This window comes from Shewanella sp. YLB-07 (assembly GCF_009377275.1).
Map to the genome: position 1 here is coordinate 173,014 of NZ_VOQB01000001.1, position 57,671 is coordinate 230,684.

A 57,671-nucleotide genomic window follows, 5' to 3' on the forward strand; every position below is an offset into this window, starting at 1 on the left:
AATGGACCGGACCGATAACGCCTATTGGCGGCTTCTGTTTACTCTTGGGCTGGTTATTCATCGCATTGGCAGTGTGGCGTAACAGAGTGGTCGAACTCAACGATTAGACCATGATTAGAGCAAGCCTAACTTTGGTGTGCTGCTCTGGCGTCAGAGTTGGCCGAATAACTTAGACAGTGTAGAATGGCGGCCATTATGAATATGGTCGCCGTTTTTGTTTAAACATGCCGATTTAATATTCGTGTCGACTTAATATTCGCAAAAATCAATATTGAAAAGTCAGTATTGGTTAGCTTCAGGAATGTAGATGATTAACCTATTTTTGTTTTGTCGTGCAGGCTATGAGAAAGATTGTGCTGCAGAGATACAACACCGCGCCGCAGCGCTCGACATTGGTGGTTTCGTAAAAACCAATAAGAATGATGCCTACGTGATTTTTCAGTGCTTTAATGCTGGTGATGCTGATATTTTGGTGCAGAAGATCAAATTAGACTCTTTGATCTTTGCCAGGCAGATGTTTGCGGCAGCTGAGTTGTTGAAGAACCTACCGGAACAAGACAGAATCTCACCCATCCTCGAAGCCTTGTCAAAAATCAGCTATGCGGGTGAGTTAAGGGTTGAGACGCCTGATACCAACGAAGCGAAAGAGCTGTCGACTTTCTGTCGTAAGTTTACCGTACCCTTAAGGCAAAAATTAAAAAAAGCGGGCATCTTGCTCGAAAAAGAAAACCCTAAACGTCCTATTATTCACGTCTGTTTCGTGGCTCCGGGAACGGCTTATGTTGGATTTTCGTTGAGTAATAATAGCTCGCCCTATGCTTGCGGCATCCCCAGACTCAAGATGGCAGCGGACGCGCCTAGCCGTTCAACGCTGAAATTGGACGAAGCCTTTATTCACTTTATCCCTAAAGATGAGCATGAGACACGCTTAACCAGTGGCCTGTATACGGTTGACTTGGGGGCTTGCCCTGGTGGTTGGACCTATCAACTGGTGCGTCGTGGCATGTTTGTGGCGGCCGTTGATAACGGGGCAATGGATCAAGGGTTAATGGATACTGGTCAAGTTAAACATTATCAAGCCGATGGCTTTCGTTTCGAGCCACCGAGAAAGAACATTTATTGGCTGGTGTGTGACATGATTGAGAAGCCGTCACGGGTAGCCGAGCTTATCGAAGCTTGGGCGATCAATGGTTGGTTTAAAGAAGCTATCTTCAACCTTAAACTGCCGATGAAGAGCAGATATAAAGATGTTTCGACTATTCTTAAGACCATGACTGAGATCTTAAAGGAAAATGACGTCAAGGAGTTTGAGCTTTCTTGTAAGCATCTCTATCACGATCGTGATGAGGTGACTGTACACCTGAGGTTAAATCCTACTAAAGGTTTCTAGGTCAGAGAAGGCACTAGGGAAATAAGTTCCTAGGTTCTAGAACCTAGGAACTCGAGTCTTTTTACAGACGGTCTATCACAGCTTGAGTGAAATCAGTCGTACCATGAGTACCACCTAAATCACGTGTGGTGCGGTCGCCTTCGGCGATAACCGCAGATACTGCTGCACGAATATTTTCAGCTTTGTCTGCCATGCCCAAATATTCAAGCATCTGGATAGAAGCCAAGATAACCGAGGTTGGGTTAGCTAAGTTCTTACCAGCAATATCCGGTGCGCTACCATGTACAGCCTCAAAAATAGCCGCATCTTTACCTATATTAGCACCCGGAGCCATGCCCAAGCCGCCAACCAGACCTGCACAAAGATCTGACAGAATGTCACCGAATAAGTTAGTGGTAACGATAACGTCGAAGATTTCCGGGTTCATGACCAGCTTCATACAGGTTGCATCGACGATCATCTCTTCTGTGGTGATGTCGGGGTAACGTAGGCTCACTTCACGAGCGACTTTCAGGAATAGACCCGAAGTTGACTTCATGATGTTAGCTTTATGAACTATGGTCACTTTCTTGCGATTTTCTTTACGCGCTAGCTCGTAAGCAAATGTTGTGATCTGTTCCGCACCCTTACGCGTGATGATACTGGTCGCTTCAGCAGTTGAACCATCTTCAGAAAGTGTCTGGCCTAGACCCGAATACATGCCTTCGGTATTTTCACGTACTGTGATGATGTCAATGTTTTCATAACGCGCTTGCGTACCTTTAAAAGACACGACTGGTCGTATGTTGGCGTAAAGACAAAACTTCTTACGCAAGGTCACATTGATTGAGGTAAAACCTTCACCAACTGGGGTCGTTAATGGACCTTTAAGGGTGATCTTGTTTTTCTCAATCATATCGAGAGTGCGCTGAGGTAGTAGTTCCCCATGCTTTTCTAGTGCAGTTAAACCCGCATCGGTAAATTCGTATTCGAAATCACAACCTGCTTTATCGAGGATCTTAATTGCTGCGTCGATAATACTAGGTCCAATCCCATCACCAGGGATCACGGTTATCATTCTTTTTGACATGGAGAATCCTTCCACGGTTGGTCGTTACTGCTACTGTCTAACCCCACTTTAAACAGGGAGGCTACGACTAGGAATTATTTCTTATTGTTCACATCTTTATTTTAAACACTTTTATACATTTTTCACAGAAAATAGTGAGCAATCTCACGTTTTTTTATGTAGTGTAACTTGCATTAAATATAGCTTGTGACGATGATTGATCGTTAAAGGTTAAAAAAGACGACTTTAGTCTAGGGCCTGTTTATCTTTCTAGCTTGAATTTTGCTCAATTTCAATGGGTTTAGTGCAAGGCATCGTGCGATGATGCCTAATGTGTTAAGCGAAAAGCACGTAACGCGGCAATAAGGCCATTGAGATGAGCCCGCAGGGCAGCGTTTGTTGACTATTTCTACTGCGTTATCGCTTGTTTATGTAGAGCAACTACACGGCACAAGCTCCGCCTTGTATTAATAATCAACAACTCGCTGCAAAAACAACCATGAAAGGTCAACAGGCCCTAGTATCTTCAGTAAAAAATATAATAAAAAACCAATCAAAACCTAAAAAAAGTTAACACAATAAGAAAAATGAGGAAGACCTTGAAGTCACTACCAATTGCATCCTTGCTATTCCTATCGACGAGCTTACTGACCGCTGGTGGTTATGCCATGGCGGCGCATCCGGCGATAACACCCAATGACATCATGCACTTTGAATCACTGAAGAAGCCCGTGCTTTCTGATTCGGGGACCACACTGGCCGTTGAGATCTGTCCCGATCGTGGCGACAGTCATGGTTTGGTGAAGAGTTTAACGTCGACAAAAACATTCAGTGTCGATGGTGGCTCTAAGCCCAAGGTTAGCGCTGATGGCCGTTTTGTTGCTTTTAGTGTGAAGACACCTCTGCTTGAACTTGAGAAAGCATCGAAGCAAGAAAAGAAAAAGCTAAAACCCGCCATGGTGTTACTCGATACTCAAACGGGTAAAGAGACGCGTTTTGAGCGAGTGAAAAAGTTTGAATTTAACGAATCTGCTAGTCATTTGGCTATCTGGTTCGAGGCAAAAGAAGATAAATCAGACAAGAAAGATAAAGAAGAATCGGCAGACGACGATAAGAGTGAAGAAGTCGATAAGTTCGACAAGGGCTCACCATTTGAGCTTGTGGTACTGAAAAATGGCACTAGCCATAAAGTGGCTCATGTCACCGACTACTATTTCGATAAGAGTGGCAAGCACCTGATAGTAGCCAGCAATAATACTAAGGCTAAGGTTCATCAGTTAGTCCTGTTTAAGCTTAGTAACAATACCAGAGTGATAGTGCGCCAATATAATAATCAACAAATTGGCCATGTATCACTCAGTGACGATGGGGAATATATTGGCTTTACTCATGGCGTAGCGGATGTTGAGCCATATGGGCGTTCATATAACTTATCACTGTTTAATATAGAAACCTCTGAGGTTAAAGCCGCGCCGACATCGAAACAGTGGAAGCTTAACCGTTATACTAAGTTGAGATTTTCCGAAGATAGTCAACGTCTGTTCTTTGGACGTGTGCCTCACGTGAGTCAGCAGTTAGCGCTCGCGACAATTGAGAAGCAAGAAGACTTGTTCGATGAGTCAATCGTCACGGGTCAGCGAAAGCTACGAATATGGCACGGTGACGATGCGCGCATTAAGCCTAATGAGGTTAAACAATACGAGAAGGAGCAGAAGCGCACTTATCTGGCGGTACTGCACCTTAATAGCAACAACTTAGTCCAGCTGGCCGATGAAACTGTGCCGGATGTTGAGTTAGAGGAACAGACTCGTTTCGTGTTAGCAAGCTCCGACATTCCCTATCGTAAGATGATCACTTGGGCCGGTTTTTACCGGGATTATTATCTTATCGATCTTAATACCGGACGTAAGAGTTTAGTGTTAACTCAACAGCCGAGCAGCGAAGACCCCATTCTTTCGCCAAACGAGCGTTATGTGACTTACTTTCAGCAAGGTCATGTTTACCTGTATCAAATCTCGGAAGATAGACGCACTAATCTGACTAAAGACTTGAAGGTGTCATTCGCCGATGAAGATCATGACTATCCATCGAATGCACCGGGATATGGTTTCGGCCCTTGGTTGAAAGATGATGCAGGTTTCCTGGTATACGATAAGTACGACATCTGGCAGGTGAATACTCAGTCACATGAGGCATTTAAGCTGACAGCAGGTAAAGGGCGTAAGCAAGGTATTCAATATCGGGTTACTGGTTTAGTCGACGATAAGAATCATCCCGATGTGCTAGCCATAGATCAGCAAGTCTTACTTCATGGTTATAGCGAGAGAACCAAAGGTGACGGGTATTATCTTTCGACCATAGGGGTTGCAGGTGTTAAAACCCTGATGGAGGGGGATTACAAACTAAAGACGCTGACACGCAGTAAAAATACAGAAACTATAGTCTTCTCCAAAGAGCGCTATGACCTGTTTCCAGATCTTTATACAGCCGAGTATTTAACGCCGCAAAAAGCCAACAAGCAGACTGACTTTGATGCGCAGAAACGTCAGTTTAATTGGGGAAAGTCTGAGTTAGTCCATTGGACTAATGGCGATGGTCAGCCTCTGGACGGTGTGCTAATTAAGCCAACTAACTATGTCGAAGGTCAGCGCTACCCAGTGTTGGTGTATTTCTATCGTTTCATGAGTGACAGGTTGCACGCTTTCCCACAGATGAAGATCAATCATAGGCCTAACTTTGCCTGGTATGCCGATAATGGCTACGCCATCTTTCTGCCTGATATCAGATTCGAAGTTGGCTATCCTGGAGCAACATCTGTTCAGGCATTAACGTCGGGTGTGCAGAAGATCATCGAGATGGGCGTTGCTGATCCCGATGCCATAGGTATTCAAGGCCATTCATGGGGCGGTTATCAAACGGCATTTGCGGTGACTCAGACTCACATCTTCAAGGCCGCCGTCTCCGGAGCTCCCGTTTCAAATATGACCAGCGCCTATAGCGGTATACGTTTGGGCAGTGGTTTAGCGCGTCAGTTCCAGTATGAAACGGGCCAGAGCCGTATCGGCGAGAGCCTATTTCGCGCGCCGCAGAAGTACATCGAGAACTCACCAGTTTTCTACGCCGAGCGCATCGAGACACCTATGATGATCATGTTTGGTGATAAAGATGATGCAGTGCCTTGGGAGCAAGGTATCGAGCTCTATTTAGCGATGCGTCGCGCCGGTAAAGATGTGGTCTTCCTACAATACCAAGATGAGCCACATCATCTGAAGAAGTATCCTAATAAGCTGGATTACAGCATCCGCATGATGGAGTATTTCGATCATTATCTTAAGGGAACACCTGCTCCGACTTGGTTGACCCAAGGTGAAGCTTATATCGAGTATAAGAAAGCGGACTAGTCATAATCTTAAGTTCAGTCAATAACAGAAAGCCGAGTATAGACTCGGCTTTCTGTTATAAGGGCCTGAGCTATCAGCCTGCATATTTCTTCCCAATGTTCAGATTTTAATCTAGTTTCTGATATTAGGGATAGGATGCTCCTAAGTTTTTAGTGTTTGTGATTATTTCCCGCTGATGTTATCTATATGGGCTGACGAAATATAATCCACCCCAAGAATATACTCATTTATCTCTGCTTTAAGGAAAGAACAATATGGATGGACTTTGGTTGCACATGGGGACTGTGTTTATGGGTTTTTTCGCCATCATGAATCCTATTGCGAATGTGCCAATATTTTTAGGATTAACCTCGGAAGAAGATGAGCAAACCACGAAAGCCATCGCATTTAGGGCCCTGCTATTGGCTTTTATCATCATTACCTTATTCTCACTCGCTGGTCAGTATATTTTTACCCTGTTTGGAATATCGCTATCTGCATTTAGGATAACGGGGGGCTTACTGGTTTTCTTGATTGGTTTTCATATGCTGCAGGGAAATAATTCCAGCGTGCATCACCCGGATAATCAACAATTACGTGAGAGTAAACAAAATGCTAGTGATAAGGCTAAGGCACGTGAGGCTGCTCTGAGCATAGCGGTATCCCCACTGGCTCTGCCGATCTTAGCTGGACCAGGAACTATAGCCACAGCCATGAGCTTTTCGGCGGGAGGGGGCATAGAGGAAATGTTGATCACCATAGGGGCCTTTGGTGTTCTTTGCCTTGTCACCTACGGTTTCTTTATCTCAGGTGGAAAGCTGGTTAGCTATTTAGGCAATGCAGCACTCGGTGCTATCACCCGAATGATGGGCCTTATTCTCGCCGTCATAGGAACACAGATGGCGATAGAGGGCATTAAAGGCGCCTTTGGTATCTAACAGTCTTGGCAATATGAGCTTAACTTCAGTCGTCAATGAGAGTTAGGTTCATCCGGTAAATTGATAAGTTGAGCCAAAATAAGGATATTAGTGATGGATGATGCTAAAGGTGCAGGGGTACGCATACCGCCTCCTGTGGTGTTTATCTTCTTTATGTTTTGTGGGCTAGGGTTAGGCTTTAGTTATCCCATAGCTATCCATTTTCCTGTGGCATTAGCATACACAGGTGTGGCATTAAGCATATTTGGACTCATGGTTTTATTGCATTTAGCGACGCTTTTTAAGCGGGTCAAAACCAATATCGAGCCCTGGAAGCCCACTTCTAGGATTATCTCCACGGGTATCTACGCTTACTCCCGTAATCCTATTTACCTGGCATTTTGTACTATTCCTTTGGGGGGAGGCCTGTTTTTCAGCCATATCTGGTTAATGCTGAGTGTGATCCCGGCATGTATATCTGTCTATTACCTGGCTATTCGACCGGAAGAAGCTTATCTGACTGAAAAATTTGGTGATGAATACCTAGCATATCGAAGTCGCGTCAGGCGTTGGCTATAGTTGAACTTGGCCTCAAGTCTTTTAATTAAATCAGTCAGTGAGTTAGTGTACAAGGGGATTAAACATGATACTGGAAGTTGCAATAATTTCTATGAGCCTTTTCCTGAGGTTGAGCATTATCAGAAGGTCTTTTAAGTATCAATTTAATCATTAGTTTAACTTGCTAGCTTTAGCTTCTATCACTTCACTAATCTAAGTTAACCCGGGAGGACAGCAATGAAAAAAGTAGCACTGATCACAGGCGGTGGGCGCGGAATCGGCGCAGAGACAGCAAGATATCTGGCGAATCATGGATATGCTATCGGGGTTAACTACAAACAAAATAAACTGGCTGCTGAACACTTGGTAGCTGAATTACAGGCTAAAGGTTGCGAAGCTTTGGCACTGCAGGCGGATGTATCCATTGAGCGTGAGGTTGTTGAGCTGTTCAACACACTGGATCGAGAGCTGGGTAAGATCACAGCCCTAGTCAATAATGCCGGCATTTTGATGCCGCAGATGAAAGTAGTTGATATGACGGCAGAACGGATTAACAAAATACTGACTAATAATGTCACCAGTTATTTCCTCTGTTGCCGCGAAGCGGTGAGACGCATGTCTATTTCTGCTGGAGGATATGGTGGTGCGATCGTGAATGTCTCCTCGGCGGCATCTAGAATCGGTGCTCCGGGCGAGTATGTCGATTATGCGGCGTCTAAAGGCGCCGTCGATACATTGACTAGAGGTCTGTCGGTTGAGGTGGCAAATGATAGCATTCGGGTTAATTGTGTCAGGCCAGGCTTTATCAATACCGGTATGCACGCCGATGGGGGCGAGCCCGATAGAGTGAAACGCCTCGCGCCTATGATCCCAATGGGCAGAGGTGGGGAGCCAGAGGAGGTGGCGGCTGCCATTGCCTGGTTACTATCAGATGAAGCTTCCTATGTGACCGGCACCTTTATGGATCTTGCCGGTGGTAGATGAGCTAATTTACCATTTTGACTTCTAAGCTTAATCCCGCAGATCTCTAACCCTTGTTAACTGCTTTTTTGATATGATTTTTGCATCGCTACGACGTGAAGCAGAAATTAGGAGAGAAGCGTTGCGGCAAGAGGTGTTATTGAAAGATTAAGCTAGGGTAAATTCAATCAGGCTAGCTAGTGAGCAAAGTTAATGGCTAGCCTGTTGATTATCATTTTTATTACTAGCGTTTAGCCGCCTATGGTTGCTGCAAGGTATTGATCGTAAGTATCAGATCCCCAAGCGATCAGTTTCTGATCCTTAAATAATAGCGGAGTGCACTCGTCTCTGGTGGTTACCCCATCGGATTGAGCATGATGAGTTCGATAAAAGAGCACCTGCAATGCAACATCGTCTGTCACTTTAGCTTCCGAAAAATCAGCCTTACCCATTAATAGTTTAATGTCTGATAAGCTCTGGCCTATAGTGATATCGGCTAATTTTGCATTGTTGTAAACCTGTCTGTCTTCCCAGTGCATCTCATCTGGGGTCGGTTCATACACGAGTACCACGACAGCGACAAAGGCGGTGTAGGCAGCAAAAATAGAGCCGATAATGACTGGAACTTTAGATTTCATCTGCGAGCTGGGTCCTTGATACATAATAACGGGATGACATAGGTACATTATACCTATGAAGCTCTATAAGATACTCACTTCACGCTACTAGGTAAACAACAAGAAGGTAACTTAATGTTTACAACTTTGTGTATTCTTTTCTAATCTAACCGATGTGGACCTAGCTGCTTACAGCTTCTTGTGGCAATCTAAATTGGCTTAGATTGGCCTTTAATGGCATATCAGTCTGCAGTTGGACCAGTTTATAGCTAAGTCTGGCCATCTGTTTACCCTCTTCGAGCTTCTTTGCCTGTTTAGCCCCCACTTCATCGATAGACAAATAGATATTGGCAAGAGAGCGAAATATTTTTAATAGCTCAATGGCTGATTTCGGGCCGATACCCGGAACGCCTGGTATCTTATTACCGCTGTCCCCGGCTAAGGCGAGATAATCGATAAACTGCGAGTGTTGAACCCCCAGTTTCTGCTCGCGTTCTTCTACTGTCAGATAGGCCTTGTTAAAGTGGTCCCATCTTTTTATCTTAGGGTGATTGAGCTGAGTGAAGCCTTTATCCGTCGATACTATGATGGCCTCACCACCACTGGCGGCGAGTTTGCTTGCTAGGGTGGCAATGACATCGTCAGCCTCGGAGTTAGCATCCAGGGAGTTAACATGTATTTTAGCAAGATGCAGCTTTAAACTTGGCAAGTACTCAGACAATGCCTTGGGCATTGGTTTTCGCCCTTTTTTATAGTCTTCGAACAGGTGTTTTCGCCATGAGATCTCGTTTCCGTCCCAGACTATCGCCGCATGGCTTGGTTGGTGGAATTTGAGTAACTTCTTGCAGGCTGAGGCCACCCGGTTATCGAGTCCGTTAGTATCGTTCTCATTGGGCTGCGCTGCATGGATGCGACGGACTAAGTTTAAGCCATCAATAATTAAAAAAGTGTTCATCTATTGTTTTTATCGTTTGGTTGTTAGGTAAAGCAAGCCAAGCAAGCCGTATTACTACCGGCTTGCTTGGCTATAACTCAGACTTTTACACGTTTGGTTATGCTTAATTATCTATCTTGTAGCAGGGAACATATTCACTACCAGGTAACTTCATTCTCTGTTGTTTTACGAAAGCGCTTAGGAGAGTATCCATCATAGCCATAAGCTTAGGGTCGCCCTTTATTTCGAAGGGTCCATGTTGTTTAACACTCTTGATGGTTTCCATCTTCACATTGCCAGCGACTATGCCTGAAAACGCTCTGCGTAAATTCGCGGCAAGTTCCGCCTTGTTATCCTGAAAATACAGGTTGAGATTGCTCATCATCTCATGAGTGGGGTTGAAAGGCAGCTGAAATTCGGGCTCAATTTTCAGTGACCAGTTATATTGATAGGAGTCGCCTGTATTTTTTCTATGATCTTTGACGACATCCATACCATGGCTCATAATTCTGGCGACTTGCACTGGGTCATCGATGACTATTTCGTATTTACTCTGGGCTTCTTCTCCTAAGGTTGCCCCGATAAACTCATCGATCTTGATAAAGTAATCGGCACTTTCTTTAGGGCCAGTTAGTACCAAGGGGAAGGGCATGCCTTCGTTTTCTTTATTGAGTAAAATACCGAGTAGATAGAGCAATTCTTCGGCGGTGCCTGCTCCGCCAGGAAAAATAACGATGCCGTGACCTAAGCGGACGAAGGCTTCTAAACGCTTCTCTATATCGGGAAGGATCACCAACTCGTTGACAATCTGATTAGGAGGTTCGGCGGCGATGATGCTGGGCTCTGTGAGTCCCACATATCTTGCTTGTGATATGCGCTGCTTTGCGTGACCTATCGTTGCTCCTTTCATGGGGCCTTCCATGGCGCCTGGACCACAGCCGGTACATATGTTCATCTCTCTTAAGCCAAGCTCATAGCCCACTTCGCGAGTGTACTGGAACTCGATGGCATTAATGCTGTGCCCACCCCAGCACACGACAACGTTGGGGTCTTCCAGTGGAATAACCTGGCCATTACGTAAAATATCGAAAACGACGTTGGTGATATGGCTAGAGTTGGTCAGGTTGATATGCTTGAGATTATCGTATTTATTGCTGACGTAGACGATATCTCTGAGCACGGCAAATAGATGCTCCTGAAGGCCTCTGATTATTTTTCCGTCGACAAAGGCGGCTTCCGGAGGGTTGGTCAATTCAATCTTAATTCCGCGCTCTCGACGTAGAACATTAATGTTGAAATCATTGAATTGTTCGAACAGGTTTTCGGCATTATCGCTCTGTAGGCCTGATGCGAGAACGGCCAATGAACAGTTACGATAAAGTTGATATAGTTCGCTTTTTGCGCTTTGTTTTAGACGATCGACTTCCAATTGTGAAAGCTGATCCATGCTTCCTTTAGGGCTGACCTTTACAATCATAGTAACTCCTTCGCTGTGACTGGAGTTCAATGATGTGCATTTATGGCATCGTTACATACGATGCCAGCCTATCAAGATATCTAAGAGTCTTACGGGTATAGGCTACACGTCAATGATCACTCTGTCTCTACTTTCATGTTTTGCTCGATACAGTGCTGCGTCGGCTCTATCAAAGGTTTCATTGATGAGCTCATTATTAATAATCTGTGCAGCACCTATAGACACTGTAACTGTAATCCTCTGATTTTTAAACTTAAAAGGAATACTTTTTACTTTCTCCCTCACTCTGTTCAAAAGTTGTTCAATATCTGTGGAGTTTACATCAGGAATAATCAGCACAAATTCTTCACCACCATAGCGGGCGACAAACTCAGTATCACGCAGTGAATTTTTCAATGCCATGGCGATGACCTGGAGGGTTTTATCACCCGTACTGTGGCCAAAACTATCGTTAATTATTTTAAAGTGATCAATATCGGCCACTGCGACCCAGAGTGGTTGTTTATGACGTTGATAATTACGATATTCCTGTTCCATTCTCTCTTCGAGGGCGGCCCTGTTAGGCAGCTGGGTCAAGGTATCGAGTAAGTTGAGTTTCTGCTGTTCAAATAGCCGTTCTTTAAAGGTATTGGCTTCCTTACCTAGCTGGTTAAGCTCTTTACGCATGGCTTCCATAGATTTACGAAGTAAGGCTTGTTCGCGCTCCTCGAGGGCCTCTTTGCGTCCAAGAGCCGATCGAATCGAGGCTAGCTGTTCTGTGACTTGAGACTTTAATCTATGAATGTCATCGATATCTATGATGGCTTCACCTACGTTATCGACGCGGGTATTAATTTCACGATTGAGCTGCTTTTTTAGTTGAGAGCTGCGTTGATTATTGTTGTAAGAGTCACTTACCACTTCTCTCACTGCAGACAGGGCGTCGTTTAAGGCATAGAGAAATTCCTGAGAAGCAGATTTCTCTCTTGCGATATTATCCAGTAGCAGAGAAAGCACTGTCTGATAGGCATCGATGAGGCTGTCTATTTCAATATCGTTAGAAAGCACCTCTTTGAGCACGAGTATTCGATCCCGCTGATCTTTGCGAAATTCGATCTCGGAGATCATTTGAGCGAGTTCATGAGCCAGTTGACGATGCTTGGGGAGCACGACGAGTTTATCACCCTGTGCCAGCTGCTCTTCCAATATGCTTTCATAAAAGCCAACCAGTTTTTCGACTTTAGGGATATAGTCCCAGAAAGTATGGAAAGGCTTGGCGAGATCTTTCTTGAAGTAACTGATCTCTTTCTTGACCTTTTCGGGAACAGATTGGACTCGCTGTATCTGCCTGATGACCCGGGATAAGCTGGCTCTACTGTCTTCGAGTTGAACCATGACATGGTTATATTGTTGCTTAAGAAGCTGCTCAACCTCAACTAATTCAGGTAGCGATTCTTCGACTGTCTCGAAATCAGTAAAATGATGTCTTAATTTAGCCAGTTTATTATCGAGCTCAAGACTTTGTCCCTTGCAGGCAAGACTCAGATGACCAATAAACTGTACTAGTGTCCTCAATTTATCATTTCTGTCTTCGTTCATGCTATCGAGTGCGGCTCTAGCCGAATGAAGTTTTTGCTTTAATAAACTGAGCTGAGATGTGTTTGCCATCGAATCCTTCATTAACCGTGTCCTACTTCTTCAAGGCAAAAAAATGAAAAAATTATTTCAAATGTAAATTTGTACTTCTAATGTTATAGCAATCCCTTTGGAGTGCAAACCTCATTTTAGTCTAGCGCGATTATTAATCATCTTGATTAGGCTAATTCTGTTATATCCAGATGTTCATGGCTTTTCCACCTGGGCCATAGAATTTTTTTCTTGTCACCATTGGTATCGACCTTCAGTAACCCACGCATTATGCCCTTTTCCAAGTGTAAATATAGCGGTGTTGCAAAGATAGCCGCTGGAGCAAAGTTCAATGCTTTAATGGAAACATAGTAATCAGTGTCCTGCCCCAGACTCAGTGCGGCCGCTAGCGTCATCTGTACTGCACCAAAATGAACCTCGGCAGACAATTTAATGTCGGGATCCATCAGCAGAGGAAGAGGCAGCATGCCTATATGGATAGAGGTGTCACCATAATCTTTATCAATGGCGTTACGGGACTTTTGCAATAACTCATTGGCTGTGACAGGCTCTCTCAGAGACAGAATAAATAATCCAGGCCGAATAAGGTATACCTTCCCTGCTAAACTGTGAGCCAGAGCTTGGAGCTGAATTTTATTCATGTTGTTATTGCACTGAAAACCTTGATTGATATCTGCGTTTAATTGACCCGTCAGTGAAACTAAGGCTATGGCATGAGGAGTGTCTTTATTTTGTGACTCAAGCTCTTCGATGAAGCCTTTATAGCCAGGTAAACCACTCACTGGCTCGATAACGCTTTTGCCTCTAGCCTCTAATAAGCTAACTGCTAATACGCTTTTTCTTCGCCATTGATTCACTCCAATGAGTGATACTAAGCACACCAAAATCACCGCGGTGATCAAGAGTAGTCTCGAACGTGTTAACTGGGTGCTGAGTACACTTCTTTCGCCTTGAAGCTTATGTACTTCAAGCTTTAATTTTTGCTCGGCAAGTACCGATGAAGTGTAGTCGGTGGGAGTATCTAGTGTCTCTGGCGTGGATAAGTTAAGGGCGATGAGCTTATCCAGTGTCGCAAGGGCCTTGTCACTCTGTTTAAGGTTTCTATATGCCTGAGACTGATATTGTAATGCTTCTATCTGTTCATCTTTGAGCTTAAGATTCTCTGCATTGTGTAAGGCTAAGGTGCTATGTTTTTTCGCCAGTAGCCAATCTTTATTGGCAACGGCAACTTGGGCAATCAAGAGGTCATTAAAAACAAGATAATGGTTACTCTTTCTGGCAAGAAAAATGGCATTGGACTTAAACAGAAATTCAAAAGACGTTTTGGTGTTGCCGTTATTGAAATAGGCCTCGCCTAAATTATGATAATTTAATGCTTGAGCAATCACATTTTGATCTTTGTAATCGAGCTGTTGGGCATTGAGATAGTAATCGATAGCCTGATTCCAGTTGTTTTGATTGGCATGAACCATAGCCATCACTGTCATGCAATGAGAACGTAACCGATTCATATTAAGTGCCTTAAAGCCTTCATCTGCATCATGGGCGTATTGGGTGGCTTCATCCCAAGACTCTAGGTCCCGATATACCCTTGCCAGCTGTAGTTGTAAATTAGCCTTGAGAAAAGGTTTATCCTGACGGTTCGAGAGTCTAAGTGCTTCGCTGTAATGTTGTAATGCTAAAGATAACTGATCCCGTTTATTATAGAAGTCGCCTAAAGCGGACTCTGCGTGGGCAATCAGGTAATCGGTCCTAAGCTGATAGGTCGTGTCTCTATACAGTTTTAGGTGAATTAGCGCCAGTTTATCCTGATGCAAGATACGATGTAAGCTGCCAAGATGATAATGGATGAGCTGTTTTAATAGCTGGGCTTGCAGATCTTGCTCACTCTCTATCAGGCTGAGTGCTTGGTCATAATGGGGCAGTGCTTGTTGGTAATCATGTTGACTCCTGGCTATGTATCTACCTTTTAACATTTGTAGGTAGCTTTCATCGTAGGCTGTGGTTCCTATGATCTCCAGCAGCGACAATAATGCCTCGGTTTTACGATATTTATCTTTCTCTTTCACATAGGTGCTGAGATAGAGTCGTGTGAGCAGCTGCAGTTTATATTTTAGCTCATCGACTCGGTAACCTTGGTCGCTGGCTACTCGTTCAAAAACAGAGAGACTAGTGGCAGATATGGGTAAGGTGATTGAGGCTTGTAATTCTTGTAACAGCTCGACAGGCGATTCTTTTAACTTAATTTCAAGGGCGACATGATCTTGAGCGTAAGTCGAAGGTGCGGCTAAAAGTAGCAAAAAAATCACAGATACAAAAAAAATACGCATAAGAAGCAGATACCTTGCCCTCTTAAAGGGACGTTCGGTCAGTCATTGTATTGTCTCAAAATCGACTCGTAGAGGCATAGGTTTTAGTGATGCCGAGTCTGCGAAATAGAGATATACTCTCGATCTTATTATAAAAATAAATAACAATCATAACAGAAGGAATCAAGAGTGAAACCAGCAGTCCCATTGATTTTAACTTTAAGTGCATTTTTTTCCTCATCAATTTTCGCTGAGGTCAGCTATCGCATAGATCTCACTGACTCTCAGCATCATCTGGCTAAGGTTGAGGTGGGATTTCCAGAGTCTGCAACCACAGAGCTGAAAATCAATCTTCCAGTGTGGCGAACAGGCAAGTATCAGGTCTTACCCTTAGCCGATGGTATTCGCTATTTTAGTGCGCAAGATGAGTCGGGAAAGGTCTTGCCCTATACGCGAAGTGCCAGTGGTGAGTGGACGGTTGAGCTTGAACAGCCAACGTCGGTCACTGTGACTTATCAGCTATATGCTAATCAATTAGGTCAAAGGATTGGGCATATAGATGCAACTCATGCTTTCTTGGATGCCAGTGGTACCTTGGTATATAGCCCTGATTTTAAGGACCAGAAGATCAAGGTCGAATTAGTCGTGCCAGATGAATGGAATAGTTATTCAGGTATGGAGCCTGGAGGAAAGCCTCATTCGTTTGAGGCGAGCAATTATGATGTGTTGGTGGACTCTCCGATAGAGACGGGAATTAGTCATCACAGAGGGTTCTCCGCCGATGGCCGGGATTATGAATTGGTCGTGTGGGGAGAGGGCAACTATGACATTGAACAGATGGTTACCGATCTGACCAAGCTTAGTGGTCAGGCAAGGGCTATCTGGGATGGCTACCCTTTTGAGCGTTATGTCTACATGGTGCATGCCACCAGTGGTGCCCGAGGTGCAACTGAGCATCTGAACTCGACTGTGATTCAGCGTCCTCGTTTCAGTTATCGAGAGCGTGAAGACTATTTAGGCTTCATTAAAACCGCTTCCCATGAGTTTATTCATACCTGGAATGTGAAGGCTTACAGGCCTCAAGGTTTGGTGCCCTACGACTACCAGAAAGAAAATATATCTGAACTGTTATGGATTGCCGAAGGTTCGACAAGCTATTTTCAAAGCCAGTTGTTACTCAGAGCTGGGGTGATCACGGCTAAAGAATTTTTTGAAGACTTAGCCAAGCGAATTGCCCAGAGTGAGAGGACGCCGGGGCGTGAAGTTCAGTCGGTGCAAGAAGCGAGCGTCGGCAAATGGGCGAGCACGGGTGGAGATTATGCGGTTAACCACAGTGCTAACATCTACTCTGAAGGCTACCTCGCTTCTTTGGCCCTGGATTTTTCACTGCTCAATGACACAGATCTTGCTCATTCATATCGTGACGTTCATAAAGCGCTCTACAATCAGCATAAGATCCCAGCGGGTTATTCAGTTTCTGATGTTAAACAGATCTTAAAAGATCTGTCGGGTAAAGATTATCAAACATGGTGGCAGACCCATGTTAATTCACCTATGAGCTTGGATTTTCCCTCCTTGCTAGAAAATGCCGGCTTAAAGCCTGGTTATGGGGATGACTCGAAAGCCACGGCCTATGTCGGAATTAAGTTGAGCGGTGACTCACTTAAACTTGCGGAAGTCTTGCGTAATGGACCCGCCTGGAATGCGGGCATCGTGCTTGGGGATGAAATTGTAGCCATCAATGGACTGAAGGTTACCAGCAAAGGTTTTGATTCCAGAATCAAAGACTTTAAGCCGGGAGCTGAGATTGTAGTGAGCCTGTTTAGCGATGACCGTCTCAAACAGGTGACGCTGAAACTGGGTGAGCAGCAGAGTGATAAGCTGAAGCTGTTGAGTGTGGATAAGCCAAGTCGAGGTCAGAAAGCCTTCTTTAAAGCCTGGTTAGGTATCGATTGGCCGTTCGATAATAATGGCGAATTAAAATCGGATAGTTAAACTGATTTCCATTAAAAAACCGCTAAAAACAGAAGTTGTTAGCGGTTTTTTGTAACGGGTTAAGGTATTAGATACTCTCTTCCAGTCCACCTAAGACGTCTACCAGTGAGTTCATTAAGGCGATAAGCTCGCTACCCATCAAGGCGAAATCGGCGTCGAGTCTGGCCATAGGATCTTCGGTACCCACTTCATCATTGCCGGCTCTGAACTCTTCAGAGAACTTGAGGCGCTTGATGCCAGCATCTGATTGCAATAAGAAAGCAATCGATTCGCCGAAATGCAGCGCCAGTTTATGAACTTGCTTACCCACTTCGATATGGGCTAGCACTTCGGCTTCGGTCAAGTCTTGTTGTTTGAAACGGACAATGCCACCTTCATCTGAGTCTGACTTAAATTCAGCTTCATCTTGCATCTCGAAAGGTGCAGGCGTCGAGTTAGTCTTAACCCAATCGGTTAATTGACTCTCGATAGGCGCCTTAAAACTCAGAGGGATGATCGGCAAAGAGCCCATAGCTTTACGTAACAAAGCCAAAAACTCTTCGGACTTAGCTGCGCTCGAACTGTCGACCAAGATCATCTCAATCTCAGGGATGATCAGGGCGCGAATTTGACTACGTCTTGAGAAGGCGCGCGGCAATAAGGTGATGATTATTTCGTCTTTTAATGCGTCTTTCTCTTTCTTAGCGAGTTTGCGATCTTCTTCGGCTTCGATTTGAGCGACTTTATCTTCTAAGGCTTCTTTAACCACTTGTGAAGGAAGGATTTTTTCTTCTTTAGTTGCACAGATTAGGTGTCTGTTACTGGCACTGTGAACCAGAGTTTGCCCCTGTTTCCCCAGAGCATTAGAGAAACCGAATTTGCTGATGTCTTGACTTGAGCATGGAGAGAAAGTGAAGTCTTCCAATGACTTTTCAAGAGCCTCAGTGTCAACAGAGAAAGGTTTATTAAAACGATAAACAGTCAGGTTCTTAAACCACATAATAGGCGCTCAATCAAAAAATGAAGCCGCAGTGTAAGACATTGTCACTCTCTGGTAAACCCGAAAGTACTTATGAATATGGCAAGGTTCAGGATAATTCATAAAACTGTCACATTCGGTTTTGTTGCTCTGTATCCCTTGATGTATATGGGGTTTGTTTTTATTTTTTCTCTTGGTTACTGGTTTTTTATGAAAATTGATCTAGATTGAAATAAAACTGCAACAGAAACATTGCAAACTTCTGGCCGTCCAAACCAATAACCCAGACGAACAGATACGTCGAAAGGATTAAATGATGAACGTTTTTTGTAAAACTTTACTAGCTTCTGCGCTTGCTACCGCCACTCTAGCTTCTGCACATGCGGCAGATCCTCTCACTGTCTACGGTAAGTTGAACATCACGGCTCAGTCTAATGATGTTAACGGTGATTCAGAGACTACGATTCAAAGTAACGCGTCACGTTTTGGTGTGAAGGGGGCGTTCGAGCTTAGCAGTTCATTAGAGGCGTTTTATACTATCGAGTATGAAGTTGATACCGGTGATGATGACAAAGAGAATTTCAAGGCCCGTAACCAATTTGTGGGTCTCAGAGGCGGTTTTGGTTCAATAGCTGTGGGTCGTAACGATACCCAGCTTAAGCAGTCCCAAGGTAAAGTCGACCTGTTTAACGATATGTCTGGCGATATCAAGAACCTATTTAAGGGTGAAAACCGCCTGGCCCAGACCGCCACGTATATTACGCCTTCTTTCAGTGGTTTTAAGTTTGGTGTGACTTATGCGGCAAGTGGTGACAGTGACCAGTTAGAGCAAGATGGATACAGTTTGGCTGCCATGTATGGTGACAAGGGTCTTAAGAAGTCACCTATCTATGCTTCTATCGCCTATGATTCAGACGTTAAGGGCTACCAAGTTGCTCGTGCAACGGTTCAAGGCAAGATTGCTGGATTTAAGCTTGGCGCCATGTATCAACAGGAAGAGAAGGTTTATGAATACGATGATAATGATGTCGTTAATCCTTTCGATGGAGACAGCTACACAGGTTACCTTTTAAGCGCGTCTTACACTATCGATGCTGTGGTACTTAAAACTCAGTATCAGGACATGGAAAACAAGGGTGATTCATGGACAGTGGGCGCCGATTACAAGCTAGGTAAGCCGACTAAGCTTATTGCTTTCTATACTAATCGTTCATACGAAAACGTTGAAAACGATGACAAGTTCCTAGGTCTTGGTATCGAACATAAGTTCTAACTGTTCTGATTAAAGAACAAAGCGAGAATAAGGAGGCTTAGGCCTCCTTTTTTTATGCTGTACTTTTACCCTTTGATATAAGTTTTATGACAATAATCTGCACTTTATGACAATATATGCCTAGCCGATCATAATTTTGTAATAAAACTGACCAATAATAGAAGCGCGAACATTCACTGACAGAAGATTGCATATGACTGCTAAGATATTAATTGTTGAAGATGAGTTGGCTATCCGAGAGATGCTGACATTTGTTCTAGAGCAACATGGTTTTACCACAACATCGGCGGAAGATTTCGATTCCGCACTAGACATGATATCGGAGCCGTATCCCGATCTTATTTTATTAGACTGGATGTTTCCAGGCGGTAGCGGGATCCAACTTGCAAAGCGTCTGCGCCAGGATGAGTTTACTCGTCAGATCCCTATTATCATGCTCACGGCGCGTGGTGAAGAGGAAGATAAGGTGCGCGGCCTGGAAGTGGGCGCCGACGACTACATCACTAAGCCATTCTCTCCGAAAGAGTTAGTGGCTAGAATCAAGGCAGTGATGCGCCGCAGCTCTCCTACCAGTTCAGAAGAGCCTATCGATGTTCAGGGGCTTATGTTAGACCCTGTCAGTCACAGAGTGACCGTAGGGGATCTGGTATTGGATATGGGGCCGACAGAATTCAGGTTACTGCATTTCTTTATGACTCATCCTGAGCGGGTTTACAGTCGTGAGCAGTTACTCGATAATGTTTGGGGCACCAATGTCTATGTTGAAGACAGAACGGTCGATGTGCATATCAGGCGCTTACGAAAGGCGATTGAGCCATCTGAACACGATCGTCTGATTCAAACGGTTCGTGGTGCCGGTTACCGATTCTCAACGAGACTGTAACTTAGCTTGAAAGCGTTAGGCACGAGATCTAATTTAGGTTATCTTGTGCCCGTCTCTTACCTATGGTTTCGATGCAATTTCTATGTTTGATTCATATTCGGGTTATCGACTACTATCTCGATTAGTAACCTATCTGGTGTTATGTTTTATTCTTGGTCTGCTCCTGGGCGAAGTTGTCTGGGTTCTCCTGATCGGTACTCTGGCATTGCTGTTCTGGCATTATCGCCAGCTCTCCAGGCTCAACTTCTGGTTATGGCGTGACAGAAGGCTAACCCCGCCAAATGGTCGCGGTAGTTGGGAAGGTGTCTTCAATGGTATTTATCGCCTTCAGGGGAAAAACCGTAAACGTGTCTCCCAATTAGCGTTCCTGCTTGGTCGCTTCAGGCAAGGCGCAGAGGCACTTCCCGATGCTGCTGTGGTGTTAGATTCTGAGCACAACATCATCTGGTGTAACAAGCTTGCCCAGCTGTTATTGGGTTTCGTTTGGCCACTGGATAGCGGCCAGAGAATCGATAACTTAATTCGTCATCCTGATTTTTCTCATTACCTCAAGAAAGCTGCCTATCAAGAGCCATTCGAGTTGGCATCGCCACTCTCTGAGGGACGCATTCTGGAGATCCGTATCATGGGCTATGGCACGGGTCAGTTCCTGCTTATCGCCAGAGATATTACTCGGGTGAGGCAACTCGAGGGGATGCGCAAAGATTTTGTCGCTAACGTATCTCACGAGCTGAAAACCCCACTCACAGTGCTGCAAGGTTATCTGGAGATGATGCAGTCCATGGCAGAACCTGGCTCGCCAAATGTTAAGGCGATGGACCAGATGCAGCAACAAACCAATCGCATGCGCTCTATGGTCGAACAACTCTTAGTCCTGTCCAGAATAGAAGATTCAGCTGAATTAAATTTAAGCAATATTATCAATATGGACCATATGATCGAGGTGTTAAAAGAGGAAGCCAATGCCTTGTCTCAGGGGGGATACAATTTGAGTTTTGATTGTGAGGCTGACTATCATCTCTATGGCAATGAAATTGAGCTTAGGAGTGCTTGCTCTAACCTCATATCTAATGCGATTCGATATACAGAGCCCGGTGGTCAGATAAGGGTATGTTGGAAACGAGTCGCGACAGGTGGCTTGTTTAGCGTCACCGACAGTGGTGATGGTATTGCGTCCCAGCATATCGGCAGGTTAACCGAGCGCTTCTATCGAGTGGACAGTGCCAGAACCCGTCAAAGAGGCGGTACAGGCTTAGGCCTGGCCATCACTAAACATGCCCTGAGTAATCATCAGAGTGAGTTAATGATTGAGAGTGAACTTGGCAAGGGCAGTACATTCAGCTTCGTTATCCCGACGAATCTCATCGAAGGGACTCACCACACCGATTAAAAAAGTGATTGGGCTAGCGAGTTCACAAAAAAGCAGACCTTGAGTCTGCTTTTTGCTCAGGGTAATCGGAGGCCACTAACGTGTATAGCTTAACCAGACATTAAAAATTCACTTAAAACGCACATTGTCATCTAAGTGTCACACCAGAGTAATAGACTTGTCATCATAGAAACAGATACTGGCTGCAACTTAAATGTTAATTCAATTAATGAGCAAGTACGCTTAACACTGGAGCAAAGAATGAAACTGAAACAGCTTGTCGGCGCGGTTAGTTTAACAGCCGCTAGTTTATTCTCTGCAGCATCAATTGCTGCAATCGATCCGTCACTACCTGTTTATGAAAAAACAAGCGGCGTATCGGGTAACCTATCTTCTGTAGGCTCAGATACTCTGGCTAACATGATGACGCTTTGGGCCGAAGAGTTTAAAGAGATGTATCCTAACGTGAACATCCAAATTCAAGCGGCTGGCTCTTCTACTGCGCCTCCAGCGCTCACGGAAGGGACTTCTCAGTTCGGTCCTATGAGCCGTAAGATGAAGCCTAACGAAATTGAAGCGTTCGAGAAGCATTATGGCTACCAGCCAACGGCGATTCGTGTCGCTATCGATGCCTTAGCGGTATTTGTCCATAAAGATAACCCAATTAAAGGCCTCAGCATCGAACAGATTGACGACATCTTCTCTGCGACGCATAAATGTGGTGGCAGCGATGTTAAGCGTTGGGGCGACTTAGGTCTGGAAGGTAGTTGGTCTGCTCGTGATGTACAGCTTTATGGTCGTAACTCAGTATCGGGTACTTATGGTTACTTCAAGAAGAAAGCACTGTGTAAAGGTGACTTCAAGGCAAACGTGAATGAGCAGCCAGGTTCTGCATCTGTGGTTCAGTCTGTGTCTCAGTCACTCAATGCCATAGGTTACTCGGGTATCGGCTACAAGACTGCAGGCGTGAGGGCGGTGGCCATTGCGAAGAAGGGGACTAAGTATATCGAAGCTAATGCGGCTAATGCGGCAAGCGGTACTTACCCATTATCACGTTATCTATATGTTTATGTGAACAAGCATCCGAACAAAGACCTATCACCAATGGACCGTGAATTCTTGAAGTTTGCACTGTCTAAGCAAGGTCAGCAAATCGTAGAGAAAGATGGTTATGTGCCACTACCACTTAGTGTGACAGCTAAAGATTTAGCCAAAGCGGGCATTCGCCTTTAAGTCTACAATCTTCATATCGCTAGACTGATAATGTTCAAAAGGCCTCATCTGAGGCTTGCTGTAAGCTTGTAAGTTATTGATTTATAATGGAACCATAGTTTAGGCGTCCACACATTGACCACACGTAACCGTTAGGAAAATAAAAAACCGCCTTAATCGGCGGTTTTTTTGCTTTATGACAGCATCATTTAAAACTGTTAGCAGCTCTTTCAAAATGGGCTCTGTTGCAAAGATCGTCGAATCAGCTAAGCTCCTCTTTTGTTTTAGGCCTGCTATCTCATGACACTCATTAAGTATCGACAATTTTCCCACGACATTATCATTTGGGCTGTACGTTGGTATTGTAAATACGGGATCAGCTATCGAGAACTCGAAGAGATGCTCAGTGAGCGTGGTATCAATGTTGACCACAGTACGATTTATCGCTGGGTTCAGCGTTATGCGCCAGAAATAGAAAAACGATTAAGGTGGTATTGGAAGCCCAAAGCAGGATTAAGCAGGAAGGTCGATGAAACCTACATCAAAGTGAAAGGCAAATGGGTGTATCTGTATCGGGCTGTCGATAAACAAGGTCATACCATCGACTTTTATTTATCGTCCAGACGTAATGCTAAGGCGGCTAAACGGTTTTTGGGTAAAGCTTTGAAAGGGCTCAAATGCTGGGAATGTCCCTCCGCCATCAATACCGACAAGGCCGCTTCCTACGGTGTAGCCATTACGGAATTAAAGCAAGAAGGCAAATGTCCTGAAGCGCTTGAACACCGGCAAATTAAATACCTGAACAATGCGGTAGAAGCTGATCATGGAAAACTGAAAAGGCTCATCAATCCTGTGAGAGGATTCAAATCGATGAAGACGGCTTATGCCACTATCAAAGGATTTGAAGTGATGCACATGTTTAAAAAAGGGCAGTTCAATACCTGGTTATCCGGTCAAGGAATAGCAGGAGAGATCCGTCTAATCACCAATGCACTGGTAAACTATTAATAATCATCCAGATAACCGGAGTACTTTCGGGCTAGGCTCAATCTTTGCAACAGAGCCGTAAAAAGTGCCCAGGTATTCGATGTTGGGTCGCTCAATTTTTTGAGATTTCTGCTAACCCCTCTTCAGCCGACACTGCAGGAAACATCAAGCACACAAGTATGAGAAATCGTGTGTTTTTCATCTTAACTCCTTTTAAATTTTACTATATATCAGGCAATTACCTAAAGTCTGTGCTTTGTGCGATATTACTACCGCAAACAAACTTATCCCGCAGGCTTATACCAGATGGGCGATGTCCAGGCGCGTTCCTGAATGCTGGCTTGCACGTCGTCTAGCAGAGGCTGCTTACTTCTCACTGCATCATAGGTGGTCCAACGAGGCGTTGGTATTTCTATGACTCGAGTGTAATAAAAAGCGTGCTGTTCTGGGTTAAACTCAGAGTCGGTCCAACTGCCGATAAGGGCCGTTGCCCCTATGGTATTGGTGTACTTGGCTGTTGTCAGGTCGACGGTATTCCCCACTGGTGTAAGCTTGCCATCTTCACCCTTTTTACGTTTATCGGACCAGACCACATCGAAAATCTTTTCATATGTCTTTCCCTTAACATCGACCCAACCCTTGATTATCTGTATTCGGTCAAGATTCGCGCCGTCAGGGTCTTTCATTGCGTGGACGGTAAAGGTCGGAGCAGAGCCAATTGAAGGCAAGTCGCTGCCCATAGGCACGCCTAAATCGTAACCTTGCTGGACCAGCTCTTGACCGTTCTTAGGTTTTGCTGGAAGTTCGACGCCACCGAAGAAACGCACCTTGATGCGCGGCCCCGTGGTGGAATATGTCTCACGGCTCTTCATCGCATCCCATAAACCACTGCGGGTGTTCTGGGTTGCCCAGACGCCGGCTAGGGTGTCGATACTGAGGTCCTTGCCATCAATCCACCCAACGACTTTGCCTGTTCGGCGGGCTTTTACGCTGCCATCGTCACCACCATGGGCTCCGATAAAGCTGTCTTCAGCAACAGCGGAGGGCAGACCATTGTGGTTATCTGTGCCGCCTATGGTGCCGTATTTAAACGGGTTGACGCCGAGGGATTGCTCGTAAGCGAGTCCCATTTTTAAGCCTTCACGAACGAAGTCTTTTTTGTGAAAGGTTCGGCCACTGTTTTTTTGAATCGAATCGGCATTTTCAAAGTCGGAAAATTCATCCTCTGGCCAGAACTGTCTATGGACTTCTGAGTTACCTTTAACTTGCATCATCTCCATCAAAGGCTCGAAATGTTGACGGGTCTGGGCGTATTCAAGGTCGATAGGCTTGCCCTCTGCATCGACACTGGGGAACATCATGCCCTTACTGGCGTTGGAGTTATGGGGAATCGCCAGCAGCTTCATACCTTTGGCTTCTTGCTGGGCCATCCACTGCCATAATCCATCTTCGCGGTTGGTATCAATATAGCTGATGGGGGCATCGGGTACCTGAGCGTCGCGGAAAATCACGTTCCTATGCAGATTACCGCCTCCGGGAGCACCGCTCCACTCAAAGGCTTTAAGGGCGGTAAATTTGCCGGGCTGGTTATATCTGTCCGCCGTTTCCTGCATGATTTTCCAGGCACTCTTGACTGACTCGGGACCGGTGAAGAAGGGAGGGTGAGCTGGATGGGTTCCGCGATTACTGGAGATAACGTACTTCATAAACCAAGCTTCACGGTCCTTGATATCTGTCATGCCCCGTAGCTCTTTGAGCAACTTTTGGTTGTGCCCTTCTGCACCTTCGGTCAAATTGGTATACATTTCACCGATGTATTCAGCATGGTCAGTTACTGCGATGAAGTCCAACGGGCGATGACGTTTCAGCTCTCGGCCCATCAGGTTAATGGTTTCGCCCTGAGCATAGCGGTAGGCATCTTCATGGGTTAAGCGTGTACCACCGAGATAAGCATCCAGTGAGAAAGCGGTGTGCATATGGGTCTCACCGAAGTACACATCCTTAGAGGGATTGACGGCCACGGACTGATTAGTATCGCTTGTCTCTTGCTTAGGGGCAGTGTTGCTTGCTGCTTGAGTCGATTGCTCTGTGGCGCTTCTGTCCTGGTTTTCTTTACTCTCCAGAGGCGAGCAGGCTGACAATATCGTGGTGATAGTGATGCTTAATAGTGTTGGTATCAAAATAGACTTGTTCATCTGACTCATCCTCTCGCTCATGTTTATGTAAGGTGGCTTAATCTTCGTTTGTTGTAACCATTCTTTATCAAAAGAGGTTGGCACTTAAGGTGCGGTCTCTGCTTATTTTTTCGATTAACGGCATTTTACTTTAATGACACAGAGATAATTAACACCTGGAATGCTAACAAGTCAGGGTGATTGTGTTTACACAATGTTTCAATAGTGTGGCAGTTTATTTGTTGCTTTTATTAGCATTTAAAGCCATGTTCTCTTTATTGAGCGTCTTTTGTGAGCAATTTCACGTCAGGGAGAATAAAAATGAAGTTAACGGTAAGTTCAGTGGCTAAATGTGTCGCCATTTACACCACAATGGCTGCAAGCATGGTGATATCTGCAAGCGCTATCGCTGATGAAGAGTTAAATAAACTGTCCAAGGAGGCACAAGACCCTTTGGCAAAAATCATCAGTATGCCTATCTTTTTCAACCAATACACAGACATTGCAGATAGTGGCAAAGACAACAACGCCATACTCATACAGCCTGTTGTGCCTTTTAGTTTTGGCAGTGATGAGTGGTACGGTATTGCTCGCGCCATTATTCCTATTGATGACTTTGAAATACCAGATGAATCAGGGGTGGGCGATACCACTTTAGACATCGTCTTTGCCACCAATGTACGCCCAGGTCTGCGCGCAGGCTTTGGTCCCATCTTTCAAATTCCCACCCACAGCAATAGCGCACTAGGTAAAGACAGCTGGGGCGCCGGATTATCTGGTGGCTTAGTGCTCACCGAAGGGCGTTGGGTTATCGGCGGTCTTGCCACTCAAGTTTGGGATGTCAATGGCGATAACGCGGCTGAAGACATTAACACCTTCACCTTCCAACCTATTGTTAATTATGACTTTGGTGAGAAAGGAGGATGGATTTTCACCTCTACGCCGTTAATCGTTGCGGATTTCACAAAAGATGATGATAAGTGGGATGTGCCTATTGGGGGCGGTTTTTCTCATATGAGCAGGATTGGAAAGATGCCAGTAAGTTGGGGACCGCAAGTTTATAAACATGTAAAAGGCGCGGCAGATTGGGAGTTTCGCTTCATGGTGCGTGCAATCTTACCTGGATTTTAATTCTTAACAGCTAAGCTCATTTGAAGTGGCTTGAAACCAAGCTTTAGCAAAGAATTGATGAGCTATATCAGCCATCAGGAGGGGGTAGGTGACTCCTCCTTTGACGCTAAAGTGGCAACCAAAAAATCACAACAGAAATAGTCGTTAATGATATTAAACAGGGAAAAATATGAATAAGTTATTTTTATGCGTAACACTTTTAGCTGTCGCAACGCTCTCAGCGTGCACGATAAATAAAAATCAACAGCTCACCGTGTCAGCTGACGGGATGACGTTAGTTAAAGCGACACGTTCGACTCAAGTGGCTAAAAACGAGAATGTTGATTTTACCCGTTACGATAAAATCCTTATCTCTCCCAGCACTGTTACCTTTAAAAAGGATTGGAAACGAGATTACAATCGCGATGAAAGAGAGTTATCAATGCGAGTTGAAGATAAAGATGTTATTCGCATTAAAGAGGGGGTAGAAAAACTCTTTGATGAAGTATTTCAGGAAGAGCTAGCCAAATCAACACATTATTCCATTGTGACCAAAGCAGAGCCGGGAACCTTGTTACTTAAGCCCTCTGTCCTCAATTTGGAAGTGAATGCACCTGATTTAGAGAGTGCTGTCAATGTTAAACGCTATACTGATACCACAGGCGAAGGGACATTGCTTTTGGAGGTCTTCGATGGAGTGAGTGGCCAGATAGTTGCTCGTATCATCGATGCAGAAGAGGCGGGGGATAATGATTTTTACGAGTGGGCGAGTCGAGTCTCAAACCGTGCAGACGCCAAAAGAGTGATTAGAAAGTGGGCTAAAAGCTTAAGAGAGCATTTAGATAAAGCGCATACTAGTCCAGCTAAGCAGTAGAGCTTAGATACCTGAGGTGATGGATCATCTTTTGTTTACTCCTAAGTCGTTTATAGTTGAAAAGCTTCATAATTCAAAAAGACTTTTCATAACAGCGAGTTCTAAACCAATATTGTCAAGGAATGAACAATGAAAATTATAATGACTATAGCTTTGTATGTGCTTCTAACCATGAGCTCTGTAGCGGATGCTAAGGGGCGAGCGACTCCTCCACCTGAATTAGGAACCCTTAAGGGCGCTGAGGCTGAAGCCTTTTATCTTGGTGTTAATGCCGTTATTTGGGGGTATCCAATCGTGTTCTTTGAAGATTTAATTCGCGGTCGGACACGACCTGATGCTGAAGCTAAAACAGGTAACCCTCAAGCACAAATAAATGAATTTGCTTTAGTCCGCCAATTACGCGGCCCTGAATTTAAAGCGATTGCGACACCCAACAATGACACTCTATATGCTCAAGCCTTTACAGATGTCAGCCGCGAACCTATGGTTCTTTCGGTTCCTGAAGTAGAAGCGGATCGCTACTACACCATGCAATTATGGGATCCAAATGGCGATACTTTTGCTTATGTTGGTAGTCGAACTACGGGTGTTAAAGCCGGTGACTTCGCGCTTGTGGGGCCTGACTGGAAAGGTAATTTACCTCCAGATGTTAAACGTATTGATAGTGAGTACAACAGTTTAGTTATTTGGGGGCGCATTGGAGTTAAGGGATCAGACGATGTAAAAAATGCTAATAAAATTCAAGATAAACTTCGCTTAACCCCCCTTAGTCAGTTTCAGGAAATGAAAAACAGTGGACAAGAAATCGCAGTAGATAAAACTTTTTCGATGCAACGCGTAGCCTATACTAAACCTGCTGATTTAGCTCCTGAGCTTGAATTCTATTATAAACTTGCACGCTCACTAAAATTCACTCCCCCGAAAGAACGCGATATTGTCATTGCCGATAGTTTGCAACAAATTGGATTTAGGGATGACAACTTAAGATTTGATTATTCTGCTTTAAGTGATGCCCAAAAAAGCGGGCTAACTAAAGCCTACCAGTTCGCATTACATTTAATGGACTCTAATGCCGCTAGCACTGGAGAGTCGGTTAATGGTTGGCGTTGGAGTAGAAAGTCAGGAATTATGGGGACTGATTACTTATTCCGAGCAGCTTGGGCAAAATGGTACACCGGTGGTAATACGGCCAAAGAAGCCATCTACATGGATGGCCGCAAGGACGATAAAGGTCAGCCCTTTAACGGAGATGACCATTACCTCATGCACTTCCCCAAAGATCAGCTACCACATGTTAAAGCCTTTTGGTCCGTGTCTATGTATGATTTAAATACAGGGGCATTTATTGAAAACCCAATTAAGCGCTACTCTATTGGGGGTCGCACTCAAGGTTTAATTTATAACGATGATGGCTCTCTTGACATTTTTTTACAAAATGAAGCACCAATAGACGCTAAGAAAAAATCAAATTGGTTGCCAGCCCCCACAAAAGGCTTTTATCTGAATTTGCGACTTTATATTCCGGATGACAGTTTACAACAAGGTTTATGGAAGCCACCTGTTGTTCAGCAGGTTGATAAATAGTTATACATTTCCCTACACAAAAACTCTTTACATAATACGCTTTATGTAAAGAGTTAGCCTATTCAGGTATAGTCCACATGCGGCTTACACGACGATGAAAAATTATGACCGACGGGCGAAATGTGGTTCTGTCGCATCTTTGAAAAAAGCAGTGATCGTACTATTCTCCAGACACTGTTAAGCTGCTAAAGAATAAAATTGCTCCCATAACGTCATCTCACCAGCATCTTTCATCTGACCTTTACGAAGCATTTGCCATAACTCGACACCGACTATTGTAGCTTCAGCCCCAGCCATCGATTTGAATCCAAGGGCGGTACGCATCTTCCACTTCACCGCTCGGTGACTCTGCTCTACGATATTATTGAGGTATTTAACCTGCAACACTTCGATAATATAAGCTGCGATACCGGCGAACCAAAGTTGCCAATTCAAGTTATCCAGAGCCGCGCTGTTACTTCCACTTTTATCAATAACCACTTTCTCTGGTAAGCCATGCTGCCCGATAGCTTTGTTAAAGAAGTCTCTGGCGGCAGCTTCATCCCGCTTTTCGCTCAACATGAAATCGATAGTATCACCGTATTTATCAACGGCTCGGTACAGGTAAAACCATAGACCTTTAACTTTGATATACGTTTCGTCCATTCGCCACGAGCCAGACACTGCGCGCTTTCTGCTGTTACGGAAGGCAGCTTCCAAAAGAGGAGCATATTCCAACACCCAACGATGAAGCGTCGCGTGATCAACGTGAACACCACGTTCAGCGAGTAACTCTTCTATATCACGATAACTCAGCTTATAAGCAACATACCATCGAACGGCCATCAAGATTGTGGCTGAAGGAAACTGTTTTTTGGCGAAGCTTAAGGCCATAGGATAAATTACATAACAAATAAAAATCCAGCTTAGCATCACTGCAGGGCTGGACTATGTATCGTCTGCTTATCAAGTTCTGTATGTAGACCATTTCTGTAACTTCAAGATGCGACAGAACCTTCATTTATCTGAGCAGGGTCTCAAGAAGTTGGTCACGACGTTACGGGTTCACAAGAAGCGCAATGGTAAAGAGCTGCTACAAGTTGAAATCACTGATGCGAGCCGACGCAAATTAAGTCTAATGATCTTCAAATCAGGTAAAACAAAAATTGAAATCATTGATTATTTGATATTGAATGCGGATTTAAGTGAATTTGAAAAGAACGAATAATTACAATGTAACTATTCGTTGGTGTCATTTGAAGCGCTGCACGAGTGCTAATTCGATAACAAAAAGTCGTTTTCAGGAAAAAAAGCAAAAAAAATCACATCCAGCAAGGCTGGATGTGATGACTGCTTTGTCAGTGTCGGAATGCTCTGGTATAAGCCTGGGTTATCTTTTATTTACACGAGAATAGCGCTCTAAAATATTGAGCTTATCCTCTCATAACCTTGACAAAATCTCTTACTTGCACAGGTTTGACTTGTACAAAGGTTATCCACTAAATCTGTGGGTAACTTCATCAAATCTTCATAAAACTGGCATGAAAACGTTTTATGAGATGAGGAAACCCTTAAGCTCAAAGCCTTCATCGAGTTCTTTTTTAAACACGGTTGGCATCCGGCCTTGTCCTGTCCAGCTGATGGTTTCGCCATTGACTTCAATACTGTACTTCGCAGGGCGGGGTTCGCGTTTTTTCTTGGGGGCCTTTGGTGCCTCTCCCACGTCATCCAAGCTCAGCCCGAGTTCGGCCATCTGCTTTCTGATGGCATCAATTTGAGCATTACGCTCTGCATTTTCAGCAAGCTCAGCTTCCGCTTGGGCCTCTCTTGTGGCAATCAATTGTTCAAGCTTGCCGGCGAAGACCTTTAGCTCATCAAACGGCAGGTCTTTGACTGCTGCCTTGAATTTACGGCCATGGGTTAAAATCTCTAAAAAATCGCTCATTATTTCAGTCTCTTTAAAAGGAAAAAGTGGGTTGATATTGAATGGTCATCAACAAAAAAAACCGCCTTACTTAGCGGGATTGAAAGGGTAAAAGCCTTATTATTGTTCCGTCTGTATCCCTACTTGGCTGGGCGTATACTCGTAGCTAGCAAGGGATTAGTCAAGTTTGGGGCTATCGCATTTCGCCTTTATCTCTGTCCGGCTTGCCGTTTTGGTCAAAAAATCGAATGGTACACTTTGGGTAGCCCGAACAGCCCCACCAAAATACCCCTGCTTTTTTCGCTGGGCGTCTGATAAGGGGCTTGCCGCATTGCTTGCAAAACTCGGTCTCTGAGATGGCCAGCGTGGATTTATTTTTATCTTCAAGGTTAGGCTTGCCGTTATCATCAGGGTAATGGCTCTTACATTCAGGGTAACGATTACAGGCCCAAAACGGGCCATGCTTTCCTTTACGCTTCACCAGCGCCCCCACTTGGCACTTAGGGCAACTGATTTTGTTTTTGATGGTGATGGGCACGCCGTTGGTTTTTACATCAGAAATACGCAGTGCCAGGTAATCATCTAAATCACTGACAAATGCCTCAACGGTGGACTCTCCGGCTCTGATAGCTTGCTGTTTCTGTGCCCACAGTGCCGAGGTATCCGGCGCCACAATCTCTTTAGGCAGCAAGGCGCAGAACTCTTGCCCTTGCTCGGTGGTTTTCCACACCTTCTCCTTATAGCCTTTCTCAGTGCTAAGGGTGATTAAAGGATTGTTGGCCAACTTCTTCAAAATAGCCGCCCGGGTGGCTTCTGTTCCGATAGAGCCAGACTCAGACGCATTATCTTTGTCCTTAGCTTCCAAGGCCGCGCGAAGCGTTGGGTCTTCTATGAATTTGGCTGCCCGGGTCATCGCGGCCAGTAAGCTTGATTCGACAAAGTATTTCGGTGGTGTGGTTTTCTTCTTATCGATATCAAGTGATTGGTTAGTGCCGGTGTCTTTGCTCACTTCCCTTAAGTCCAGCTCTTGCTTGCTCTCGCGTTCCTCCTCTATTTCACCTCGATACAGCACTTCCCAGCCTTGCGCGGTCATATTGCTTTGGGTGGCAACAAAGACACGCCCTTGGCAATCAATCTCCAAACGGGTCTTATCTCGCACACTGGCTGGATAAAACAGGGCTACAAAGCTTTTTGCGACTAACTCATATACCGTGCGCTCTTTAGGGCTCAAGGTGATGCTTGCCCCACTTTTTTCAGTGGGGATAATCGCATGGTGCGCGGTGATTTTACTGCCGTTAAAGGCTTTGTGCTTCAATTGAGGATTGCCGCCCTCGATGGCTGCATTCAGTCCTGGTGCTGTACCCGCTATTGCAGTCAGTACCTTACTGGCCCCCGCATAGTGTTCATCAGACAAATAACGGCAATCTGAGCGTGGGTAGGTTAATAGCTTGTGGGTCTCATACAGGCTTTGTACCAGCTTGAGGGGGTCATCGGCACTGTAACCATGTTGTTTGGCGCACGTTTGTTGCAAGGTCGACAAGTTAAACGGCAACGGCGCGGCCTTGTTTTCCGCCTTAGTGTTGATGCCAGTGATACTCGCCGGTTGGTTGAGGCACTGCTCTTGTATCATGAGCGCATCAAGCTCACTGGTTAGACGATTTTTCTCATCCGTGTTGTCATCCTTTCCAGGAACATGTTTGGCATTAATATTACCTTTTGAAAAAGAGAAGGCACCAGAAAGTACGTAGTAGAAGCTCTCGCAGTGGTTGAGATTCGCCAGTGTTCGAGTGTTAATCAGTCCCAATACCGCGTTTGCACTCGGCCTACATTGAGTACATTGCCATAGCCCTCATCTGAGGCCTTTTTTGATCTTGGTTTTAATACCAGTTCCTAGGAACTAGGATTAGCCTCTTCTTATCCTTACCGCTTCATTTAAAATTTAGGCAAAAAAAAGCGACCTAATCAGGTCGCTACATGTTCCAAGCTTGGAATAGGGTGACAGTCGCGCTAGAAACTATCTAAAAGGGAGTGATGATGAACAATGAAAACGACTTCAATCTAACGTTAAACAGAAGCCAAAAATTCGGTTCATATAATCAGAGTCCCATTTATCCGGATAGTTCATATTTTATTGGAAATAACGATAAAATATTTACCAGCAACTTTCTCTAACTTTTAAAACGGGCAAGATTAACTGGTGAGTTTAACCAGCCAGATCTTAAATTCATCATCCATGCTTGTGCCCCATTGCTTAACTAAAGACTGGTACCTTGGGTAGTCTCCCTTGCGGGTGAATATGAGCATATTATCGATCTTATCTTTGTGGTTTTCCATCATGAAGCGAACCGATAAATATCCCCAACGATAGACTCTGTCGGTGCCGCCATTTTTCTCGTAGCCGGTATTAAATAGCTCACTTAATGGGAAGTTGCTATTGTCTGAAAGGGATTTTTTAGCCAAGTCGATGGCGGCTTGATTATCGTCTCCTCGGGAGACATATTCACCTAATCCTTCGCTCCACCAGATCAAGTAGGGTAAAAGTGGTGCAGGTTTAGGGCAGTATTCAGGAGCACTGTGGGAGTCGTGCAGTGAGGCACAAAAATCACCGTATAAGTTAAAGTGGCCATCCAAATAATGCACATATTCATGGGCTAAGTTCCAAATCTGCCCCTTCTTCTCATAGGCGACAAATTCTGCTTGATTGTCAGTTTGGCCCGGTAATCCTTCGAGGAACATGCCGCCATTGTCGCTGGGTACATCGAAGTGAGTGGTTACATACTGAGTGTAATCTTCGCGAGAATGATAGACGTTGGCTCGCATACTCATGTTGTTGTCGTTGGCGACAGGCTTACCTTGGGTACCAAATAGCTGATGAAATTTAGCTTCTTGTTTGCCCATTAGCGCACAAGCCTCGGCTATCTGCTCTTCTGTTAGGGCTTGTGAACGTATGACTATGGTGTCACTACAGGCATGATTCTGAGATAAGACCGCGGCTAAACTCGTTGGATCTTCTTGAACCGATGAATGGCAGGCACTTAGGCTAAGCAGACCCGTTAATGATAAAAGTTTAAACGTTTGCACGGCGTGTTCCCTCGAAATGTCTTTTTGTATACAATATTCTCAAGTGTTTCATCTAAGTTAAATGAAGTCAATTGCAATGACATGTTCACCGGCTGTGGTTAAGATAATCATTAATATTCGTGGTATGTGTTATCGACGGCAACGCCAGTTAAACTTTATGTACATGTGTCGGGCTATTTATATTTGAGATTTCAAGTTAATTCGTAATTGCTAAAAAGGAAAGTGTAGTGTCAAATCAATGGGATAATAATCGTGACTATCATTCATTTGCTAATGTCGATGAAATTAGAGTCAAGCATTTAGCATTAGATCTCGATGTCGATTTTGAAGCTAAACAGTTAACAGGTGTTGCCGAGTTAACGCTGGATTATATCGATGCCAGTTGTCGTCATTTATGGTTAGATCTTCGCGAACTCACCATACTGGATGTACGAGATGATAAGGGTGATGTCTTAACATTTACTATTGATAAACACGATTCTATCTTAGGCGAGAGACTTAATATCTCTCTGTTGAGTCAGACTCTAAGTGTGAAGCTGTATTATCAGACCTCAACCAATGCCCAAGGTCTGCAATGGTTAACTCCTGAGCAAACCAGTGGTAAGACTCTGCCATTTCTATTCAGCCAATCTCAGCCCGTTAATGCCAGAAGCTGGATCCCATTGCAAGATAGCCCTAAGGCCCGCATCACGTTCGAGGCAATAGTTAAGGTGCCTGTTGGCATGCGGGCTGTGATGAGCGCCATGAATGATGCGACGGCGAGTTTGGATGGAGAATTCTCTTTCTCAATGGAGAAATCCATGCCGACTCATCTGTTGGCCATCGCGGTGGGAGATCTCGCCTTCGGTAAAATAGGCGACCGCACCGGCGTCTATGCTGAGCCCGAAGTGTTAGATGCGGCGGTCAAAGAGTTTGAAGATACCGAGCAGATGGTAGAAATCGCCGAGTCTCTGCTGGGGCCTTATCCCTGGGGGCGTTATGACATGATAGTCTTGCCGCCTAGTTTCCCCTTTGGTGGCATGGAAAACCCTCGATTGGCATTTATTACGCCGACCCTGATCGCTGGAGACAAGAGTCTGGTGTCTACCGTGGCCCATGAGTTGGCTCACTCCTGGACTGGAAACCTGGTCAGTAATGCCACTTGGCGAGATCTTTGGCTCAATGAGGGATTTACCACCTATTTTACCAATCGCATCGTCGAGGCTGTGTTTGGTAAAGAGCAAGCCGAGTTGGAAGTGGTATTGGAATATGGCCGCTTGAAGGAGGAGCTGGCAACCACAGAACTCGCCGAACAGCATTTACCTGCCAATGTACAGACTCAAGATCCCAATGAGGCTTTTAATCGTTTCACCTATGATAAGGCGTCTATGTTTGTCCATGATTTGGAGCGTCGTTTGGGTCGTGAGGCATTCGATAAATTTCTCTATACCTATGTGCAGCACTTTGCATTCGAGGCGATAACCACAGAAACGTTTATCGAGTATGCCAAGCAGACCTTGCTGATTGAGCATGCAGACAAGCTCAGCGAGGCTGAGTTGCTGGAGTGGATCTATGGCTGTGGCATGCCTGACTGGTTTACTCCGCCGGTATCAGACAGTTTAGATAAAGTCGAAGCAGCCATAGAGACTTGGTTGGCTGGTACACAAGCAAGCTCGTTATTGACAGATAGTTGGCGAGTCCATCATTGGCAGTACTTTTTAAGTTCACTGCCTGAGGTGCTTAGTCAAGAGCAGCTGATGGAGTTAGATGGATGCTTTAACCTGACTCAATCGACTAACGCAGAAATTGCTTGTGATTGGTTTAGGGTGGCTATCCGTAATCACTACGATCCAGTATTACCCGCATTGAGTGATTACCTTATCCGAATAGGCCGGGGCAAGTTTGTTAGGCCACTCTACTCAGAGTTGCAAGTTGCCGGCTATGAGAGCGAAATTAAGCAGATCTATAGCCAGGCGAGAGTGGGGTATCATCCATCGATCGTCGTTCAGCTAGATAAGAGCATTGGTTTGTAAACAGGGCTTGAAAGCAAAAAAAATGGCACCTCAATGAGGTGCCAAACATTCTTAATAGAATAAGTTCTGAATTGGTAAGCACTAAGCGCTAGCAAATTAACTTACCTTTCAGTTGAGAACTCATTGAGCCCTCTAAAAGGGAGGTGATGAACCATGATGAAAACATGAAACAAGTTACACTCAACTTGCTACATATAATCAGAGTCACTATCTCGAAGAAAGTTCACCACACATCATAAATAAATCCAATCTTTCAGGTTTTCTGTAGAGGTATTATTATATCTAATGATTAACCTATTGTTTTTCATTGTTAATTTTCTTTTGTTTTTAATCGTTTTTTCTTGAATGTTAAAGCAATAAAGCCTCATCGATTTCAACAAATTTACAGGCCGAATCGATAAGAGACTTAGCTGTGAGTGTCGGTACACCATAAACTTGAGTGTCGACGCCATACTTTTGATACACCTTGAGCATGAGTAAGTCGAAATCACCATCGCCGGAGAGCAGAATGATAGTATCCACTTCCGGAGCCGCTTCCATTACATCGATGGCAATCCCCACGTCCCAATCACCCTTTGCCGAACCATCGCTGCGCTGAATAAATGGTTTTAGCTTAATATCGAAGCCTATGTGTTTGAGTGCATCCTGAAATTTAAGCTGGCCATCATCGCCTTTATGAATGGCGTAGGCCGTGGCCGAGACAATATCGCCCTCGTAGCCAATGTGTTGCCATAACTTTCGATAGTTAAACTGGCGGCCATAGGCCTGACGGCAGGTGTAATAGATATTCTGTACATCGACGAAGATGGCTATTTTCTTATTTGTCATGCTTAGCTTCGCTATGAATTATGTGTGGTGCACATTCTTACTCATTTATCTATGGCAGCACAAGCTAGCCTCTACATTTTTTATGGCATCATGTATTTTGGCCGAAAGATAGCCTCAATAACTGAACCATGGCCCGGGTTTTCTCGGGCAAATAAGGTTGAGATGGATAGATCAAGGTGAGTTTAAGTTCGGTAAAACGCTGTTGGTCTAATATTTCATGCAAGCTGGCGTCTTGAAGATATTTATCCACCAGTAATCTGGGTAATAAGGCGACGCCCTTACCTGATTTTGCCAGCCTGATGAGAAGCTGTAGATCATCGCTGTAAAGGTGATATTCGACATCTTCAGGTAACAGTGACCTGCTATAGCGACTGGCTAACAGTTGATGAGACGCTAGGTCAGAAAATTGCTTAGGGGTACCAAACTGACTGAGATAGCTTACGGATGCGACCATGCAAAAACTCAAATAGAGTAAGTGCTGTTGAACATAGTCATGGTGCAGTGTGTCTATATAACTTGGTAAAATCTGTAGATCCGTATCGGTTCTTCTCAAGTCTATAGCTTGTTTCTGATGCTCTACTTCTAATCTGACATCAGGATATCGATTAACATAATCTTCGATAACGTTAGAAAATATCTCTGTCATTCCAAGGGCGGGCGGGATAGCCAGACGCATTTTCCCCTGTGGTGTCATTCGCTCTGTCTGCATCAAATTAACCGCTTCGTTTAATCTGTTGAGGGGGCCGTTCACCTGTTCGTACAACCATTGCCCACGTTCAGTGAGTTCTATGTTGCGGGTAGTGCGGATAAGTAGCTGGTAGCCTAGTTGTTTTTCCAGTTCTTGTAAGCGCCGACTGACTTTAGAACGCTGTAAACCATTGGCCTTAGCAGCCGAACTGATCCCTTGGTGTCGTACCGTCTGAACAAACAAATTGATATCGTCTAAGCTTGGCATCTGCTACTCCATGATCTTTTACTTGATAATCCCGTCCTATTAATAGGACGTACATGGCCTATGATACAGACTATTTGTAGTAAAAATAGCGATATATAATACTCTGCTTAAGATTGAAAGGAGATAAAATGGAGCTCGCAGAGCAAAAATTCAGACGTTGGATGACAGTGTTGATCATCATGTTCGTGGTGACTGGCCTCTATCTGGTTATGGCCGACCGCTATGCGCCCATGACGACTGAGAGTCGGGTACAAGGCTTTGTCGTGCAGTTAGCCCCCGAAGTGTCGGGCTATATAACCCAAGTGAACCTCAGCAATAATCAGTTGGTTAAGTCTGGTGATCTGTTATTTAGCATAGATGATCGTAAGTTTAGGTTAGCGGTTACTATGGCCGAGTTGAATTTAAAGCAGGCCATCGAGGGGGAAGCGTCCCTGTATGCTCAGGCCGCGGCGGCGAAAGCGAATATTACAACCAGTACAGCAGCTTCTGACAATGCCAAAAGGGAGTTTCAAAGAATATCTAAGTTGTCGACTTCAGGTTCTGTCTCTGAATCTAAGCTTGATTCGATCAGGACACAGAGAGATGAGAGCTCGGCGAATCTTGTCGCAGCGAAGGCCCAGTACAGGGCAATTGAGACTCAACTTGGTGATAGTGAGGGGGAGAGTAGTTTAGTACATTCAGCCGAAACGAGTTTAGCACAAGCCAAGTTAGACTTCTCGCACACACAGATAAAAGCACCGAGTGACGGTGTGGTGACAAATCTACAGCTGCATAAAGGTAGTTTTGCCAGTGTTAATCAGCCTCTTCTGACATTTATTCCTACCGACTCTTTGTGGATCACTGCCGATTTCAGAGAGAAGGCCACCTCCATGTTACAACCTGGCATGCGCGCCGAAGTCGCCTTCGATGGACTGCCCGGAGAGGTGCTGAGTTTAGCTGTGTCCAGTCGTGATTTTGGTGTGGCGTCGGCGCAGCAGAAGGCTAATGGTCAATTGTCATCGGTTGTGACCAGTAATCGTTGGGTACGTGATGCCCAAAGAGTCAGGGTTAACTTCAGCGCTGACATTAAACTTCCTGATAATCTATTTGTTGGTTCTCGTGCAACTGTTATTATCTATCAAACAGATAATTTAGTGTTTAATTTTTTAGGTGGGCTATTAATACGCATGGTGAGTCTGTTCCATTATGTGTATTGATCACGTCTGAACTTAGATTAAAACGAGTAAAAGGTAACCAGGATGTCACCATCAAATAGTAAGCCAGTTAAAAGAGAAACCACGACCCGAATGATTCTGGGAGTCAGTGTTACTCTGCTGCTTGCCGTTATTTTTGAACAGGTTGAAGCCCTGTTTATTCGGGCTCTCACTATGGTTTATTTTCTGTTTTAGAGAGTCATTCGAGGAGGTAAGATGAAGCCGTTAAGGATCTGGTTCGCCTGTGTGTTAGGTGTAACCATAAGCACGCTCCTTGGGTGGTCGAATGCCATGTTTATGGCCTTGTTTCCTGTGTTTGTTTTAGTGAGTCTGAATCGTTGGAATACGGGCTTGTTTGTGCAGTTGATATTGGGCATCTTCTGGGTGAGCGTTCAGGTAAGCCTAATCATAGGCTTCTTGCAGCCATACCCGGTTCTCATGCTGATAGCCGTGGGGATCATGCTGCTGTTTAAATGCTTTGCCATGCATCATAAACCGATCTATGTATTCGGATATGTGGGTCTACTTATTGGTTCGATTCTGCTCAATTTTGGCAGCTATCAAGCATTCGATTTAGAAAACTTCATCGTGGGGATCTGGATAGCCACTCTGATGACCTTGCCTATCTGCGGTCTGGCCTTTTATTGTTTTCCTGATCCGATAGAAGAAGGGCCCATAATGAGTATACAAGGGCAAGATAAAGAGCCTAAAGCCATATTGGAACAAACCGCCCTGGGCTGGCTGGTGGCCATGGTTGCGTTTGTCATTTTTCAGGTGGCGAACTTGAATGACTCACTCTCGGCTCAGGCGAGTATCTTGGTCATATTGGCACCTATGACTCTGGTTGGGTCCCTGATGGCGGCAAAAATTCGTATCATAGGAACATTGGCCGGTTGTATGGCTGCGATGGCCATTCAATTTGTTCTCTATGATATGTTTGACAACCCTATACTCTATCTCGTGTCTTATGCCATCGCCGCCGGGATCTTCTGTCGCTGGTTGGCTAAGGATCCTGTATGGGCAGGGATCGGTTTCTCAGCCATCTCCGCGCTGACGATTCCTTTGACGACTAACATGGTACCGGGACAACAAGACGCCTTCTTCGCCATTCTTTATCGAGCTAGCTCTATTCTGGTCGCTGTGATCGCCACCTCAATGATGATCTGGCTAGGCTATAAGCTGCTCAAGTCGATGCCTTGGTTGTTTAGCTTACCAAGGCAAGAGAAAGGTTAAATCACCGATTCTGATTCTTTACCTTGATATAGCCCATCATGACTAAGTCTTTACCTTGGCTGGTGTATTTATTAAAAAGCTGTTCGATATCATTCGGCGCTTGGACATCTTGGCTAAATCCATGCTTTCGGTAAAACTCCACCAGGTGTGGTAGAGAAAATAGATAGGTTTCTTTTGATGTCAGTTTCTCTGTTACTCGCTTCATTAGCTGGTGGCCTATGCCTTTTCCTCTATGGTCTGGGTGAACCAGCATACCGTTCAGTAAGTTAAATTCTCCGATAGGCCTAAACCTGAGACCTGCAATAATCTGCTCTGCTTTAATGTATGAGTCAGGGGGGAAAGTGTGTTCATCATCATTTATCAATAAGGCTATCTGCTCTTTTCGACTGATTCGGGTATAGGGCATGTAACTGCGGTAAAAGCCGTAGACACCTCTTCGGTGTAGATTATCTAGCCAAATTAATTTCAATTGGAATGTCTCATAAGCGCCAAGTATTTTGGCTGCGTGGATTATCGAAGAAATTTTTACCAATTGCTAATAGTGTTCACTCAACAGATAAATGGGTTGCAGCTCGATTTTATCGGCCTTTTGTGGCCTTGCAGCCTCCAGATATAACTTGTGTCTTTCTGTGTTGGCTTGTGTGGCTTTAGTTTGCCTGTGGTTGCGGGATTGTTTCTAGTCATGCTCTGTTACAAGATATTGTTTAATAAACACCGGACATTTGCGTTGCTTTACACAGCTTTACCCTACAAAGGCTAGTTTTTCTTTAAAATAGTGGCAATTCACAACCTTGGTATTAGAAGAAAACTCATCAATGAAAAAAAGTCTGCTATTGATCCCCATTCTTATCGTGAGCGCCGTTGTCGCTTCGTTCAGTGGCTTTACTCTGGCGCAGAAGCCTAACGATAAGTCGGCGCGTGCACCGCGCGTCGTGCCTGTGGTTACAGGTGTTGTTGATCGGCACCTGTTGTCTCAGACTATCTCTTTAATAGGCAAATTGCAGGCGGATAAATCTGTCTATATTTCCCCAGAGGTGGCGGGCAAGGTTAAAGCGATTCATGTGACCGCTAATCAAGAGATACACACGGGGCAGCTGCTAATCCAGCTCGAAGATGCTAAGCCTCAGGCTAGTGTCTCAGAGGCGAAGGCGTACCTCAACGATGAGAAACGTAAACTAAAAGAATATCTCAAGCTCATCGATCGTAATGCCATCACCCAGACTGAGATTGATGCTCAAAGAGCCAGTGTCGATATTGCCACCGCCAGACTCGAGTCTGCTCAGGCCGAACTCGAATACCACTATATCAAGGCGCCTTTTTCCGGTACCGCGGGATTACTGGATTTCAGCCGGGGGACCATGGTGACGGCGGGGAGTGAGCTGCTGTCCCTAGATGATCTATCTTCTATGCGGGTCGATTTGCAGGTACCTGAGAATTATCTCTCTATGTTGAGTGTTGACATGACAGTGGCTGCAACCAACAGAGCCTGGCCCGATAGTACGTTTACAGGGTGGGTGGTGGCTATCGATCCTCGTATTAATGAGGAGACCCTGAACCTTAAGGTGCGGGTCAATTTCGATAACGCAGATCATAAGCTAAAGCCTGGCATGATGATGTCGGCGAGTCTGAGCTTTCCTGCCGTGTCTGAGCCTGTGATCCCGGTTCAAGCCATAGAATATTCCGGCACCAAACGATTTGTATACGTGATTGGCGCAGACCAATTAGCCAAACGAACCCAAGTGGTTCTAGGAGCGCGTATTCAAGATGAAGTACTTATCACAGATGGACTCAGTGTCGGCGATCGCATCGTAGTGCAAGGTTTAGTTAACATGCGTGACGGCTTAAGAGTGGATGACCTTTCAAATAAAGATGAGTCTATGACTGCGGGCCATAAGTTAGGTGAGTCTCAGGGAGACAGAAGTTAATGTTAATCTCTGATATCTCAGTTAAACGCCCCGTCGTCGCTATCGTTTTAAGTTTGCTTCTATGTGTATTTGGCGCCGTGTCCTTCTCTAAACTGGCGGTGCGTGAAATGCCGGATGTGGAAAATCCAGTGGTGACTGTGATGACCACCTATGATGGCGCTTCGGCAACGATCATGGAGAGTCAGATCACCACATCTTTGGAGGATGAACTCACAGGCATCAGTGGCATCGATGAGATAACATCCGTTACCCGCAACGGGATGTCGCGGATCACCATCACCTTCGATCTCGACTGGGACCTTACCGAAGGGGTGAGTGATGTCCGTGATGCGGTTGCCCGTGCCCAACGTCGTTTGCCCGACGAGGCGGATGATCCTATTGTCTCCAAGGACAATGGCTCGGGTGAGCCTTCAATTTATATCAATCTCAGCTCGTCTGTGATGGACAGAACCCAGCTGACCGACTATGCCCAGCGGGTGTTGGAAGACAGATTCAGCCTGATCACTGGGGTGAGCTCGGTGAGTATCTCTGGCGGCCTCTACAAGGTGATGTATGTTCAGCTCAAACCTGAGTTGATGGCGGGTCGTAATGTGACGACCGCAGATATCATTGCCAGCTTAAAGACTGAAAACGTTGAAACCCCGGGCGGAGAAGTCAGAAACGACACCACTGTAATGACAGTGCGTACGGCCAGGCTCTACAATAATCCGCATGACTTTGATTACTTAGTGGTTCGCACCGCCAGTGATGGCACGCCAATTTACCTTAAAGATGTCGCCTCGGTTTTTGTTGGTGCAGAGAATGAAAACTCCACATTTAAGAGTGATGGTGTACCAAACTTAAGTTTAGGTATCATAGCTCAGTCCGACGCCAACCCTTTAGAGGTGGCAAAGGCTGCGCATATCGAGGTCGAGCGCATTCAGCAATTCCTGCCTGAAGGGACTCAGCTGGTGGTCGATTATGACTCCACGGTATTTATCGACCGCTCAATTAGCGAAGTTTATAACACATTGTTGATCACCGGTGGACTGGTTGTCCTGGTGCTCTATATCTTTATCGGTCAGGCGAGGGCAACACTTATCCCTGCCGTGACCGTACCGGTTTCGCTCATTTCAGCCTTTATTGCCGCTAACTTTTTTGGTTTCTCGATTAACTTGCTCACCCTGATGGCCTTGATTCTGTCCATCGGTCTGGTGGTGGATGATGCCATAGTGGTGGTGGAGAATATCTTCCATCATATCGAGAAAGGTGAACCACCTTTGTTGGCAGCCTATAACGGCACGCGGGAAGTGGGGTTTGCCGTTGTCGCCACCACGGCCGTTCTGGTGATGGTATTTCTGCCTATCTCTTTCATGGAAGGCATGGTCGGACGCTTGTTTACCGAGTTCTCCGTCATGCTGGCGATGTCGGTGATCTTCTCCTCTATCGTGGCCCTGACGTTAACGCCAGTGCTCGCCAGCAAGATACTTAAAGCGGATGTTAAGCCTAATCGTTTCAATATCTGGATCGATGCCAGATTTAGCAAGCTGGAGCGTGGCTATCGACTCGCCGTTGCCAAGGCGATTCAATTTAGGTTTGTCGCGCCTGTGGTGATCATCTTGTGTATTGTCGGCAGCGCCGCCCTGATGCAGGTGGTGCCATCACAGCTGGCACCCCAAGAAGATAGGGGGGTGATATTTGCTTTCGTCAAGGGGGCAGAAGGCACCAGTTACAACCGCATGACGGCTAACATGGATATTGTCGAAGACAAGCTAATGCCGCTGTTAGGCCAAGGGGTGATCAAGTCTTTCAGCGTACAAGCTCCGGCATTCGGTGGCCGGGCTGGTGATCAGACCGGTTTCGTTATCATGCAGCTTGAAGACTGGGAAGATAGGGACGTCAATGCTCAGCAAGCACTGGCTATTGTCGCTAAAGCCCTGCAGGGGATCCCCGATGTGATGGTGCGTCCCATGTTGCCAGGTTTCAGGGGGCAATCGAGCGAGCCGGTGCAGTTTGTGATAGGAGGTTCTGATTACCAGGAACTGTTCAAGTGGGCGGAAGTTTTACAGGAAGAAGCGATTCATAGCCCTATGCTGGAAGGGGCCGATCTCGATTACTCCGAGACCACGCCAGAGCTAGTGGTGAGTGTCGACAGACAGCGCGCCGCCGAGCTTGGGATTAGTGTTGCCGAAGTTTCCGAGACCCTGGAGGTGATGCTCGGTGGACGCAGTGAAACCACATTTGTCGAGCGCGGTGAGGAGTATGATGTTTATTTAAGAGGCGACGAGAATAGCTTTAATAGCATGGCGGACTTGAGCCAGATCTACATGCGTTCGAGTAAAGGCGAGTTGATCACACTCGATTCGATAACACATATCGAAGAGGTGGCTTCGGCTCAAAAATTGAGTCATACCAATAAGCAGAAATCGATAACACTTAAGGCTAACTTAGGTGAAGGTTATACCTTAGGCCAAGCCTTAGATTTTCTCGATGCTAAAGCGATCGAGATTTTGCCCAGTGATATCTCGGTGAGCTACACGGGTGAGTCGAAAGACTTTAAAGAAAATCAAAGTAGTGTGCTTGTGGTATTTGGACTGGCTTTGTTAGTGGCTTATCTGGTGTTGGCTGCCCAGTTTGAGAGCTTTATTAACCCTATGGTGGTGATGTTTACTGTACCTATGGGGGTCTTCGGTGGCTTCCTCGGCCTCTTCCTGACCGGCCAAGGACTGAATATTTACAGCCAGATAGGCATGATCATGCTGATCGGCATGGTGACCAAGAACGGCATCTTGATCGTGGAATTTGCCAATCAGTTACGTGATAAAGGGCTCGAGATAGAACAGGCGATTATCGATGCTTCGACGCGCCGTCTGCGTCCTATCCTGATGACCGCATTTACGACCTTAGTCGGTGCAGTCCCCTTGATCATGTCAACCGGCGCAGGCTCTGAGAGCCGTATCGCTGTGGGTACTGTGGTCTTCTTCGGGATGGCGTTTGCGACGTTTGTTACCCTACTGGTGATTCCGGCCATGTATCGTTTAATCTCGGCGAAAACCACTTCCCCCGGTTTTGTAGAGGCTCAGCTAGAAGAAGCGATAGCAGTGCAGAAGCTTACAGTGGAAAGCTAATGTAATTACCAAAACGAACAGATAAGATGAGGAAAGCCCTGCTAATACCGATTAGCAGGGCTTTTTAGTAAGCCAAATTATTAACTAAAACTCAGAAAATCAGTTAAAGCTCAGGCTAAATTTGGCGCCGCCCAGAGTATCTGAACGGGACACTGAAAGTTGGCCCTGATAACTGTCAACCAAGTCACTAACTATGGCAAGTCCTATGCCGTTTCCCTGTAGATAGGAGTCGGCGCGTATGCCGCGCTCGAATATGTCACTCTCAAGTTCAGGTGATACTCCCGGGCCATCATCTTCTATATCTATGTTGAGTCCGGTGTCTTTCATGCTGACGGTCAGGTGCACTCGAGCCTTGGCGGCCTTACAGGCATTGTCGAGTAAGTTACCTAACATTTCGATTAAATCGGCCTCGTCACCCTTGAAAATACACTGCTCGCCGACACTCGAACTTATCTCTATCTGAGGTTCACGGTATATTTTGGGCAAGGTCCTCACTAGCTTATCTGACACCGACATGACATTAACACCTAAGTGCCAAGAAGACCCAGCTGCCGTTTGTGCTCGTTTGAGTTGATGACTTATGATGCGGCTAATGATATTAGTTTGCTCGAATGAACTTTTGCTCAGATCTTTCTGACTTTGAATCACTGCCAGTGGCGTTTTTAGGCTATGGGCCAGATCCGATAGGGCATTGCGGTAACGTTTTCGCTGGCGCTGCTCGGTATTGAGCAGGGTGTTGAGCTGTCTCGCTACAGCTTGCAGCTCATTGGGATACTTTGCCTGGATCTGCATGGCCTTGCCTTGCTCTATCTCGTTAAGTTCTCGCTTAAACTGAGCCAAGGGCTTTAGGGTCCACAGTAGCCAAGCCAACTGAACCAATACCAGGAAAACCATCAAGATCAGTAACCAGCTCCAAAGGTATTGACCAAATAAATCTATTTGGTTTTGGTAGTCGAGTTGATCTTTAATGATGTGCACCGTGATTGGGAAGGTGACATTGTCAACACTCAAGCCATCATTGGATAAAATTTTATGTTCGAAACTGGCGCTGTAACTGTAGATAATATGGGGCTTGTCATCAATCTCTATCTCCTTAAACTCACTTTTACCTATCTCAGGTTGGGGCAAATTGTCGGGTAAGTTCAGCCCAAGAAACGAGTTGGATTGCCAAGTGACACTGGTTTTCTTCCTATCGGGATTTGGCGTTGAAATGAGTGCAAATAAGCCAGATTGAATCACATTAAATTGATTCTCTGCTAAGGCTTCGGGCATCATAAGTTGGCCGTTATCCACCTCTGTCACGGCTAAAATTGAGTAGAGGTAAGCTTTCAATTCATTTTTGGCCGATGTCGAGACTTGCTGTTTAAATGCATCGTTCAGGGTAAAACCAATCAAGGGCAGTAAGATTAGGTTCAGCAAGAGTGCACTGATAATCAGGCGCGCCTTGAGTGAGTTCATCAGGTTTGACAGTTTATTTAGCATCTGACTCATCTTCAGTGTGCTGTGCACAGCGAGCCAGTGGCTTCAAACGATAACCTTGCCCCCTCAATGTTTCTATCAGTCCGAGCTGATTGTCTGGATCTAACTTCTTGCGCAACCTGCGAATAAATACTTCGATCACGTTAGAGTCTAAGTCGAAGTCTTGATCATAGATATGCTCAATCAGTACTGTCTTAGATTTAACTTCTCCTGGGTGCAACATAAAAAACTCGAATAGCTTGTACTCTGAGCTGCTTAAATTCATCAACTGACCAGACTTTTTAACCTCTAGAGTACTGGTATTGATGCTAAAAGGTCCATTGTAGACTAGTGGACTGGCCTTGCCTGCCGAGCGACGGATCAAGGCGTTGAGACGGGCGATTAGCTCTTCAGGATGGAAAGGTTTCGTCAGGTAATCATCGGCGCCGGCATCTAAGCCCTCTACCTTATCTTGCCAGCTATCACGGGCGGTTAAGATCAAGATGGGAAAGTCTATCTCTAGCTCTCTGAGCTTAGTGATCAGTTCAATGCCGTTAAGCTTAGGTAACCCGACATCTATGATCCCGGCGTCATAGCTATACTCACTTCCCTGAAATAAACCATCTTCTCCATCGCTGGCCACATCCAAGGTAAAATTGGCATCGAGCAGGTGCTGTTTCAGATTAGTTTGTAGCTCTAAGTCGTCTTCAACTAACAGTATTCGCATTGGGTCACCTCTGTAATGAGCTTCGGGTATTCCTCTGAAACAAATCACCCTTTCCATCACTGGCCACATCCAAGGTAAAATTGGCATCAATCAAATGTTGTTTAAGATTAGTTTGTAGTTCTAAGTCATCTTCAACTAACAGTATTCGCATTGGATCACCTGTGTAAATTCATTATGTTAAGTCTTTAAGTTGCAAATTAGTTTCTACGCACACTGCCGGTTTTGGCATCGACGGACACATAAAATACCGCTCCGGAACTGGATAACAACTTGACCCGGTAACCTGGGTTGCCGTTGACTCGGCTCGATTGCACCTTGAGCACCTTGCCTGGGTATTGTCGTTTGACTAACTGAATAGCTTGTTGAGAACTGGTGACTTTTAACTTTTTAGGGGGCTTTTTAGACTGAGCGGCCATGCTCATCGAACTTAAGCTAACGGCATTGACAGAGCTTACAGCTGAAACCATTGATAGCTTAGTCACACTTGAGGCTGCTCCCTGTAGTGGGAACAGTAAACAAGCCGATATGATTAAAGCTAATGTGAAGCTCGAAGCCAATTTCATAGAGTGTGTCCGATGTTTAAATGCCTTTATTTGTTATCAGTGTAAATATCCCATTCTTAAGACACAAGTTTTAAAGAGCTTGTCTAAGAAATCAAAGAAATGAAGGAGTCAGTTTCAGGGGCTCTAATAGTTATACCTCAGATAAGATGAACCCAAGATGACAATGTTTAATGCATTCGTGTCGATGGACAATTCATCTCTTCGAATTTTACTCCATAGCATTTTTAGCGTTCAGCTTATATTCACCTTAAATCGTCTTTAATGACCTCAACGACAGAAATAATGAGGTTTATATGATGAATGTGAACATAATTAATCAAGCCAGAGAGCTCAATTGCGTAAAAATGGATACAGAAACCAGAGTTAGCTCAGGCACTCAATCTTGGAGCTGCAAGCGAATATCTGCATTAACTTTGATTGCAGGGGCCTTAATATCATTCATTCCAAATGTTTATGCGAGTGACGAACAGGGTGTCAGCCAGATAGAGAGTGTAAACTTACAGACGTTTTCAGTTGGAAACCAAGCTCAATTAGTGGAACAAGATGAGCTGAATACGCGATTAAGCCAGTTGAAACAGCAAATGCCACTGATGTTACCAAGTATAAAAGCTAAATCTCGAGAAGAGGTCATTGCCGACCACAAAAATGGCAATATTTCACCTAAGTACTCTATGCAGAAAAGCGGGTTAAAAACAGTAAACGACGATGCTCAGTCTACTGTACCCAAAGCCTTTTCTAATCCCATCTATCATGAGTTTTCAATCTATGAAGCCAGCAGTCGCCTGTTCGTCGATGATGATGGTGACGGTTTTTTCCAAACCTTTAGCGTGACCTTCGATGCCGATGTCTATGGGCCCGATGCGGTCGAGGTCGCCGATGTATACGCAGAGCTCTACTTGAGCCGAGACGGTGGTCCTTGGGTGCATTATTACACCACAGATATTTTTACAATACTGGGTGACTCGAGTGACGATGATTTTGAAGTGTTAACCACGCTGCATAATGGCTATTACACAGACCATTATGACGTGCTAGTCGATCTATACGAAGTGGGGTTTGATGATATTGTCGCCACCATTAGCGCTGATGATACAGATAATTTCTATGCTTTGCCCTTAGAGAGCAGTGATAGAGACACAGTCTATACAGGAGGGGATTCTAGTAGTGAAGACCATGGCGGCGGGGCATTTTCATTTATTTCTCTTTTGGGCCTAAGCCTGTTTGCCAGTCTGAGGAGGCGAAAATCATAAATCTTGATTTGATTCAGTCTGATTGATTAGTGAGCTGTCGAACTTTACCTTAAGTTTGCATTATCAGTTTTAAAAGATAAATTCATTTTAGCTTGGCATTTTAATGCCAAGCTTTTTACGTCTAGTGTATACGGCAGTTATAAAGTGTAAAGCCATCAGTTTATTCGATGAAGATAAAGTATTTTCCAACAGCCACCTCAGCTAATTACTCTAGAAGTCTCTGAGTAAACTTAAGGCATATCCTTAACCCATCAACATTTACTTTGTAAAAAAACCGCAAAACCGGATACGAAGGTCACAATTTTGTGTCGGTATGTGAATTCCCTGTTGTAATGCTATCAATAATCATTATCATTCCGGCCATAATACTAATGGGGATAATATCGATGCAACAATTTCGTTTTTCACTACTTGCTGTCGCTTGCGCATCAGCTTTTTTTCCTGGGCTTATTTCTGCTAATGAGCAGGCCCAAGTACCAGAAAAAGTGCAAGCAGAAGAGCTGAAAAACAAGGATGTAGAGCGTATCACTGTCTATGGAAGACAAAACCAAGTGGTTATGAATTCAGGCCTAGCGACAAAGTCAGATATGTCTTTAATGGAAACCCCTGCGGCAGTTGTCATCGTCGATGAAGAGCTAATCAATGCTCAAGGCGTGAATAATCTGCAAGATCTGGTGCGTAATATCAGTGGCGTGACTCAGGCGGGTAATAACTATGGTATCGGTGATAACTTAGTGATCCGCGGACTCGGTGCTAACTATACCTATGATGGTATGTATGGCGGCGCAGGGCTTGGCAACACCTTTAATCCGACACGCTCTCTGACGAATGTTGAATCGGTAGAAGTGCTCAAAGGCCCGGCGACAGGTTTATATGGTATGGGCAGCGCCGGCGGCGTGATTAACCTTATCGAAAAGAAGCCTGAATTTGAGAGTCGCCACGATATAGGTGTCGAGCTGGGTCAATGGGATTCCTATGCGCTGAGTATCGATAGCACGGGCGGATTGACTGACAAGCTAGCTTATCGTGTTGTTGCTAAAACGGGGCGCAGTGACGGCTATCGTGATATCGGTACCGATCGTGATGAAGTCTACACATCGATCAAATATGTGTTCGATGAAAACCAGGACTTGATGCTATCGGCTTCTTATATCAAGGATGCTATTGCAGTCGACTCTATCGGTCACCCAATACGTATCTACAACGCTGAATCCGTCGGCGGGAAAACTGCCGGAGAAGTCAGCTGGGAAGATTTAATTAACGATCCAGAAGGCAAAGGTATTCAACTTACCGATGAGCAGAGGCAACAACTAGCCGACTCTTTGGCTGCTAGCGATGGTTTAACCCCCTATGAGTTTGGTCATAACGGGATTATCTCGCCAATGGCCAAAGATAATGAAGGTGAAGAGCTGAGATTTAAGCTGACTCATAATATCTTCCTCAATGAAAATCTATTCTTGAACCAGCAGCTGCAATATCGTGACTACACCTCAGGTTTTGCCCGTCAAACCGGTGCCTATAACTATGTTTACTGGGATCGCAGAGGCACCATCAATGCAGACCCTCGTGCGCCACTACTTGAAGACGATGTTCTCTACCCGTTTGCGGCTCGCCGTCAGGAGTATCGTCAAGTCTCTGCCGATGAGACTTCTTGGCAGTATTTCGCCGACTTGAGGTACGATTTCGAACTTGCCGGCATAGATAATGAGCTGTTAGTTAATGCGAACTTCGAAGACCGTGATATTCGCTTCAAGCAGTACTCCATTTACGATGCCGATAAGGTCATAAAGAACAAGGCGGGTGATGTCATCTATCAGGGCCAATTGCCTTATATCTATGACATTCGTAATCCCAATTGGGCTGAAGGCTCCTTTGAAGATCACGACCCTCTAATGACCAGTAACTACAACAAGAAGGTGAGTGCCTGGGGCGTTGGCCTACAGCATGTCGGCTATTTCGGTTACGGTTTCACTAGTCGTATCGGTGTTGCCTTTAACGAGATTAAGCAAAGCTATGAGCATTTCGGTGTCGATGCGCGCTATCGCGCCAGTGCGGCTGAGCCAACGCCTGAGGCGGATACCAATGATGATGGCATCACCTATAACTTAGGTTTGACCTATATGCCAACCGATGACTTGTCATTTTTCATTAATCATTCTAAAGGCCGCACGGCTTACAGCATGTTAGGTGGCGTAAAAGGTGATGGTTCGGACAGACTGGATTCTGAATCTATCAGTGACGATCTAGGCATGCGTTTTAAGGCGTTTGATGATCAGATGCTGACTTCCTTGGTGTTCTTTAAGAGTTCACGCACTAATCTGCAATACTCAAACTCAGAGTATGAAGAAGATGTTTCAGGGCCAAACGTGCCGAAAAACTTCTATGATGGCAAGGAAGAGACCACAGGTGTCGAGTTAGACATGAATGCTCATTTGAATGAGCAGTGGATGCTCAACGTTAACGGTGTCTACCAAGATGCTCGTGATAAGAAAGATCCGAATCGCAGCAGCTATGATACCCGTCAAAAGGGTGTACCTTATGTGACAGCCAGTGCTTGGGTTACTTATGGCGCAGATATGTTCTCACTCTCTAGCCCAATTGATATTAGCTTAGGTGCAAAATACGTCGATGATCGCAGCACGAATTCAAGCTCATTCGGTATTCCCGATGGATATGTGCCAAGTTATACGGTATTCGATTCGGCCATCAGCTATCAGGCCGATAACTGGAAGCTACAATTGAACGTCAACAATCTGTTCAATGAGACTTACTACAACAAGGCCATGTTCCTCGGTGGTATGCCAGGTGAAGAGCGTAATGCCAAGCTGAGCTTTAATTATCAGTTGTAAGCTTAGGCTTCTTAGCTAAGAGCTTGTAGAGTGTTTTGAAAGCGCAGCCTTGGGGCTGCGCTTTTTACTAGTTGTATTTAAATTGTTTTAACTCTTCTATTTCAATCTATCTGTTTCGATTCAGTTCAGATTAATAAATTTTTTGTGCTAGTTTATGTGTCTTGATTGTTAACTTTGCTATGAATAAAAAGAAGAAGCCGATGAAACTCACCAAAATATGCCAGTCACTCGCCTTCGTATTTATGATGACGAGCCCGCTAGCGGTTTATGCAAGCAGCCTTGACTCATCATTAGCACTATCTGTCGGTAAAGCCCTACCTGAACTTGAAAAGCTATACTTGCATCTGCATCAACATCCTGAGCTTTCCTATCAAGAGAAGGCGACGGGACAGAGAATGGCGAAGGAGCTTTCGGCACTGGGTTTTGAGGTGACGGATAATTACGGCGGTTATGGCGTCGTAGGCATATTCAAAAATGGCGATGGCCCGACTGTGATGATCCGCGCCGATATCGATGGCTTGCCAATCATAGAGCAGACCGGAAAACCTTATGCATCAGTTGTGACCACAATTGATGCCGATAATAAGTCGGTTGGCATCATGCATGGCTGTGGTCATGATATTCATATGACCAGTTTAATCGGCACCGCTGACCAGCTTGTGAAGCATAAGAGCGATTGGCAAGGCACCTTGATGATGGTGGCACAACCAGCGGAAGAGGTGGGCGGTGGCGCCAAAGCCATGTTAGCACAAGGCTTATTTACTGAGTTTCCAACACCTGATTTTGTACTGGGTTTGCATGTAAGTGCTTCGGTTCCTGCGGGTAAGGTGGCAATAGCGCCGGGCTATGCTTTGGCTAATGTCGACTCGGTGGATATCACCATTAAAGGCAAGGGAGGCCATGGCGCCTATCCACATATGACTATCGATCCTGTGGTGATAGCGGCTCGTACTGTGATGGCGCTGCAGACCATACCGAGTCGAGAGATCTCACCACTAGAGCCAAATGTGATCACAGTTGGCTCTATTCATGGGGGCTCTAAGCACAACATCATATCTAATGAAGTTAAATTGCAGCTCACCCTACGTTCTTATAACCCGCAAGTTCGTCAGCAACAGATTGCAGCAATAAAGCGCATGACAAAGGGCATAGCCATGAGTGCCGGGCTACCTGATAGTTTAATGCCTGTGGTCTATGTTCATGAAGATGAGACGATACCCTCTACCTATAATGATCCTGAGTTAGCTAGCTCAGTACAAGCCAGTATCGAACGCGAGATAGGTAAGGCTAATGTGGTTAAAGCAGAGCCTGTTATGGCCGGTGAAGATTTTGGCCTCTATGGGCTCACATCCGAGAAGCGTCCCATCAACATCTTCTGGCTTGGCGCCGTAGAGCCCGCACTGTATGAAACCAGTAAGGCGTCCGGGGAACACTTACCATCACTTCACTCGAGTAAGTTTGCCCCCGACTACCCTTTGACTATTAGCACAGGCGTAAGAGCCATGAGCCGAAGCGCCATAGATCTGTTTAATGTGTCATCTTCGTCGCTATAGCAAAACGGTTCCAGGCATTGATCATGATGACCTGCATGATTGCTTGAGCTATCTGTTCCTCACCTAACAACTCGAGACATTCTTGATAAGTGTTATCGCTCAGACCAAGGTGTGAAACATGAGTGAGCTCATCGGTGAGGGCGAGTACCGCACGCTCTGTATCATCAAACAAGGGAGATTCTTTCCAGGCGGATACTGCAAATAATTTTTGTTGTGATATTCCTGCTTTCAAAGCCACTTCCGTATGCATTTGAATACAATAAGCGCACTGATTAATCATGGATGCGCGGATCTTAATTAGCTCTTTTAGTGCTGTTGATAGTTTGGTTTCTGCCAGATAATTTTCGACAGACATCATGGCAGTTAATGCTGCTGCTTGTGTTTGGGCGATATCAATACGTTTTGTCATCTTTTATCCTTTATTGAGGTTTAAGGCTGCTTTATTGGGATGGCTTAATTGTGCATAATTCTAATTATTAATTGAATACGCACATAAACTGAAACACCTTTGCGTATTTTGCAAAGGTGTGCGGTTTTGAAAAGTACAACAGAGGTGTGAAAATGTTTGCTCTGATCAAGATATTTCATCAGGTTGTCGATTCGGGAAGCTTTTCTCAGGCTGCTAAGGTCTTGCATATGGCGCCTTCTTCCATTGCGCGCAATATCGACAATCTAGAAGCTCAACTTAAAACGACGCTATTTAAGAGGAGTACTCGCCAGTTGGTGTTGACTGAAGAAGGTGACTACTTTTACCAGCAGTCGGGAAAGTTAGTAGAAGATACCGATGCCTTGCTGGCAGAGATGAGAGGGGCTCTGGATACGCCTCTGGGAATGTTAAGAATATCAGTGTTCGAAAGTTTCGGTAACCTTTGCTTAGCGCCTATTATTCCAGAGTTTCTACAGATGTACCCGGATATACAAATTGAGCTTGATCTCGACAATAAGCTGGTGGATCTTCATAGCGAAAATGTGGATCTCGCTATTCGTATTGGTGTTCCGCAAGATAGTGGTTTAAAAGCGAGAAAGTTGTTGAATCATCCTACTTTATTGACAGCGTCTCCAACCTATCTAAATCATCGCTCTCCAATCAGACAGCCATCAGATCTACATGAACATAATTGCTTACTTATCAGTCAAGAGAGGCAAAGGAATCATTGGTTCTTTGCTAAGGGGAAAATCCAACAAAAAATATCTGTTAAGGGCAATTTTATTTCAAAAGGGGGATCGCCTTTACTCACTGCTGCGCTTAAGGATTGCGGTGTGCTGCTCTTGTCAGAGTGGATGGTTAAACCTTATATAGACAGTGGTCAGCTAGTGGAAGTTTTACCAGACTGGACGGTGAATCATTGGGAAGAAGGCAGTGGTGAAATCTTTGCTATCTATAAAGGTGCTCAATATCCTAAGCCTCATATCAGAGTATTTCTTGATTTTTTGATAAAAAAATTAGGGGAAATATAATGCTATAAATCAACGAACAATCAGCTGCTCATTTTATATTAAGAAGAAAATAATATGGCTATTGAATGTGAGTTGCTAGTTCATTTAAACGTCACCTTGCCACCTATCATCTTCAATGCCGGTGTGCCTCTCACTAAGGTATCTCTGGCGAACTTTTGTCCACAATTAGGACAGGTACAGGGCGTTTGAGTGAAGTCTTCGACGATTCGTTCCTTGAAGCACTTAACTAAAGCGCCTTTGCCACCTTTGCGATATTTAAATAGCTGGGTTTTGCACTTAGCGCAGAAGATATCGACAGTACGTGTTGGGCCTTTCTTATTGGGTTTTGCCATGTTTTGTGACTTGCTATTGATAATGTCATTGTTAATAAGTGGCTATTCTAATCGAGCAAAGCGTTAATACAAAGTGTGCAAAACCTAGGTTTATCTTCTACTCTTTCTAAGTGCCTTTTTAAGTCGGTTTTCCAGTTTTATTTTCTTACTGACAAGGTTTAATAGAAGGTTAGTTACTCAAGTTTAGCGATCAAGGAATAATCATGCCTAAGTTCTCAACTGTCGATAAAATTAATCGTATTACCTTGCTCTTTACCGTTATTCTGTTTCTTATGCTAAGTGCTTGTACTAACTACGATCCCGTTCCGGTCGGAAAATGTAGTGAGGTGGTAAAACATGCCAAGAAGGTGCTTGGCAGTATGTCGCCGGATCATAAGACCTTAATAGCGGATTGTAAGGCGGCTACCGATAGTGAAAGAGGCTGTGTTATGGCAGCGACGAAGAAAGGCAAACTGGCTCAGTGTATGTAACGCTTAACTTAGCTAGTTCACCTTTCTATATCTGTTTATTTATTTCTGGTGCAATTATTCTAGTGCTGGATTGTTTTAGTTAACATCAGTGTAACTTAGGTTATAGTCATCGGCATGATAATGGATATTATGGCGATACTTGATGACTAAAATAATAAAAATACTTCTGGTTTCAACCCTCTCACTGATTTTCATTCTGATCTCGACAGCTTATTTGGGGCTGCATCTGAGTCTGCCTAAGCTATCAGGGGAGTTTCGCAGCGGCCATCTATTTGAATCCGTTACCATAGAGCGAGACAGATTAGGTACTGCGGTCATACATGGTCAAAACCGTCGAGATGTGGCCTATGCTCTGGGTTTTGCACATGGACAAGATAGATTCTTTCAAATGGATCTGCTTAGGCGTAACTCGGCTGGAGAGCTCGCAGAGCTCTTCGGTGAAAAGGCGCTTAATCTGGATAAGTCTCGCCGTTTTCATCAATTGAGGAAGCGAGCCGAGAATACAGTCGCTAAGATGGAACCAAATCAAAAATTGCTACTACAGGCCTATGCCAATGGCGTCAACGCCGCAGTAGCAGAGCAAAGCCTTAGTTCTTTCGAATACCTGCTCACCGGGGCAAGCCCTCAAACCTGGCAACCGGCAGATAGTTTGCTGGTTATCTATAGCATGTACCTGGATTTGCAAGGAAATACCCCAAAGCGAGACATGGCTCTGACTCAGATCCAGCGCCTGTATGGCGAGCAGATGTTGGCATTCGTGACACAACATAGCCCTTATCAAGCGGCGCTCGATTCTAGTCTTCTCCCCACAGAAGATATATCAACTCCAGAGCTTGAACCTCAACTGCTAGCGACAGCTCTGATTAGCACGATTGAGGAACCCATTGATATCGGCAGCAATAACTGGGCTGTAACCGGAGCACTGACCGAGAGTGGTCGGGCCATGTTGTCCGATGATATGCACCTCTCATTTGCGGTTCCTATCATCTGGTATCGTGCTCAATTGAATTACGTTTCAGATACCGGTGAGCCTATACAAGTTACAGGTGTTTCACTGCCAGGCGCGCCAGCCATTGTTGTGGGTACAAATAACAGGGTCGCATGGGGATTCACCAATGCCTATATCGATACCGCTGACT

Annotated in this window: 48 protein-coding genes (2 of these 48 only partly in view); 27 read left to right on the forward strand and 21 right to left on the reverse strand. The window is 45.0% G+C overall.

Annotated elements, in window-relative coordinates; translation table 11 throughout:
• A protein-coding gene (locus FS373_RS00705) for a DUF423 domain-containing protein (protein WP_077752566.1) crosses the window boundary here: on the forward strand, positions 1-107 show its 3' end. 283 nt of this gene lie to the left of the window's left edge; 107 of the gene's 390 nt are visible here — the last part of the coding sequence; its start codon lies beyond the left edge, outside the window; the stop codon is at positions 105-107.
• 200 nt (positions 108-307) lie between these two features.
• Entirely contained in the window at positions 308-1,390 is a 1,083-nt protein-coding gene (gene rlmM / locus FS373_RS00710; RefSeq protein WP_144047555.1) for a 23S rRNA (cytidine(2498)-2'-O)-methyltransferase RlmM, read from the forward strand.
• Positions 1,391-1,451: 61 nt separating this feature from the next.
• Here rlmM and FS373_RS00715 read toward each other — a convergent pair whose 3' ends face one another.
• The gene (locus FS373_RS00715) at positions 1,452-2,459 is read right to left on the reverse strand and encodes an isocitrate dehydrogenase (RefSeq protein ID WP_144047554.1); all 1,008 of its coding nucleotides are present in this window, start codon (positions 2,457-2,459) and stop codon (positions 1,452-1,454) included.
• Between the two features lie 578 nt (positions 2,460-3,037).
• On the opposite strand from FS373_RS00715, the gene FS373_RS00720 reads away from it, so the two are divergent.
• The 4 genes from FS373_RS00720 (at position 3,038) to FS373_RS00735 (ending at position 8,277) form a co-directional block, all read left to right on the forward strand.
• Positions 3,038-5,839, forward strand: coding sequence for an alpha/beta hydrolase family protein (locus FS373_RS00720; RefSeq protein WP_194165803.1), 2,802 nt, complete (start codon positions 3,038-3,040; stop codon positions 5,837-5,839).
• A 254-nt stretch (positions 5,840-6,093) separates the two neighbouring features.
• Entirely contained in the window at positions 6,094-6,756 is a 663-nt protein-coding gene (locus FS373_RS00725) for a MarC family protein (protein ID WP_144047552.1), read from the forward strand.
• Positions 6,757-6,849: 93 nt separating this feature from the next.
• Entirely contained in the window at positions 6,850-7,314 is a 465-nt protein-coding gene (locus FS373_RS00730) for a methyltransferase family protein (RefSeq protein WP_152828856.1), read from the forward strand.
• Between the two features lie 216 nt (positions 7,315-7,530).
• A complete protein-coding gene (locus tag FS373_RS00735) occupies positions 7,531-8,277 on the forward strand; it encodes an SDR family oxidoreductase (RefSeq protein ID WP_144047551.1) in 747 nt (248 codons plus the stop codon).
• A 227-nt stretch (positions 8,278-8,504) separates the two neighbouring features.
• Here FS373_RS00735 and FS373_RS00740 read toward each other — a convergent pair whose 3' ends face one another.
• From FS373_RS00740 to FS373_RS00760, 5 genes are all read right to left on the reverse strand, one after another.
• A complete protein-coding gene (locus tag FS373_RS00740; RefSeq protein WP_144047550.1) occupies positions 8,505-8,891 on the reverse strand; it encodes a DUF3192 domain-containing protein in 387 nt (128 codons plus the stop codon).
• 160 nt (positions 8,892-9,051) lie between these two features.
• Positions 9,052-9,825, reverse strand: coding sequence for a flap endonuclease Xni (gene xni, locus FS373_RS00745; RefSeq protein WP_144047549.1), 774 nt, complete (start codon positions 9,823-9,825; stop codon positions 9,052-9,054).
• Between the two features lie 103 nt (positions 9,826-9,928).
• Entirely contained in the window at positions 9,929-11,281 is a 1,353-nt protein-coding gene (ppnN, locus tag FS373_RS00750; protein WP_144047548.1) for a nucleotide 5'-monophosphate nucleosidase PpnN, read from the reverse strand.
• 102 nt (positions 11,282-11,383) lie between these two features.
• On the reverse strand, positions 11,384-12,940 hold the full coding sequence (locus tag FS373_RS00755) for a GGDEF domain-containing protein (protein WP_144047547.1): 1,557 nt from the start codon (positions 12,938-12,940) through the stop codon (positions 11,384-11,386).
• Positions 12,941-13,074: 134 nt separating this feature from the next.
• The gene (locus FS373_RS00760) at positions 13,075-15,237 is read right to left on the reverse strand and encodes a tetratricopeptide repeat protein (protein WP_152828857.1); all 2,163 of its coding nucleotides are present in this window, start codon (positions 15,235-15,237) and stop codon (positions 13,075-13,077) included.
• Between the two features lie 168 nt (positions 15,238-15,405).
• On the opposite strand from FS373_RS00760, the gene FS373_RS00765 reads away from it, so the two are divergent.
• Positions 15,406-17,211 carry a M61 family metallopeptidase gene (locus tag FS373_RS00765; RefSeq protein WP_144047545.1) on the forward strand — a complete coding sequence of 602 codons (1,806 nt, stop codon included), beginning with the start codon at positions 15,406-15,408 and terminating at the stop codon, positions 17,209-17,211.
• A gap of 67 nt (positions 17,212-17,278) precedes the next feature.
• Here FS373_RS00765 and rdgC read toward each other — a convergent pair whose 3' ends face one another.
• Complete coding sequence (gene rdgC, locus FS373_RS00770) at positions 17,279-18,190, reverse strand: recombination-associated protein RdgC (RefSeq protein WP_144047544.1); 912 nt, start codon at positions 18,188-18,190, stop codon at positions 17,279-17,281.
• Between the two features lie 292 nt (positions 18,191-18,482).
• On the opposite strand from rdgC, the gene FS373_RS00775 reads away from it, so the two are divergent.
• From FS373_RS00775 to FS373_RS00795, 5 genes are all read left to right on the forward strand, one after another.
• Complete coding sequence (locus FS373_RS00775; protein WP_144047543.1) at positions 18,483-19,442, forward strand: porin; 960 nt, start codon at positions 18,483-18,485, stop codon at positions 19,440-19,442.
• A 193-nt stretch (positions 19,443-19,635) separates the two neighbouring features.
• Positions 19,636-20,325 (forward strand): phosphate regulon transcriptional regulator PhoB, encoded by a 690-nt coding sequence (gene phoB, locus FS373_RS00780; RefSeq protein WP_144047542.1) that lies wholly within the window; start codon positions 19,636-19,638, stop codon positions 20,323-20,325.
• Between the two features lie 82 nt (positions 20,326-20,407).
• The gene (gene phoR / locus FS373_RS00785; RefSeq protein ID WP_152828858.1) at positions 20,408-21,715 is read left to right on the forward strand and encodes a phosphate regulon sensor histidine kinase PhoR; all 1,308 of its coding nucleotides are present in this window, start codon (positions 20,408-20,410) and stop codon (positions 21,713-21,715) included.
• A 240-nt stretch (positions 21,716-21,955) separates the two neighbouring features.
• The gene (locus FS373_RS00790) at positions 21,956-22,927 is read left to right on the forward strand and encodes a PstS family phosphate ABC transporter substrate-binding protein (protein ID WP_144047541.1); all 972 of its coding nucleotides are present in this window, start codon (positions 21,956-21,958) and stop codon (positions 22,925-22,927) included.
• Positions 22,928-23,206: 279 nt separating this feature from the next.
• Entirely contained in the window at positions 23,207-23,914 is a 708-nt protein-coding gene (locus tag FS373_RS00795) for an IS6 family transposase (protein WP_152828859.1), read from the forward strand.
• A gap of 263 nt (positions 23,915-24,177) precedes the next feature.
• Here FS373_RS00795 and FS373_RS00800 read toward each other — a convergent pair whose 3' ends face one another.
• Complete coding sequence (locus FS373_RS00800) at positions 24,178-26,088, reverse strand: DUF3604 domain-containing protein (protein ID WP_152828860.1); 1,911 nt, start codon at positions 26,086-26,088, stop codon at positions 24,178-24,180.
• A 300-nt stretch (positions 26,089-26,388) separates the two neighbouring features.
• On the opposite strand from FS373_RS00800, the gene FS373_RS00805 reads away from it, so the two are divergent.
• The 3 genes from FS373_RS00805 to FS373_RS00815 all read left to right on the forward strand — a co-directional run bounded on the left by FS373_RS00805 (position 26,389) and on the right by FS373_RS00815 (position 29,635).
• Entirely contained in the window at positions 26,389-27,198 is an 810-nt protein-coding gene (locus tag FS373_RS00805; RefSeq protein WP_152828861.1) for a hypothetical protein, read from the forward strand.
• Positions 27,199-27,367: 169 nt separating this feature from the next.
• Positions 27,368-28,051, forward strand: a complete 684-nt coding sequence (locus FS373_RS00810) for a DUF3313 family protein (protein WP_152828862.1) — start codon at positions 27,368-27,370, stop codon at positions 28,049-28,051.
• Between the two features lie 129 nt (positions 28,052-28,180).
• The gene (locus FS373_RS00815) at positions 28,181-29,635 is read left to right on the forward strand and encodes a DUF1254 domain-containing protein (RefSeq protein ID WP_152828863.1); all 1,455 of its coding nucleotides are present in this window, start codon (positions 28,181-28,183) and stop codon (positions 29,633-29,635) included.
• Between the two features lie 177 nt (positions 29,636-29,812).
• Here FS373_RS00815 and FS373_RS00820 read toward each other — a convergent pair whose 3' ends face one another.
• The 4 genes from FS373_RS00820 to FS373_RS00835 all read right to left on the reverse strand — a co-directional run bounded on the left by FS373_RS00820 (position 29,813) and on the right by FS373_RS00835 (position 34,619).
• Positions 29,813-30,508 (reverse strand): IS6 family transposase, encoded by a 696-nt coding sequence (locus FS373_RS00820; protein ID WP_152828864.1) that lies wholly within the window; start codon positions 30,506-30,508, stop codon positions 29,813-29,815.
• A gap of 658 nt (positions 30,509-31,166) precedes the next feature.
• On the reverse strand, positions 31,167-31,559 hold the full coding sequence (locus FS373_RS00825; RefSeq protein ID WP_144047532.1) for an H-NS family nucleoid-associated regulatory protein: 393 nt from the start codon (positions 31,557-31,559) through the stop codon (positions 31,167-31,169).
• Positions 31,560-31,731: 172 nt separating this feature from the next.
• The gene (locus tag FS373_RS00830) at positions 31,732-33,342 is read right to left on the reverse strand and encodes a DNA topoisomerase (RefSeq protein WP_152828865.1); all 1,611 of its coding nucleotides are present in this window, start codon (positions 33,340-33,342) and stop codon (positions 31,732-31,734) included.
• 386 nt (positions 33,343-33,728) lie between these two features.
• The gene (locus tag FS373_RS00835; protein WP_322619445.1) at positions 33,729-34,619 is read right to left on the reverse strand and encodes a collagenase; all 891 of its coding nucleotides are present in this window, start codon (positions 34,617-34,619) and stop codon (positions 33,729-33,731) included.
• 227 nt (positions 34,620-34,846) lie between these two features.
• Between FS373_RS00835 and FS373_RS00840 the strand changes: the two genes are divergently transcribed.
• Positions 34,847-36,631 (forward strand): M1 family metallopeptidase, encoded by a 1,785-nt coding sequence (locus tag FS373_RS00840; RefSeq protein WP_144047529.1) that lies wholly within the window; start codon positions 34,847-34,849, stop codon positions 36,629-36,631.
• Between the two features lie 348 nt (positions 36,632-36,979).
• Here the strand turns inward: FS373_RS00840 and FS373_RS00845 are convergent, their stop codons facing one another.
• Positions 36,980-37,459 (reverse strand): NYN domain-containing protein, encoded by a 480-nt coding sequence (locus FS373_RS00845; RefSeq protein ID WP_144047528.1) that lies wholly within the window; start codon positions 37,457-37,459, stop codon positions 36,980-36,982.
• Between the two features lie 88 nt (positions 37,460-37,547).
• The gene (locus FS373_RS00850; protein WP_144047527.1) at positions 37,548-38,414 is read right to left on the reverse strand and encodes a LysR family transcriptional regulator; all 867 of its coding nucleotides are present in this window, start codon (positions 38,412-38,414) and stop codon (positions 37,548-37,550) included.
• A 128-nt stretch (positions 38,415-38,542) separates the two neighbouring features.
• Here FS373_RS00850 and FS373_RS00855 point away from each other — a divergent pair, with 128 nt between their 5' ends.
• The 3 genes from FS373_RS00855 to FS373_RS00860 are packed head-to-tail and all read left to right on the forward strand — an operon-like array spanning position 38,543 to position 40,840.
• Positions 38,543-39,610: an HlyD family secretion protein gene (locus tag FS373_RS00855; RefSeq protein WP_144047526.1), complete on the forward strand. Its 1,068-nt coding sequence runs from the start codon at positions 38,543-38,545 to the stop codon at positions 39,608-39,610.
• Positions 39,611-39,652: 42 nt separating this feature from the next.
• Positions 39,653-39,802 (forward strand): hypothetical protein, encoded by a 150-nt coding sequence (locus FS373_RS31385; protein WP_194165804.1) that lies wholly within the window; start codon positions 39,653-39,655, stop codon positions 39,800-39,802.
• Between the two features lie 21 nt (positions 39,803-39,823).
• Positions 39,824-40,840, forward strand: coding sequence for a DUF2955 domain-containing protein (locus tag FS373_RS00860; RefSeq protein WP_144047525.1), 1,017 nt, complete (start codon positions 39,824-39,826; stop codon positions 40,838-40,840).
• A 1-nt stretch (position 40,841) separates the two neighbouring features.
• Here FS373_RS00860 and FS373_RS00865 read toward each other — a convergent pair whose 3' ends face one another.
• Positions 40,842-41,309, reverse strand: a complete 468-nt coding sequence (locus FS373_RS00865) for a GNAT family N-acetyltransferase (protein WP_144047524.1) — start codon at positions 41,307-41,309, stop codon at positions 40,842-40,844.
• Positions 41,310-41,655: 346 nt separating this feature from the next.
• Here FS373_RS00865 and FS373_RS00870 point away from each other — a divergent pair, with 346 nt between their 5' ends.
• Complete coding sequence (locus FS373_RS00870; RefSeq protein ID WP_152828866.1) at positions 41,656-42,765, forward strand: efflux RND transporter periplasmic adaptor subunit; 1,110 nt, start codon at positions 41,656-41,658, stop codon at positions 42,763-42,765.
• Complete coding sequence (locus tag FS373_RS00875; protein WP_144047523.1) at positions 42,765-45,872, forward strand: multidrug efflux RND transporter permease subunit; 3,108 nt, start codon at positions 42,765-42,767, stop codon at positions 45,870-45,872. The genes FS373_RS00870 and FS373_RS00875 overlap by 1 nt, the downstream gene beginning before the upstream one ends.
• A 99-nt stretch (positions 45,873-45,971) precedes the next feature.
• Here FS373_RS00875 and FS373_RS00880 read toward each other — a convergent pair whose 3' ends face one another.
• Genes FS373_RS00880 through FS373_RS00895 form a run of 4 tightly spaced genes read right to left on the reverse strand, consistent with a single transcriptional unit; the run spans position 45,972 to position 48,539 of the window.
• The gene (locus tag FS373_RS00880; RefSeq protein ID WP_144047522.1) at positions 45,972-47,354 is read right to left on the reverse strand and encodes an ATP-binding protein; all 1,383 of its coding nucleotides are present in this window, start codon (positions 47,352-47,354) and stop codon (positions 45,972-45,974) included.
• Complete coding sequence (locus FS373_RS00885) at positions 47,344-48,057, reverse strand: response regulator transcription factor (RefSeq protein ID WP_152828867.1); 714 nt, start codon at positions 48,055-48,057, stop codon at positions 47,344-47,346. The genes FS373_RS00880 and FS373_RS00885 overlap by 11 nt, the downstream gene beginning before the upstream one ends.
• Positions 48,058-48,061: 4 nt before the next feature.
• Positions 48,062-48,208 carry a hypothetical protein gene (locus FS373_RS00890; protein WP_407695609.1) on the reverse strand — a complete coding sequence of 49 codons (147 nt, stop codon included), beginning with the start codon at positions 48,206-48,208 and terminating at the stop codon, positions 48,062-48,064.
• Between the two features lie 46 nt (positions 48,209-48,254).
• On the reverse strand, positions 48,255-48,539 hold the full coding sequence (locus FS373_RS00895) for a PepSY domain-containing protein (protein WP_322619446.1): 285 nt from the start codon (positions 48,537-48,539) through the stop codon (positions 48,255-48,257).
• Between the two features lie 377 nt (positions 48,540-48,916).
• Here FS373_RS00895 and FS373_RS00900 point away from each other — a divergent pair, with 377 nt between their 5' ends.
• From FS373_RS00900 to FS373_RS00910, 3 genes are all read left to right on the forward strand, one after another.
• Positions 48,917-49,870, forward strand: coding sequence for a choice-of-anchor H family protein (locus FS373_RS00900; RefSeq protein ID WP_144049069.1), 954 nt, complete (start codon positions 48,917-48,919; stop codon positions 49,868-49,870).
• Positions 49,871-50,256: 386 nt separating this feature from the next.
• Entirely contained in the window at positions 50,257-52,719 is a 2,463-nt protein-coding gene (locus tag FS373_RS00905) for a TonB-dependent receptor (protein WP_144047519.1), read from the forward strand.
• A 242-nt stretch (positions 52,720-52,961) separates the two neighbouring features.
• On the forward strand, positions 52,962-54,272 hold the full coding sequence (locus FS373_RS00910) for a M20 metallopeptidase family protein (protein ID WP_407695671.1): 1,311 nt from the start codon (positions 52,962-52,964) through the stop codon (positions 54,270-54,272).
• Here FS373_RS00910 and FS373_RS00915 read toward each other — a convergent pair.
• Positions 54,247-54,681, reverse strand: a complete 435-nt coding sequence (locus FS373_RS00915; RefSeq protein WP_144047517.1) for a carboxymuconolactone decarboxylase family protein — start codon at positions 54,679-54,681, stop codon at positions 54,247-54,249. The two genes, FS373_RS00910 and FS373_RS00915, sit on opposite strands and share 26 nt — an antisense overlap.
• A gap of 152 nt (positions 54,682-54,833) precedes the next feature.
• Here FS373_RS00915 and FS373_RS00920 point away from each other — a divergent pair, with 152 nt between their 5' ends.
• Complete coding sequence (locus tag FS373_RS00920) at positions 54,834-55,730, forward strand: LysR family transcriptional regulator (RefSeq protein ID WP_144047516.1); 897 nt, start codon at positions 54,834-54,836, stop codon at positions 55,728-55,730.
• A gap of 80 nt (positions 55,731-55,810) precedes the next feature.
• On the opposite strand, the gene FS373_RS00925 is transcribed toward FS373_RS00920, so the two are convergent.
• Positions 55,811-56,062 (reverse strand): hypothetical protein, encoded by a 252-nt coding sequence (locus FS373_RS00925; RefSeq protein WP_144047515.1) that lies wholly within the window; start codon positions 56,060-56,062, stop codon positions 55,811-55,813.
• Positions 56,063-56,265: 203 nt separating this feature from the next.
• Between FS373_RS00925 and FS373_RS00930 the strand changes: the two genes are divergently transcribed.
• Entirely contained in the window at positions 56,266-56,532 is a 267-nt protein-coding gene (locus tag FS373_RS00930) for a hypothetical protein (RefSeq protein ID WP_185976869.1), read from the forward strand.
• A gap of 142 nt (positions 56,533-56,674) precedes the next feature.
• On the forward strand, positions 56,675-57,671 hold the 5' end (the start) of the coding sequence (locus tag FS373_RS00935) for a penicillin acylase family protein (protein WP_144047514.1). It continues 1,307 nt past the right edge of the window; the window shows 997 of its 2,304 coding nt (coding positions 1-997); it begins with the start codon at positions 56,675-56,677; its stop codon lies beyond the right edge, outside the window.

What these genes read in the sequence shown, in the direction of transcription:
- FS373_RS00805 (WP_152828861.1), top strand. Translation starts at nt 26,389, where the DNA reads ATGAAGTTAACGGTAAGTTCAGTGGCTAAATGTGTCGCCATTTACACC.
- FS373_RS00920 (WP_144047516.1), top strand. Translation starts at nt 54,834, where the DNA reads ATGTTTGCTCTGATCAAGATATTTCATCAGGTTGTCGATTCGGGAAGC.
- FS373_RS00760 (WP_152828857.1), bottom strand. Translation starts at nt 15,237, where the DNA reads ATGCGTATTTTTTTTGTATCTGTGATTTTTTTGCTACTTTTAGCCGCA.
- phoB (WP_144047542.1), top strand. Translation starts at nt 19,636, where the DNA reads ATGACTGCTAAGATATTAATTGTTGAAGATGAGTTGGCTATCCGAGAG.
- FS373_RS00880 (WP_144047522.1), bottom strand. Translation starts at nt 47,354, where the DNA reads ATGCTAAATAAACTGTCAAACCTGATGAACTCACTCAAGGCGCGCCTG.
- FS373_RS00755 (WP_144047547.1), bottom strand. Translation starts at nt 12,940, where the DNA reads ATGAAGGATTCGATGGCAAACACATCTCAGCTCAGTTTATTAAAGCAA.
- FS373_RS00890 (WP_407695609.1), bottom strand. Translation starts at nt 48,208, where the DNA reads ATGCGAATACTGTTAGTTGAAGATGACTTAGAACTACAAACTAATCTT.
- xni (WP_144047549.1), bottom strand. Translation starts at nt 9,825, where the DNA reads ATGAACACTTTTTTAATTATTGATGGCTTAAACTTAGTCCGTCGCATC.
- FS373_RS00915 (WP_144047517.1), bottom strand. Translation starts at nt 54,681, where the DNA reads ATGACAAAACGTATTGATATCGCCCAAACACAAGCAGCAGCATTAACT.
- FS373_RS00775 (WP_144047543.1), top strand. Translation starts at nt 18,483, where the DNA reads ATGATGAACGTTTTTTGTAAAACTTTACTAGCTTCTGCGCTTGCTACC.
- FS373_RS00900 (WP_144049069.1), top strand. Translation starts at nt 48,917, where the DNA reads ATGAATGTGAACATAATTAATCAAGCCAGAGAGCTCAATTGCGTAAAA.
- FS373_RS31385 (WP_194165804.1), top strand. Translation starts at nt 39,653, where the DNA reads ATGTCACCATCAAATAGTAAGCCAGTTAAAAGAGAAACCACGACCCGA.
- FS373_RS00875 (WP_144047523.1), top strand. Translation starts at nt 42,765, where the DNA reads ATGTTAATCTCTGATATCTCAGTTAAACGCCCCGTCGTCGCTATCGTT.
- FS373_RS00855 (WP_144047526.1), top strand. Translation starts at nt 38,543, where the DNA reads ATGGAGCTCGCAGAGCAAAAATTCAGACGTTGGATGACAGTGTTGATC.
- FS373_RS00925 (WP_144047515.1), bottom strand. Translation starts at nt 56,062, where the DNA reads ATGGCAAAACCCAATAAGAAAGGCCCAACACGTACTGTCGATATCTTC.
- FS373_RS00790 (WP_144047541.1), top strand. Translation starts at nt 21,956, where the DNA reads ATGAAACTGAAACAGCTTGTCGGCGCGGTTAGTTTAACAGCCGCTAGT.
- FS373_RS00810 (WP_152828862.1), top strand. Translation starts at nt 27,368, where the DNA reads ATGAATAAGTTATTTTTATGCGTAACACTTTTAGCTGTCGCAACGCTC.
- FS373_RS00885 (WP_152828867.1), bottom strand. Translation starts at nt 48,057, where the DNA reads ATGCGAATACTGTTAGTTGAAGACGACTTAGAGCTACAAACTAATCTG.
- FS373_RS00870 (WP_152828866.1), top strand. Translation starts at nt 41,656, where the DNA reads ATGAAAAAAAGTCTGCTATTGATCCCCATTCTTATCGTGAGCGCCGTT.
- FS373_RS00730 (WP_152828856.1), top strand. Translation starts at nt 6,850, where the DNA reads ATGGATGATGCTAAAGGTGCAGGGGTACGCATACCGCCTCCTGTGGTG.
- FS373_RS00825 (WP_144047532.1), bottom strand. Translation starts at nt 31,559, where the DNA reads ATGAGCGATTTTTTAGAGATTTTAACCCATGGCCGTAAATTCAAGGCA.
- FS373_RS00800 (WP_152828860.1), bottom strand. Translation starts at nt 26,088, where the DNA reads ATGAACAAGTCTATTTTGATACCAACACTATTAAGCATCACTATCACC.
- FS373_RS00795 (WP_152828859.1), top strand. Translation starts at nt 23,207, where the DNA reads ATGACACTCATTAAGTATCGACAATTTTCCCACGACATTATCATTTGG.
- FS373_RS00845 (WP_144047528.1), bottom strand. Translation starts at nt 37,459, where the DNA reads ATGACAAATAAGAAAATAGCCATCTTCGTCGATGTACAGAATATCTAT.
- FS373_RS00735 (WP_144047551.1), top strand. Translation starts at nt 7,531, where the DNA reads ATGAAAAAAGTAGCACTGATCACAGGCGGTGGGCGCGGAATCGGCGCA.
- FS373_RS00740 (WP_144047550.1), bottom strand. Translation starts at nt 8,891, where the DNA reads ATGAAATCTAAAGTTCCAGTCATTATCGGCTCTATTTTTGCTGCCTAC.
- FS373_RS00715 (WP_144047554.1), bottom strand. Translation starts at nt 2,459, where the DNA reads ATGTCAAAAAGAATGATAACCGTGATCCCTGGTGATGGGATTGGACCT.
- FS373_RS00905 (WP_144047519.1), top strand. Translation starts at nt 50,257, where the DNA reads ATGCAACAATTTCGTTTTTCACTACTTGCTGTCGCTTGCGCATCAGCT.
- rlmM (WP_144047555.1), top strand. Translation starts at nt 308, where the DNA reads ATGATTAACCTATTTTTGTTTTGTCGTGCAGGCTATGAGAAAGATTGT.
- FS373_RS00815 (WP_152828863.1), top strand. Translation starts at nt 28,181, where the DNA reads ATGAAAATTATAATGACTATAGCTTTGTATGTGCTTCTAACCATGAGC.
- FS373_RS00910 (WP_407695671.1), top strand. Translation starts at nt 52,962, where the DNA reads ATGATGACGAGCCCGCTAGCGGTTTATGCAAGCAGCCTTGACTCATCA.
- FS373_RS00725 (WP_144047552.1), top strand. Translation starts at nt 6,094, where the DNA reads ATGGATGGACTTTGGTTGCACATGGGGACTGTGTTTATGGGTTTTTTC.
- FS373_RS00850 (WP_144047527.1), bottom strand. Translation starts at nt 38,414, where the DNA reads ATGCCAAGCTTAGACGATATCAATTTGTTTGTTCAGACGGTACGACAC.
- FS373_RS00930 (WP_185976869.1), top strand. Translation starts at nt 56,266, where the DNA reads ATGCCTAAGTTCTCAACTGTCGATAAAATTAATCGTATTACCTTGCTC.
- phoR (WP_152828858.1), top strand. Translation starts at nt 20,408, where the DNA reads ATGTTTGATTCATATTCGGGTTATCGACTACTATCTCGATTAGTAACC.
- FS373_RS00860 (WP_144047525.1), top strand. Translation starts at nt 39,824, where the DNA reads ATGAAGCCGTTAAGGATCTGGTTCGCCTGTGTGTTAGGTGTAACCATA.
- FS373_RS00820 (WP_152828864.1), bottom strand. Translation starts at nt 30,508, where the DNA reads ATGGCCTTAAGCTTCGCCAAAAAACAGTTTCCTTCAGCCACAATCTTG.
- ppnN (WP_144047548.1), bottom strand. Translation starts at nt 11,281, where the DNA reads ATGATTGTAAAGGTCAGCCCTAAAGGAAGCATGGATCAGCTTTCACAA.
- rdgC (WP_144047544.1), bottom strand. Translation starts at nt 18,190, where the DNA reads ATGTGGTTTAAGAACCTGACTGTTTATCGTTTTAATAAACCTTTCTCT.